At 69.1% G+C, this 52,171-nt stretch carries 45 protein-coding genes, 1 tRNA gene and 1 pseudogene; 19 read left to right on the plus strand and 28 right to left on the minus strand.

Features of this window, described 5'->3' with window-relative positions:
• Positions 1–214 precede the first annotated feature (214 nt).
• The 8 genes from WFI00_RS15425 to galU form a co-directional block, all read right to left on the minus strand.
• Positions 215–2,638, minus strand: coding sequence for a hypothetical protein (locus WFI00_RS15425; RefSeq protein WP_336633286.1), 2,424 nt, complete (start codon positions 2,636–2,638; stop codon positions 215–217).
• Positions 2,635–3,183, minus strand: a complete 549-nt coding sequence (locus WFI00_RS15430) for a hypothetical protein (RefSeq protein WP_336633287.1) — start codon at positions 3,181–3,183, stop codon at positions 2,635–2,637. Before WFI00_RS15430 ends, WFI00_RS15425 begins: the two co-directional genes overlap by 4 nt.
• Before the next feature lie 928 nt (positions 3,184–4,111).
• Positions 4,112–5,155 carry a recombinase family protein gene (locus tag WFI00_RS15435; RefSeq protein ID WP_336633288.1) on the minus strand — a complete coding sequence of 348 codons (1,044 nt, stop codon included), beginning with the start codon at positions 5,153–5,155 and terminating at the stop codon, positions 4,112–4,114.
• The gene (locus tag WFI00_RS15440; protein ID WP_336633289.1) at positions 5,127–5,702 is read right to left on the minus strand and encodes a recombinase family protein; all 576 of its coding nucleotides are present in this window, start codon (positions 5,700–5,702) and stop codon (positions 5,127–5,129) included. Before WFI00_RS15440 ends, WFI00_RS15435 begins: the two co-directional genes overlap by 29 nt.
• A gap of 352 nt (positions 5,703–6,054) precedes the next feature.
• Positions 6,055–6,127: transfer RNA gene (locus tag WFI00_RS15445), tRNA-Ala, on the minus strand.
• Between the two features lie 66 nt (positions 6,128–6,193).
• Positions 6,194–7,114, minus strand: a complete 921-nt coding sequence (locus WFI00_RS15450; RefSeq protein ID WP_336633290.1) for a large exoprotein — start codon at positions 7,112–7,114, stop codon at positions 6,194–6,196.
• A 144-nt stretch (positions 7,115–7,258) separates the two neighbouring features.
• Positions 7,259–7,888, minus strand: a complete 630-nt coding sequence (locus WFI00_RS15455) for a GNAT family N-acetyltransferase (RefSeq protein ID WP_336633291.1) — start codon at positions 7,886–7,888, stop codon at positions 7,259–7,261.
• 31 nt (positions 7,889–7,919) lie between these two features.
• Positions 7,920–8,798 (minus strand): UTP--glucose-1-phosphate uridylyltransferase GalU, encoded by an 879-nt coding sequence (gene galU, locus WFI00_RS15460; protein ID WP_336633292.1) that lies wholly within the window; start codon positions 8,796–8,798, stop codon positions 7,920–7,922.
• A gap of 72 nt (positions 8,799–8,870) precedes the next feature.
• Between galU and WFI00_RS15465 the strand changes: the two genes are divergently transcribed.
• Genes WFI00_RS15465 through mscL form a run of 3 tightly spaced genes read left to right on the plus strand, consistent with a single transcriptional unit; the run spans position 8,871 to position 10,205 of the window.
• The gene (locus tag WFI00_RS15465) at positions 8,871–9,467 is read left to right on the plus strand and encodes a 5-formyltetrahydrofolate cyclo-ligase (RefSeq protein WP_336633293.1); all 597 of its coding nucleotides are present in this window, start codon (positions 8,871–8,873) and stop codon (positions 9,465–9,467) included.
• A 29-nt stretch (positions 9,468–9,496) separates the two neighbouring features.
• Positions 9,497–9,766: an FmdB family zinc ribbon protein gene (locus WFI00_RS15470; RefSeq protein WP_336633294.1), complete on the plus strand. Its 270-nt coding sequence runs from the start codon at positions 9,497–9,499 to the stop codon at positions 9,764–9,766.
• Between the two features lie 31 nt (positions 9,767–9,797).
• On the plus strand, positions 9,798–10,205 hold the full coding sequence (mscL, locus tag WFI00_RS15475; protein WP_336633295.1) for a large conductance mechanosensitive channel protein MscL: 408 nt from the start codon (positions 9,798–9,800) through the stop codon (positions 10,203–10,205).
• On the opposite strand, the gene WFI00_RS15480 is transcribed toward mscL, so the two are convergent.
• Positions 10,202–10,432, minus strand: a complete 231-nt coding sequence (locus tag WFI00_RS15480) for a hypothetical protein (protein ID WP_336633296.1) — start codon at positions 10,430–10,432, stop codon at positions 10,202–10,204. The two genes, mscL and WFI00_RS15480, sit on opposite strands and share 4 nt — an antisense overlap.
• Positions 10,422–14,114, minus strand: a complete 3,693-nt coding sequence (locus WFI00_RS15485; RefSeq protein WP_336633297.1) for an AAA family ATPase — start codon at positions 14,112–14,114, stop codon at positions 10,422–10,424. The genes WFI00_RS15480 and WFI00_RS15485 overlap by 11 nt, the downstream gene beginning before the upstream one ends.
• A gap of 204 nt (positions 14,115–14,318) precedes the next feature.
• Here WFI00_RS15485 and WFI00_RS15490 point away from each other — a divergent pair, with 204 nt between their 5' ends.
• Complete coding sequence (locus tag WFI00_RS15490) at positions 14,319–14,870, plus strand: methylated-DNA--[protein]-cysteine S-methyltransferase (protein ID WP_336633298.1); 552 nt, start codon at positions 14,319–14,321, stop codon at positions 14,868–14,870.
• Between the two features lie 70 nt (positions 14,871–14,940).
• Here the strand turns inward: WFI00_RS15490 and WFI00_RS15495 are convergent, their stop codons facing one another.
• Together WFI00_RS15495 and WFI00_RS15500 are read right to left on the minus strand one after the other, a co-directional pair.
• Entirely contained in the window at positions 14,941–16,563 is a 1,623-nt protein-coding gene (locus WFI00_RS15495) for a solute symporter family protein (protein ID WP_336633299.1), read from the minus strand.
• On the minus strand, positions 16,560–16,910 hold the full coding sequence (locus tag WFI00_RS15500) for a DUF485 domain-containing protein (RefSeq protein WP_336633300.1): 351 nt from the start codon (positions 16,908–16,910) through the stop codon (positions 16,560–16,562). Before WFI00_RS15500 ends, WFI00_RS15495 begins: the two co-directional genes overlap by 4 nt.
• Before the next feature lie 129 nt (positions 16,911–17,039).
• Here WFI00_RS15500 and WFI00_RS15505 point away from each other — a divergent pair, with 129 nt between their 5' ends.
• On the plus strand, positions 17,040–17,894 hold the full coding sequence (locus tag WFI00_RS15505) for a LuxR C-terminal-related transcriptional regulator (RefSeq protein ID WP_336633301.1): 855 nt from the start codon (positions 17,040–17,042) through the stop codon (positions 17,892–17,894).
• Positions 17,895–17,936: 42 nt separating this feature from the next.
• Here WFI00_RS15505 and WFI00_RS15510 read toward each other — a convergent pair whose 3' ends face one another.
• From WFI00_RS15510 to WFI00_RS15530, 5 genes are read right to left on the minus strand one after another with little or no spacing between them, the layout of a single operon-like run.
• A complete protein-coding gene (locus WFI00_RS15510) occupies positions 17,937–19,028 on the minus strand; it encodes a peptidase C39 family protein (RefSeq protein WP_336633302.1) in 1,092 nt (363 codons plus the stop codon).
• On the minus strand, positions 19,025–20,611 hold the full coding sequence (locus WFI00_RS15515) for an ABC transporter ATP-binding protein (protein WP_336633303.1): 1,587 nt from the start codon (positions 20,609–20,611) through the stop codon (positions 19,025–19,027). Before WFI00_RS15515 ends, WFI00_RS15510 begins: the two co-directional genes overlap by 4 nt.
• Entirely contained in the window at positions 20,608–21,459 is an 852-nt protein-coding gene (locus WFI00_RS15520) for an ABC transporter permease (RefSeq protein ID WP_336633304.1), read from the minus strand. The genes WFI00_RS15515 and WFI00_RS15520 overlap by 4 nt, the downstream gene beginning before the upstream one ends.
• A complete protein-coding gene (locus WFI00_RS15525; protein WP_336633305.1) occupies positions 21,456–22,484 on the minus strand; it encodes an ABC transporter permease in 1,029 nt (342 codons plus the stop codon). Before WFI00_RS15525 ends, WFI00_RS15520 begins: the two co-directional genes overlap by 4 nt.
• Positions 22,481–25,198, minus strand: coding sequence for an ABC transporter substrate-binding protein (locus WFI00_RS15530; protein WP_336633306.1), 2,718 nt, complete (start codon positions 25,196–25,198; stop codon positions 22,481–22,483). Before WFI00_RS15530 ends, WFI00_RS15525 begins: the two co-directional genes overlap by 4 nt.
• Positions 25,199–25,309: 111 nt before the next feature.
• On the opposite strand from WFI00_RS15530, the gene WFI00_RS15535 reads away from it, so the two are divergent.
• The 9 genes from WFI00_RS15535 (at position 25,310) to WFI00_RS15575 (ending at position 37,296) form a co-directional block, all read left to right on the plus strand.
• Positions 25,310–26,014 (plus strand): DUF1684 domain-containing protein, encoded by a 705-nt coding sequence (locus tag WFI00_RS15535; protein WP_336633307.1) that lies wholly within the window; start codon positions 25,310–25,312, stop codon positions 26,012–26,014.
• Between the two features lie 167 nt (positions 26,015–26,181).
• Entirely contained in the window at positions 26,182–28,089 is a 1,908-nt protein-coding gene (locus WFI00_RS15540) for a beta-glucoside-specific PTS transporter subunit IIABC (RefSeq protein WP_336633308.1), read from the plus strand.
• Positions 28,076–29,527 carry a family 1 glycosylhydrolase gene (locus WFI00_RS15545; protein ID WP_336633309.1) on the plus strand — a complete coding sequence of 484 codons (1,452 nt, stop codon included), beginning with the start codon at positions 28,076–28,078 and terminating at the stop codon, positions 29,525–29,527. The genes WFI00_RS15540 and WFI00_RS15545 overlap by 14 nt, the downstream gene beginning before the upstream one ends.
• A 72-nt stretch (positions 29,528–29,599) precedes the next feature.
• Entirely contained in the window at positions 29,600–30,430 is an 831-nt protein-coding gene (locus WFI00_RS15550; RefSeq protein WP_336633310.1) for a PRD domain-containing protein, read from the plus strand.
• Positions 30,431–30,473: 43 nt separating this feature from the next.
• Positions 30,474–31,187 carry a response regulator gene (locus tag WFI00_RS15555; RefSeq protein WP_336633311.1) on the plus strand — a complete coding sequence of 238 codons (714 nt, stop codon included), beginning with the start codon at positions 30,474–30,476 and terminating at the stop codon, positions 31,185–31,187.
• Positions 31,188–31,234: 47 nt separating this feature from the next.
• On the plus strand, positions 31,235–33,064 hold the full coding sequence (locus WFI00_RS15560; RefSeq protein ID WP_336633312.1) for a hypothetical protein: 1,830 nt from the start codon (positions 31,235–31,237) through the stop codon (positions 33,062–33,064).
• A 52-nt stretch (positions 33,065–33,116) separates the two neighbouring features.
• Positions 33,117–33,791 (plus strand): GAP family protein, encoded by a 675-nt coding sequence (locus WFI00_RS15565; protein WP_336633313.1) that lies wholly within the window; start codon positions 33,117–33,119, stop codon positions 33,789–33,791.
• Positions 33,792–33,887: 96 nt separating this feature from the next.
• A complete protein-coding gene (locus WFI00_RS15570) occupies positions 33,888–35,513 on the plus strand; it encodes a carboxylesterase/lipase family protein (RefSeq protein ID WP_336633314.1) in 1,626 nt (541 codons plus the stop codon).
• A gap of 46 nt (positions 35,514–35,559) precedes the next feature.
• Positions 35,560–37,296, plus strand: a complete 1,737-nt coding sequence (locus tag WFI00_RS15575) for an amidohydrolase (RefSeq protein ID WP_336633315.1) — start codon at positions 35,560–35,562, stop codon at positions 37,294–37,296.
• A 198-nt stretch (positions 37,297–37,494) separates the two neighbouring features.
• Here WFI00_RS15575 and WFI00_RS15580 read toward each other — a convergent pair whose 3' ends face one another.
• Complete coding sequence (locus WFI00_RS15580) at positions 37,495–38,304, minus strand: hypothetical protein (protein WP_336633316.1); 810 nt, start codon at positions 38,302–38,304, stop codon at positions 37,495–37,497.
• A gap of 87 nt (positions 38,305–38,391) precedes the next feature.
• The gene (locus WFI00_RS15585; RefSeq protein ID WP_336633317.1) at positions 38,392–38,841 is read right to left on the minus strand and encodes an SRPBCC family protein; all 450 of its coding nucleotides are present in this window, start codon (positions 38,839–38,841) and stop codon (positions 38,392–38,394) included.
• A 162-nt stretch (positions 38,842–39,003) separates the two neighbouring features.
• Here WFI00_RS15585 and WFI00_RS15590 point away from each other — a divergent pair, with 162 nt between their 5' ends.
• Both WFI00_RS15590 and WFI00_RS15595 read left to right on the plus strand, forming a co-directional pair.
• The gene (locus WFI00_RS15590) at positions 39,004–39,933 is read left to right on the plus strand and encodes a zinc-ribbon domain-containing protein (protein WP_336633318.1); all 930 of its coding nucleotides are present in this window, start codon (positions 39,004–39,006) and stop codon (positions 39,931–39,933) included.
• Positions 39,926–40,357, plus strand: coding sequence for a GIY-YIG nuclease family protein (locus WFI00_RS15595; RefSeq protein WP_336633319.1), 432 nt, complete (start codon positions 39,926–39,928; stop codon positions 40,355–40,357). The genes WFI00_RS15590 and WFI00_RS15595 overlap by 8 nt, the downstream gene beginning before the upstream one ends.
• A gap of 40 nt (positions 40,358–40,397) precedes the next feature.
• Here WFI00_RS15595 and WFI00_RS15600 read toward each other — a convergent pair whose 3' ends face one another.
• On the minus strand, positions 40,398–40,850 hold the full coding sequence (locus tag WFI00_RS15600) for a MarR family winged helix-turn-helix transcriptional regulator (RefSeq protein WP_336633320.1): 453 nt from the start codon (positions 40,848–40,850) through the stop codon (positions 40,398–40,400).
• 332 nt (positions 40,851–41,182) lie between these two features.
• Here WFI00_RS15600 and WFI00_RS15605 point away from each other — a divergent pair, with 332 nt between their 5' ends.
• The gene (locus WFI00_RS15605; RefSeq protein ID WP_336633321.1) at positions 41,183–41,602 is read left to right on the plus strand and encodes an SRPBCC family protein; all 420 of its coding nucleotides are present in this window, start codon (positions 41,183–41,185) and stop codon (positions 41,600–41,602) included.
• Between the two features lie 68 nt (positions 41,603–41,670).
• Here WFI00_RS15605 and WFI00_RS15610 read toward each other — a convergent pair whose 3' ends face one another.
• Entirely contained in the window at positions 41,671–41,886 is a 216-nt protein-coding gene (locus WFI00_RS15610) for an Excalibur domain protein (RefSeq protein ID WP_336633322.1), read from the minus strand.
• Between the two features lie 129 nt (positions 41,887–42,015).
• On the opposite strand from WFI00_RS15610, the gene WFI00_RS15615 reads away from it, so the two are divergent.
• Entirely contained in the window at positions 42,016–42,492 is a 477-nt protein-coding gene (locus WFI00_RS15615) for a hypothetical protein (RefSeq protein ID WP_336633323.1), read from the plus strand.
• Here the strand turns inward: WFI00_RS15615 and WFI00_RS15620 are convergent.
• Both WFI00_RS15620 and WFI00_RS15625 read right to left on the minus strand, forming a co-directional pair.
• Positions 42,493–43,685, minus strand: a protein-coding gene (locus tag WFI00_RS15620) for an IS3 family transposase (protein WP_336633324.1) whose coding sequence is annotated in 2 segments (ribosomal slippage) — positions 42,493–43,398 and positions 43,401–43,685 — 1,191 coding nt in all. Because the reading frame shifts where the segments join, the coding sequence is not laid out codon by codon here.
• Between the two features lie 362 nt (positions 43,686–44,047).
• Positions 44,048–44,728 (minus strand): hypothetical protein, encoded by a 681-nt coding sequence (locus WFI00_RS15625; protein WP_336633325.1) that lies wholly within the window; start codon positions 44,726–44,728, stop codon positions 44,048–44,050.
• Positions 44,729–45,109: 381 nt separating this feature from the next.
• Between WFI00_RS15625 and WFI00_RS15630 the strand changes: the two genes are divergently transcribed.
• Complete coding sequence (locus WFI00_RS15630; protein WP_336633326.1) at positions 45,110–45,469, plus strand: DUF4238 domain-containing protein; 360 nt, start codon at positions 45,110–45,112, stop codon at positions 45,467–45,469.
• 637 nt (positions 45,470–46,106) lie between these two features.
• Here WFI00_RS15630 and WFI00_RS15635 read toward each other — a convergent pair.
• The 5 genes and pseudogenes from WFI00_RS15635 to WFI00_RS15655 form a co-directional block, all read right to left on the minus strand.
• Positions 46,107–46,472: a hypothetical protein gene (locus WFI00_RS15635; protein ID WP_336633327.1), complete on the minus strand. Its 366-nt coding sequence runs from the start codon at positions 46,470–46,472 to the stop codon at positions 46,107–46,109.
• A complete protein-coding gene (locus tag WFI00_RS15640; protein ID WP_336633328.1) occupies positions 46,465–46,986 on the minus strand; it encodes a hypothetical protein in 522 nt (173 codons plus the stop codon). The genes WFI00_RS15635 and WFI00_RS15640 overlap by 8 nt, the downstream gene beginning before the upstream one ends.
• A gap of 266 nt (positions 46,987–47,252) precedes the next feature.
• Positions 47,253–48,281 (minus strand): restriction endonuclease, encoded by a 1,029-nt coding sequence (locus WFI00_RS15645; RefSeq protein ID WP_336633329.1) that lies wholly within the window; start codon positions 48,279–48,281, stop codon positions 47,253–47,255.
• On the minus strand, positions 48,278–51,406 hold the full coding sequence (locus WFI00_RS15650) for a type I restriction endonuclease subunit R (protein ID WP_336633330.1): 3,129 nt from the start codon (positions 51,404–51,406) through the stop codon (positions 48,278–48,280). The genes WFI00_RS15645 and WFI00_RS15650 overlap by 4 nt, the downstream gene beginning before the upstream one ends.
• A pseudogene (locus WFI00_RS15655) lies at positions 51,403–52,011 on the minus strand (restriction endonuclease subunit S); the annotation flags it as partial. The pseudogene WFI00_RS15655 and the gene WFI00_RS15650, both read right to left, overlap by 4 nt.
• Positions 52,012–52,171 lie beyond the last annotated feature (160 nt).

Raw genomic sequence — 52,171 nt, forward strand, 5'->3', positions numbered from 1 at the left:
CACAACGTCGTCACGGAACTCGGACGGGTAGGGCTTGGGCACAGCAACATCCTTCCAGGCCCACCCCACGGGCAAGCCAGATCAGATGTCACCTACTCGTGCAGCAGTCCCATCATCGCCCAAACTCGGTGTCCGGAAAAGCGGGTCAAGCTCCAGGAAAGATCACCGTCATGCTGCTCCATCGCCTTAGCCAATCCAGATGACTTGTCGGAAGTCAGATATCTAGATCCGAGTTCGAAAGCATCTCCAGGCAGATTCTGGCTGCACCTTGGGTGAGGTAGTTCCCTTCGGAAGAAGCTAGAACGTTGATCTGACCGGCGAGGGGCTCCAGTTCCCTGCGAAGCGACCGTGCGCTTCGCTGCACGGCATGGAGCACAGCCAAGGGAACCTTGATTCCGTCGCTCTTTAGCAGGTTGATGATTCGCGAGTAGACAGCGTCGATGAGTTCGCTCGATGTTGCGAGGGATCTGACCAGCGCGTGTCCGGCGGCTGCACGTACGGACGGGTCTGGGTCGTGTGAGAGTTGAAGCAGAAGAACGTGTCCCCAGGTGACGTCGGCTTCAGAGATGCTCAGCGGAATCGTCTTGGCGGCCTGGATGCGGTCCTTCACGCCGGCTGTGGCGAGTTGGAGCACCGTCTCAAGGAGGTCGCGCCTCGGAATCGCCCCAAGTGCAGCCGATAAACGAACGGCTTCACCAAAGACCGAAGACTCGGACTGTGTGAACATGCCATCTCGGCGATCCGAAGCGATCAGCAACTGGATACCCTCACGCAGCTTTGTAGCAACGTCTGAGGGTAGCCGTGTGACGTTCTCTGCGAGGCGCTCGACCGCGAGGTTCTTCAGGCTAGCGTCCACTTTGCTGTCCAGGAGGTGTGTCACGATTTCCTCCCAAAGCTCATCGCTCGGGAAGCGCAGTGCGAAAGCCGCAGCGACGTTAGCGGTCTGATAGCCGCCTACTGACATCATTCCCTTGGACGCGTCCTCGGCTTCCTTCCGCAGGAGAGCGACGAGGTAACTTGTGAGCGCAGGAACCGACTCCCCATCTTCCTCATCGGGTAGCCCACGGTCAGCGAGGTGGGCGGCCCGGTCGAGTCCCAGGTCAGTTGGTATCGGTCGAACAACGCCGCGAACGTTCTCGTCGATCGCGTCCAGGAGCACGCTCGTCTCGAAATCGAGCTCGGTAGCCTCTGCCAAGCTGGACCACTGATGCGAGACTTCAGACTCGACCTCACCCCATTCCAGAGAGGAGACGAGGCGTGCGAGAGTGTTCGTAACCGGCTGAGTGAGCGATTCTTGTTTCTCGATGTAGCGATATGCCAGGGAAGCAATCTCGTTGTGGCGGCTGCTGTCGGGTACAAGTCGGGATACTGTCTTCCAAAGCCGCTCCCATGAGCTCCAACTCATGTGGCGTTGCAGTTGGGGTGTCTCCGCGAAAAGCAAGGTCGCTGATATTGCATCATCCTTCTGCTGTGGAGAAAGGAAGTCGGACGCACCTTCAAGGACCAGCAAGTCTTGCTCGGTGCACCATCCAGAACTATTGATTCTTCTCGTGACAATCAGAGCGTCCTCCACAAGGGAGATCGAGGGCCCTTGAGCCCGAATCCACGTAATCGCAGCTTGCAGAGCCTTCGTCGCTCGCCCTTGACGAAGGAGACGCACCGCCTCACGCACGCGCTCTGGGCTGTCCCCCCGCTCCAGGATGAGCACCTTCCCGAGCTTCTCGCGCTCGCCACGCATAAACCCCAGGTGTCCTGAGAGTTCAGCGAGGGTCAGCGATCGATAGCCCGCACCATCGGCAGTGATCCTTCCAAAGTGTTGAGTGTTGGAGTCGGCCTCAATTCGTCTCTCGAATGCGTCTCTCAGCACGATCTCGTCGCGATCAGCAGAGCGGAACTGCATCCGCATGTCGACCCAGCTCGTGCGTCCGCGCACGACGCGGACCCAGGTATGGCCTCCGATCTGCTCAAGATACGATTTCAATGACAGAGCGTGGCTACTTACCGAGCGGATCAGATCTCGCTGCACGGTAGAGGCGCCCCAACTTATTCCGCCTGAGAGTGCAAACTCTTGCAGGCTCGAATCCTTCAACGTGGGAAGCCACTCAAGTGTCTGCTCGACACGAGTGCGTGCCTCTTCGAACTTGCAGCTCTCAGTAAGCCGAGCGCTCAACTGCATATACAAGGAGGCGATGATGAGGCGCTGGGTTGCGGAGTAGTTCAAAGGATCGCCCGCAGTAGCACCGAGCTCGTCCAGAAGAGCGGCAAGTGCGTTCACAGCTTCGCTGTGCCTCTCCAGTTCACACAGCGCCACACTTCCGAATAGAGCGGCCGCCGCGCGAGCCCCTGGAGGCACATCCTGCGCTCGGGAAAGTTCGAGAAGCTTGTCCGCCGACGCTGTCTGCGTATTGACCACCAACGACCCCTGAGCGTTGGCGACGAGAACGCTTCTCCAGTCCGAAGACGAGTCCCCTTCCGGCTGGAGACTGTGTCCCTCACTTCGGTCTCTCATCTCGGTGACAAGAGCGAGTGCCGCGGCTCCGGTGACCTCGTCATCTCGAAAGTTCGGGTGCGGTGAGACAGTCCACGGCGCGAGAGCCGCAACAAGCCACTCAACCTCCCAGTTGTCTGACGAGTTCATAGGTCACTGCTTTCGTAGGGAGGGCGGGGAGAGTAGCCGGGGTTTGTCACACCTGAGCTCTCGGCAAGTGACAATTCATCTGGAGGTGGCGGAGTTCCTCCTTGCCGACGCGTATGAAGTCGGACAAGAGTTTTCCGCACCTCGTCGTCAAGGTCTTCGGGACGCAGCACTCGAAACGCCTCCGCCTTCACACCGCATGGGATGCATTGAGCATTCACGATGTCAACGACGTCAGAGATTCGAACCTTCACATTCTTGGAGTTTCGACCAATCACGATGACGTGGACATGGGTCAACCGCCCAGCACGAGTCGATATGTAATTCTCGAGGACTCGGTCTGTGACCATACGTTGATGATGACCAGGAGGATATAGAATGAAAACAATGTCCACATCGGCAGTGGCGCTTCCACCAGACCATACAAAGTAGGAGCCGTACTCCTCGCCGAGTTCGTTCACCAATAGGTCGAAACGCTCCTCCCATCTGGCCGTGTCTTCGACTTGGGCGAGGAAGTGAGTTTCGATCACGATGGCGGCAGAACTCATCGGCGTCCTCAGTCCACGATCGCCACGAGGGACTTGTCGAGGTAGAGAGTCGCCCCATCCGAGTTTCCGCACTCCGCGGCTGAAACAACCACCGGCAGCAGCGTGACGCTCGAGGTTCGATCGCGGTCTCGAACCTCGCCCGTGAATATCTGTCCAAGGCCGGGGCAGCTAGCGAGATCCGGAGGCGTATCAAGTTCGAGGGTCACCAGTCTGCTCGAATCGCTGAGGAAAGTGGCAACGACCAGAGACGCGACCAGGACAATCGCTGCGAACGAGGCTGACCATAGTCCCCAACTCAGTGTTCGGATTATGCCGTTCTTAATGGCTCCCGCATCTTCGATGAGTTCCTCGTAGGTTGGACGAAGTGCGCGATCTCGCGGCGGTTTAGTGCGTATTCTCCACACCTCTAGTGAGTGCAGAAATCTTGCTGATGCCTTGCCACCGGTTTGATAGGAGCTAGCCGAACTAGCAGCCAAACTGAAGGCCGTTGCGACAATCAGGAGGGTGATGGCAATCAGCCCAAGAACTTGCGCCGGTTTAGGGGCAGCCTCCGCCGGAGCAAGGATCAGTCCGGCAGCTAGTGCGCCTGCCGCGGCCGCACACAACGTAGACACCGCACGGGCGCGCGATCTGTACTTCTCGTTCGATTCGACAGCGACCTCAAGTCGATGCTCTAAGTCGCTGTGCTCCGACAATATCTTCCCCTGAACCGCAATGGGCTCAAGCGGCGCCCGTCACCTCGCCCTCTGGCGCGAAGGCAAGTCCAGTTTACCGATGCCTCGCGAGGAAGAGGAGGAGCAAGCAAGTCCCCGCGTTTCAGAGCAGTTCTGGCTGCACAGCGAACGCGGGGCCACGGGACACATCGGGCCGCAAGACGACAGCTACGAGCTCCCCACGCTTGCGGCGATTCGTAGCGCTTCGGTTCCTATCAGCGAGGAGCAGCACGCCCAGATGCTTCGGCGTCCGCTTGCCAGTAGGAGCCAGCTCCTACGAACGGAACGCGTAGATCCGCACCTACCGTGGCATCCGCCCGGACGTGGATCATGTTGAAGAGCGTCCGGCAGAGCGCCCGCTTCTCATGCTCAGTGCCGACGTCGAAGCGGTGGGCGAGGTTCTCGAGCTGGTCCAGCGCTTCCGTGATCTGTGAGGCCACGTGCCGGGTCTGCTGCGCGATGACGGTGAGTTGTTGTGCGATGTCGAGGAGTTCCCGGCGGATGCGGTCTTGTTCTCGTTTGAGCATGTCGGTGCTGATCGCGTCGACGTAGTGGGCGCGGAGCACCCGCTCCTGCTCCCCACGCAAATCCTGCTCACGAACCTGGAGTCCCGCGCGTACAGTATCAACATTCCGTACGCTCGCATCTGCTTCAGCGAGAAGCCGCTCCTCCACGGTCACCCGCTCCTCCGGGGTGAGACTAATCTGCTGGATCAGTCTCTGTGCGGCCTTCCCGATCAGGTGCAACTGCTGCGCTCTTAACATGCAGCTGGTGCGGGCGCTGTGGCGGCCGAGGCACACGAAGTAGAAGTACAGCGTCCCGTGGTTGTTCCGCGTCCGGTTGTACATCATCGACGACCCACACTCCCCGCACAGGAGCAGCCCCTTCAGGTAGTGCGTGTGCACGTCACGGGTACCCGTGTTCCGCCGCGCCGTGAGCGCATCCTGCACCCGCTGCCACAACGCAGGCTCCACGAGCGGTTTGTGCGTGCCGGGGTACTCGACGCCGACGTAGGTGACGATCCCGCAGTAGTACGGGTTACGGAGCATCCGCTGCAACACACTCACCGTCAGCGTACGGGGCGACTTCCCCGCCCTGGGTGCGAGGGTGAACCCGAGCTGGATCATGCTCCGGGCGAGGCGTTGGAGGCTCCACTCCCCCGTCGCATAGGTCGTGAACGCCCACCGGATGATCTGCGCACGCTCCTCGTCGACTTCCACGATCCGTGCCTCACGGCCCTGCGCGTCGAAGGTCCGCACGTTTTGATACCCGGCGGGCGCCTTGTTCGGGGGTGCGGCCGTTCATGGCCTTCTGCCGAAGCCCCTTGCTGACCTCGGTGGCGAGGTTGCGGGAGTAGAACTCCGCGATCGACGCCATGATCCCATGCACCAGCCTGCCCGACGCCGACGCATCAATCGCCTCCGTACTCGACACCAACGCGGCACCCGTGTCGGCGATCGCCTGGGTGATCTGCACGTCATCCGCACAGTTCCGTGCCAGACGGTCGAGCTTGTGCACGATCACGATGCCGACCCGGTTGGTGCGGATCCATTCGAGCATCTCCGTCAGCGCCGGGCGCGCAGCGGACGTCGCCGACGCTCCCGCGTCGACGAACTCCTTCACGACCCACGCGCCGAGCCCGTGCGCGGTCTTCCGGTTCACTTGCCGTTGCGCCGGGATCGAGAATCCCTCCCGCTCCCCTCCACGCTCGGCCTGCTCCCGAGTGGACACTCGCAGATACGACACCGCCCGCAACACCAGGTCCAGAGAAGCGGACGATCCGTCAGCGTGATCGAACGAGACCACGGACGAGGAGGAAGGAACGGATGGGGGAACGGCAAGCAGCGACATAAAGAGGTGAAGGGCTTTCTCCGGCACACCGGCCGGGCACAAGAAAGGCCCCGCAGAAGCGGAGCCCAACCCAGCCTGCCCACCCGCTCGGTGGCCAGAACTCCGACCGCACCGAAACGGCCATCAGAAGCCCACATTCAAGGGTTCCACTGTCCCGTTGGTACCCAATGCGCAAGGATGTCACCCGCGGACGAAACACCCGAAAACCGCCCGAAACGCCGCAGAACAGCTCGAGAACCCGCCAAAACACGCCCCGGACAGCTTGAAAGCCTCCAACTCGCGAGGAGTTGGAGGCTTTCCATTTCGGTGGACCTAAGGAGATTCGAACTCCTGACCTCCTCGATGCGAACGAGGCGCGCTACCAACTGCGCCATAGGCCCGTGAACTCATTCACACTATCACGTGGTCGCCGTCGGTTCGAATCGAGGCGACCTCCGCGACGGCGTCTACTGTCCGGATGCCCGCCGTTCCAGCAGGCGGCGCACGTGCGCCTCGATGGCGTCGTCGCTGGCACCCGGTCCCCCGGCGAACTCCTCGTCGCGACGCGCCGCGCGGGCGGCGATCGAGGGCGGACGCTGCGCCTCGGCACGCGCCCGCATCCGCTCGTCGAGCGCCGCACGACGCAGCGCCTCGCGCGCCTCGGCCTGGTCGAGCACGATCGCCGCGCGCGATCCCGCCGAGGCGGTCAGGGGCCGCGGGAGCTCCCGCGGGGTCCAGCCGGCGCGATCGGAGTCGAGGGTCACATCCTGCAGGTCGCCCGCCACGCGGACGATCTCCGGCGCGACCTCGCGCACCACGGCTCGGCGCTGGACGGTGGACATGCGCTGCAGGAGGACGAGGCATCCGAGGCCCACGACGGCGGCGGACCACAGGAGAACGGCCGAGCCGCCCGCGGCGAGCTGGAGGCCGCCCGCGACGGCGAGACCGAGAGCCGCGAGGGCGCCGATCGTCGTCAGCAGCCGAGCACGGCGACGGGCCCGGGCACGGCGGACCTCGGGGCGGGCCTGGGCGGCATGGGCCTGAGCGGCCGCGCGCTCACGGGCGGCCGCGGCGTCGGCCTGGGCCTGCAGGCGGGCGACGGCGAGCTCCGCACGGGCACGTTCGAGTTCGGCCTGCTCCCGCTCGGACTGGACCTGCTTCGCGAGACGCTGCTGGGCCAGAGCGGTGCGGGCGGTCAGCTCGAGCCGTACCTCCTGCGGGGTCTCGCTGGTCTCGGCGAGCACGCGCAGGGCCTGGTTGAGGCGGACGGCGTTGCGCTCGGCGGCGTTGAACTGGTGGCGTCCGTGCCACGAGGGCAGCAGATAGACGAGCCACAGCACGACTGCGACGAGGACGATGACACCACCGCCGAGAACCTGGCCTCCCATGCGGTCCACGGTACGTGCGGGAGGGCTCGCGCCTCGGCATCCGGCCCGCGTGTCTGACCTTCGAGTCGAACATGAAGGTCGGGAAGGGTCGCCAGCGACCCCGACGGCAGGATCACGGGCAGATCCACGGCCCGATGAGCCCCGTCAGAGGGGCAGGCGGTCCGCAGGCGGCACGGTCGCGGCGCCGGCCGGGACGGCCCCGCGCACCCAGCGCTGCAGCACGCCCTCGGGCACCTCTTCGCGCACGAGCGCGAAGGCGTAGTGGTCGCGCCAGTCCCCCGCGATGTGGATGAAGCGCCGCCGCAGTCCCTCGTAGCGGAAGCCGAGCTTCTCGACGATGCGCAGGCTCGCAGCATTCTCCGGCCGGATGCAGATCTCCATGCGGTGCAGGCCCAGCTCGCGGAAGCACAGGTCCGTCGCGAGAGCGACCGAGGTGGGGGTGATGCCGCGCCCCGCGAAGCGTTCGCTGACCCAGTAGCCGATCGTCGACGACGACAGGGACCCTCGCGAGATCCCCCACACGTTCAGCTGGCCGGCGATCTCGCCGTCGTACTCCATGACGAGGGGCACGCCGCCGCCGTCGCGGTACTGCTGCAGCAGGCGCCGGATGCCCGCGCGCATGTCGAAGGAGACGGGTCCATCCGGGCTCGTGGCCTCCCACGGCCGCAGCCACGAGCGATTGCCCAGCAGCTCCGCCTGCAGCACCTTGGCGTCGCGCTGCCGGATGAGGCGGATCCCGATGCGCCCGTGCTGGCGCGGCACCGTCAGATCCACGTGCTCTCCCCTCACGCTTCCGCGTGTCGCGTCACAGGCGTTCCGCGAAGTCCTTGAGCCAGGGGCGCAGCGCCGGGCCCAGATCGTCGCGATCCGAGGCCAGCTGCACGATGGCCTTGATGTAGTCCACTCTATCGCCCGTGTCGTAACGCCGCCCGCGGAACACCACGCCCAGAACGCCGTCGGTGACGGCCAGCTCCTGGAGGGCGTCGGTCAGCTGGATCTCGCCGCCCTTGCCCGGCTCGGTGCGCTCGAGGATGTCGAAGACCTGCGGGGTCAGGAGGTAGCGGCCGATGACGGCGTAGTTGGAGGGCGCGTCCTCCTTCTTGGGCTTCTCGACGAGCCCGGTGACGCGGACGACGTCGGGATCGTCGGTCGCCTCCACCGCGGCTGCACCGTACAGGTGGATGTGGTCGGGGTCGACCTCCATGAGGGCGATGACGGTGAGGCCCGTCCTCGCGTTCTCGGCGATCATCGTGCTCAGAAGGGGGTCGCGCTCGTCGATGAGGTCGTCGCCGAGGAGGACGGCGAAGGTGCTCTCCCCCACGTGGTGGCGGGCGCGGAGGACGGCATGGCCGAGACCCTTCGGCTCGCCCTGGCGGACGAAGTGGATGTCGGCGAGCTCCGTCGACGCCTGCACGCGGCGCAGCTTGTCGAGGTCGCCCTTGTTGGTGAGGTTCGATTCGAGCTCGGGGACCGAGTCGAAGTGGTTCGAGATGTTGTTCTTGTTCCGGCCGAGGATGATGAGGATGTCATCCGCGCCCGCCGCGACGGCCTCTTCGACGACGTACTGGATCGCCGGCTTGTCGACGACCGGGAGCATCTCCTTCGGCATCGCCTTCGTGGCGGGCAGGAATCTCGTGCCGAGTCCGGCGGCGGGGATGACGGCCTTGATGTGCGATGAGCTCATGATGTCACCCTATCCGCCGCCCTCTGACGGAACCGAACGCCGTGCGGCGGGCGACACACCTACAATCGGACCATGCCCGACGCGATCGACGACGCGAAGCGCGCCCTGCGCGCCGACCTGCGCGAACGTCGGCAGCAGCGCTCCGACGCGGCCCGCAGCGCGGACGAGGCCGGCGTCGCGGCGCAGCTGGATGCGCTCGTCGAGCGGTTGGGGGCGCGGTCCGTCTCCTGCTTCCTTTCGACGCCGACCGAACCCGGCACGCACACCTTCATCGCGGGCGCGGTGGCTCGCGGCATCCGCGTCCTGCTGCCGATCACCCGGTCGGACGGGTTGCTGGACTGGACGGTGGCAGACCCCGACGGCGACATCGCGGAGGGTCTGTTCGGCGTACCCGAGCCGGTCGGCGAGCTGCTCAGCCCGCTGGCCGTGAACGACGTCGACCTCCTGATCATCCCGGCGGCCGCGGTCGATCGCACGGGGATGCGCCTGGGCTGGGGCCGCGGCTACTTCGACAAGACGATCGGGTCGATGGAGCGCTGCCCGCCCGTCTACGCCGTCGTGTTCGACGGCGAGATCCTCGACGACGTGCCCCGCGACGTGCACGACCAGCCGGTGACGGGTGTCGTCACCCCCACGCAGACCATCGCCCTCGCGCCGCCGCGGCGCTGAGAGCCCACCCTCCCCGAACACGGAGATACATGCCCACCTACGCCTATGCCTGCACGCAGTGCGGCCATCGTTTCGACGCCGTCCAGTCCTTCAGCGACGCCGCGCTGACCGAGTGCCCCGAATGCGGCGGCCCCGTCCGCAAGCAGTACGGGTCGGTGGGCGTCACCTTCAACGGCTCGGGCTTCTACCGCACCGATTCGCGTGCCGGCGCCTCCGGCGCGGGAGGTGGCGCGAAGCCGTCGACTCCGACATCATCGAAGTCCGACGCAACGTCGTCGTCTGCCCCGTCGGGTTCGTGACCCGATCGCCGGACTCTGGAGGAGCACACCCATGATCAAAGGTTTCAAGGACTTCATCATGCGCGGCAACGTCATCGACCTCGCGGTCGCTGTCGTCATCGGTTCCGCGTTCACCGCACTCGTCTCGGCGATCGTCGACTCGATCATCACGCCGCTGATCAGCCTCGTCTGGCAGGCCGACGCGGCGACCGGCGCGATCGGCCCCACCGTCCAGGGCCTGCACGGACCGGTGACCTTCCCGCTCGGCGGGCTGCTGAACGCGATCATCACGTTCCTCGCCGTGGCGATCGTCGTGTACTTCGTGTTCGTCTACCCGATGAACGTGTGGAAGGAGCGGCAGGCCGCCAAGGCCGGGATCGTCGAGGACGAGGAGAAGCTCCCCACCGAGCAGGAGCTGCTCGTGCAGATCCGCGACCTGCTGGAGAAGCAGAAGTCCTAGTAGTGCGGCGGCACGTCGCGCCGCAGACGCTCATCGTTCGGACCGGATGCCTCCGTCACGCCCCTCGGGGCGTCGGCGGGGGCATCCGTCGTCGGGACCGGCCTCTCCGGGGAGGCGTCCGTGCCCGGAACCGGTGTCAGCCGCGCCCGCCGCGCGCCACGGACGCGGACGATCCGCTGCGGCGCGTCGAGGTCGTCGGCGCCGTCGGGTGAGAGGTCAGCGGACATCGAGCGGCTGGGTCTGCTCGTACGCGGACCCCGCCTCCGGGGGCACGCCGAGGATCGCGGCGATGCGGTCCGCGACGCCCGCGGGGTCGCTGTACAGGTCGAAGGCGTGCACGCGGATGTAGTGCCAGCCGAGGCGGCGCAGCACCTGCGGGCGCAGGCGCAGCGTCTCGCGCAGGGAATCGTGGACCGTGTCGGAGTCGCTCTCGGCGACGACCGCCTTGCCGTGGTACTGGGCGACGATCGGCAGCTGGCCGCGGTAGTCGACGTCGACGGAGACGCCGCGCGCCCGCAGGTGGCGGGCGAGGGCGAGGGTGAGCGGATCGGCGAGGTCTTCGAGACGCGCCTCGCGGGAGCGGGCGGCGATGCCGCCGAGGATCGACATCAGCGTGGCGGCTCCCGATCCGAGACGTCCGTCGTCGAACGCCGAGGGGCGGATCGAGGACACGATCACCATCGAGCGGCGTGCGCGGGTCATCCCGACGGTCAGGAGTCGCTCGCCGTCGTCGCCGGACAGGTCGCCGAAGTCGCTGAGGACGCGGCCGTGCCGCGTGAGACCGTACCCGAGCGAGAAGACGACGCGGTCCCGGCTCTCGGCGACGGACTCCTCCAGCCCGAGGACGGCGAAGGGCTCGGCCGTGTCGCGTCCGACGAAGTCGGCGACGTCGGCCCGCCCCGCGAAAGCCGAGGCGACGGCGGCTCGGACGCGCTCGGCGTGCCGACGCGACGCGGTGACGACCATGAGCGACTCGGTGGGACGGTTGACGGCGTGCTCGACGACGAGCGTCACCACCCGGGCGACCTCGGCGTCGGGGCTCTCGACGGCGCCGGTGACCGGGTCGGGCGCGCCGAAGCCGCCCTCGACGTAGTCCACGCTGAGGCTCCCGCGGCCGAGGTACGACCCCGCCCAGGGCAGCGAGACGAGTCGCCCGCCGTAGAAGGCGGAGTTCACGAGCTCGGCGAGGTCCTCACCGCCGGCGCGGTAGCTGCGCGTCAGGGTCTCGCCGGGGAGCAGTTCGGCCAGGCGCTCGAAGACGCTGACCTCGTCGGTGTCGACCTCGCTGCGATCCTCGATCTGGGGGTCGCCGGCGCCGACCCGGAAGGGCGTCGGACGCTGGGTCACGGGGTCGCCGAACGCGACGACCTGCCGCGCACGACGGAGCGCCGGCGCAGCTTCGGCCAGGCAGAGCGCCGCGGCATCGGCGACGATCACGACGTCGAAGGGGGCGTCCGCGGGGATCGAGGGCACCTCGTAGGGCGACGCGAGCCAGACCGGCGCGAGCGTCCGCACGAGAGTCGGCGCGACGCCGAGGAGCTCGACGGGACTCGTCGCCCCCGAGCGCAGAGCGTGCTTGAGGGCGTTCGCCTCCTGCGGCTCGTCGACGACGGCGATCTTCCACCGCGTCGCGAGTTCGGCGGCGAGCAGGGGCCCGGCGGAGCCCGCGTGGGCGTCGTCGACCAGGCGGTAGTCCCGCTCGAGACGATCGACGACGGACGTGTTGGCTCCCAGCAGCGCACGGTCGGTGCGCAGCATGGCCTCGAGCGCCGACTGCCACCACGCGAACTCGAACTCGTCGGCGACGTGCTCCTCCGGGACGTGGCGGACCGACAGCTCGGTCAGCAGTCCGTCCAGGCCCAGCTCGGTCAGACGGTCGCGCAGGCTCGCGCGCTCGACGAGGTTGTCGAAGACGTCGGACTCGGCGGCGAGGCCCGCGAGCGTCCGCAGCAGGTACGGCACGGGCAGCGAGGCGAGCGGCTCCGTGCGCCCCAGCGCGGCGTCGAGGGCGCCGAGGTCGGCGTGCACGCGCTGCCACGCGGCGGCGACGTCGTCGAGCCCGATCGGCACCTCCGGCAGGACGCCGGGGTCGACGAGCTGCTGCCACTGGCCGCGCTGCTGCTGCACCCGGACGAGACCCTCGTGCATGTCCGTCACGTGCATGCCGGGGCGCACGTACTCGCGCGACAGCTGCTTCAGCCGCCGACGCTGCGCACCGGACATGTCGGGGGCGTCGCGGCGCGCGGAATGGGCCTGGATCAGCTCGCCCAGAGGGCGCTCGAACACGGTGATGCTGAAGCGGTCGAGAGAGCCGCGGATGCCCTGCAGCAGCTGGATGTAGGCGCCGAGCTCCGAGAGCGTCGTGAACGGGCGCATCCGGGTCTGGGCGATCAGCTCGTACCCGCGCTCGAGGATCGCCGGCACCTCGGTGCGGTGGAGCCGCCCGGCGAGGGCGTGGGCGTCGGTCGCCTCCTGCGTCGTCGCGAACGCCACGGCGTACCAGGGCGAGTCGTCGGGGCCGAAGCGGAACTCCCCCAGGCGCGCCGCGGTCGACAGCGCCTGGGCCGCCTCGGCGCGTCGGGTGGAGAGCAGCTGCAGCGTGCGCAGGTCGAACCGCGTCTCGGCGGCCGGCTGCGGCGTGCGGCCCGTGATGGTCGTGAGCGTGCGCAGGGCCTCCAGCGGCGAGACGCCCAGCTGCGCGTGGCGCTGGGTGAGCGCGTCGCGGTAGTCGCGCAGGACCGTCCGCAGGCGCACGAGCGCGTCGTCGACCTCGGCGACCTTCGGCTGCTCGGCCTTCTCGTTGCGTCCGATGGCGCGGATCAGGTCGCGGTGCAGCTGCGTCGGCGAGACGGCGAGGCCCGGAAGCCCGATCCCCGCGAGGCGGTGGCGCACGCCCTCGAGCGTCGAGCGCCGCGCGCTCACGACGAGCACCCGCTTGCCCGCGCGGACGAACTCGCCGACCGCGTTGATGACGGTCTGCGTGCCGCCCGTGCCGGGGAGGGTCTGCACGGTGAGGGACTGCCCGGCGAGGATGCGCGCGAGCACGGCCTCCTGCTCCGCGTCGGCGTCGAGAAGAAGCCGGTCCGACGCCGGCGGCCGGTCGTCCGCTCCCACGAGGGGCGGCAGCGGTCGCGGGACGGTGAGCTCCTCGCGATCGGCGGCGTGGCCGGCGAGCGCGTTCAGCACGGGGTGGTCGAGATCGGCGGCGTCGCGCACCATGTCGGAGGAGACGTCGGCGAAGGTCGAGACGACCAGCCGGGGCAGCACGGTGAACGTGTCCACGTGCGCGGTGAGGGCCCGCAGGTGGTCGATGACGGGCTGGGGCTTGAACACGCCGTCGTCGTAGGCGAGGGCGGCGAGCGCCCGGCCGTCGAGCGCGATCCCGAAGTGGGTGCGCGCGGCCTCGACGAGCTCGGGGTTGATCGTGAACGAGCCGTGCAGCTTGAGGTCGAAGTCGAGGTGGTGACGGCGGATGGCGAGGGGACGCAGCAAGACCGGAGCGGCGTAGGAGACGCCGCCGATCCGCCACGCGGCGATCGCGACCGCCAGGTTGACCGTGTCGAGGCCGCGGGCGGTGCGCAGCTCGACGTCCTTGGCCGCGATGCGCTCGGCCGCGAGCCGTGCCGTGCGCAGGGCGACCTCGTCGCGGAAGAGGTTCGACAGCAGGGTCGAGCGCCCGGTGATGAACTGGGGCAGGCTGCCCGGGTGCGCCTTGGTGATGTCGATGCCCGCATCGCCGGCGTCGGTGTAGTGCAGCAGCGTGGATCGGCCGCCGAGTTCGGCGGCCTCTTCGCGCAGTCGGGCCCTCTCGGCCTCCGCGACGTGCGCCACGACCACCCCCGGCTCGGACAGGTCGAGATCCGTCGGGGTCACCGAACGCTCGTGCTCGGCGTCGTCATCGCCGCGCACGGCACCTCCGTCTGCTCGCCACACACCGACACCCTAGGCGCGTTCGGCGCCGGATTCCGGTTGTGGCGGCGGGTTTCGCCCGATTGGGGGCGGTTCTTCCGCGCCGACGCGTCCTTTCCTCCCCCGGGGCCCTTTCCGCGCCGCCGTCCACAGCTCGGTGCTGCGAGCCGGTGGCACGCATCGGCCCGGGCCATCATGGGACCCATGACCTCGCACCCGGCTCCCCCGCCCGCGTCGTACGCCGTGCATCCGACCCCGATCGGCGACGCGCTCATCGTCGTCACCGCCGGCGGGCTCGCCGTCCTCGACGTGCTCGACTCCGCGCCGGGCGCGCACGAGGACGCGCTCGTCGCCGCGGGGCGCACCCTCGGTGCGCCTCCGCGACCGGACGCGGGGCGCACCGCCGCGGTGGCGGACCAGCTCGACGAGTACTTCGCCGGCGAGCGCCGCGTCTTCGACGTCGCCCTCGACCTGAGCACCGTGCGCGGCTTCGTCCGCGCCGCCCTGGAGGCCGTCTGCACGATCCCCTACGGCGAGGTCGCCTCGTACGCGGAGGTCGCGATCCTGGCCGGCTCGCCCGGGGCGAACCGCGCGGTCGGCTCCGCGTGCGCCCGCACGCCGATCTCCCTCGTGGTTCCGGCGCACCGCATCGTCCGCAGCGACGGATCGATCGGCGAGTACGGCGGGCACCCCGAGCGCAAGCGCTTCCTGCTCGACCTCGAGGAGCGCGTGGTCCAGGCCTCCGCGGGCGTGTAGGCCGTCCCCGGACGAACCCCGGCCCCGGACCGTGCGGTCCGGGGCCGGAGTGCGCGCAGCCGGTGCGGCGTCAGTGGTCGACGGCCTTCTCCGCGCCGTAGCCGGTGAGGGAGCGCACTTCCATCTCCGCGGCCTTGCGCGGGTCCTCCTTCCGCGAGGAGGTGACCGAGCCGAGCCACCCCAGGAAGAAGCCGAGCGGGATGGACACGATGCCGGGGTTGTTGAGCGGCCAGATCGCGACGCCGACGTTCTTGAACACGCTCGTCTCGGTGCCCCAGAACACGGGCGACAGGGCGATCAGCACGACGGCGGCGGCGAGGCCTCCGTACATGCTCCACACCGCGCCGCGGGTCGTGAACCGGCGCCAGAACAGCGAGTAGAGGATCGTGGGCAGGTTCGCCGAGGCGGCCACCGCGAAGGCGAGCGCGACGAGGAACGCCACGTTCTGACCCTGGACGCCGATGCCGCCGAGGATCGCCAGCACGCCGATCACGATGACCGTCCGCCGGGCGACCTTCACCTCGCCGTCGGGGGCGACCTTGCCCTTCTTCACGACGTTGGCGTAGATGTCGTGGGCGAACGATGCGGCCGCGGTGATCGTGAGCCCGGCCACGACCGCGAGGATCGTCGCGAACGCGACCGCCGAGATGAACCCGAGCAGCAGCGGACCGCCCAGCACCTGCGCGAGCAGTGGAGCGGCGGAGTTGACGCCGCCCGGGGCCGCCTTGATGACATCCGGTCCGACGAGCGCGCCCGCGCCGTAGCCGAGCACCAGGGTCAGCAGGTAGAAGAGTCCGATCAGCCAGATCGCCCACACGACCGAGCGACGCGCCTCCTTCGCGGTGGGCACCGTGTAGAAGCGCATCAGCACGTGCGGCAGGCCCGCGGTGCCGAGCACGAGCGCGATCGCGAGCGAGATGAAGTCCCACGGGTTCTTGCCGTACTGCAGGCCCGGGCCGAGGATGGCGTCCTTCGGGTCGCTCGCGGAGGCCGCGACCGCCGACTCGAGCAGCGTGTTCAGGTTGAACCCGTTGATGGCGAGCACCCAGATGGTCATCACGATCGCTCCGCCGATGAGCAGGAACGCCTTGACGATCTGCACCCAGGTCGTGCCCTTCATGCCTCCGATCAGGACGTACACGATCATGAGCACGCCGACGACGGCGACGACGACCGACTGGCCGACCTTGTCGTTGATGCCGAGCAGCAGCGAGACGAGCCCGCCCGCCCCCGCCATCTGGGCCAGCAGGTAGAAGAAGCAGACGGCTAGCGTCGTGAGCGCCGCCGCCATCCGGACCGGCCCCTGACGGAGGCGGAAGGACAGCACGTCCGCCATCGTGAACTTGCCGGTGTTGCGCATGAGTTCGGCGACCAGCAGCAGCGCGACGAGCCACGCGACGAGGAACCCGATCGAGTAGAGGAACCCGTCGTACCCGTTGATGGCGATCGCACCGACGATGCCGAGGAACGACGCCGCCGACAGGTAGTCGCCGGCGATGGCGAACCCGTTCTGCGGCCCGGTGAACGAGCGTCCCGCCGCGTAGTAGTCGGCCGCCGTCTTGTTGTTCCTGCTCGCGCGGATGACGATGAACAGCGTCACGGCGACGAACCCGCCGAAGATGGCGATGTTGAGGACGGGGTTGTTCTCGGCGGTCGGCGTCGCTGCCGCCAGCACGGACGCGGCGACGCTCATGCGCTCGCCTCCTGCTGCTCCAGGTCGGCTCGGATCTCGGCCGAGACCGGGTCGAGCCGGCGGTTCGCGTACGAGACGTAGCCCATCGTGATGGCGAACGTCGTCACGAACTGGCCCAGCCCGAGCAGCAGGCCGACGGTGACGTCGCCCCAGACCCGCGCGGCCATGAACTCCGTCGCGAATGAGGAGAGCAGGACGTACGCGAAGTACCAGACCAGGAAGGCGACCGTGAGCGGCCAGACGAAGCTGCGATGACGCCTCTTGAGTTCGACGAAGGGTGGTGACCCTTCGACGGCGATGTAGTCGATGCCGCCCTGTGGGCGCGCATCGGGGGACGTTCCGGACATGTGGCCTCCTTGCCTCATGGGGATGGAGCGTGTCGCCCCGGCGCCGGTCCTCGTCGACCGGCCGCGTGGTATCGTCGACGCTACGAAACGGGTGACGCGGTCGTCACCCCCGGAAGTGGGTAGCGCACGATGTCGACGATCGGCCTCACCACGGAGGACGATCTGCTCGCCCACGCGGTGGGCGACCTCGCCTCTCGCACGGGCCTGCCGGTCGCGTTCGGCGGCTTCGAGCGCGGCGGATCGATCGATGTCACCGCCGTCGTCGGGAACCGCACGCCGCACCTGTCCGGACTCGTCGTCAAGCCGACCCGCGGCCTGGGCGGACGAGCCCTCGTCGAGCGGCGTCCGCGTCTCGCGCTCGACTACCGGTCCTCGCGCAACATCACCCACGACTACGACCGCGCGATCCTCGGCGAGGGCATCTCGACGCTGTTCGCCGTCCCGGTGCTCGTCGCCGGCCGGGCGCGCGGGGTCATCTACTGCGGAGCCTGGTCCCGCTCGCCCTTCGGCGAGGCGACGGCGCGCACCGCCCTGCAGGTGGCGGCCGACCTCGCGACCGAGCTGCGGGTGCGCGACGAGGTCGAACGACGGATGACCCTCGCTCCCCCGACCGAGCCCACGCCCACGCTGGACGTCGCGGCCCGCGAGGAGCTGCGGGAGGCCTACGCGGAGCTGCGGCGCGTCGGCGCGGAGGTCGCCGACGGAGAGCTGCGGCGACGCCTGGCCGCGATCGAGCAGCGACTGGCCGCGCTGTCCCGCGACGGCGCCGCGCCGATCGAGCCGCTCGACGTGCGGCTGTCGCCGCGTGAGACCGACGTGCTCGCCTGCGCCGCCCTCGGGCAGACCAACGCCGAGATCGCCGCGACGCTCTCGCTGCGCGAGGGCACCGTGAAGTCGTACCTCCAGGCGGCGATGGCCAAGCTCGACGCGGGCACGCGTCACGCCGCAGTCACCAAGGCGCGACGCGCAGGCCTGCTCCCCTGAGGGTCGCCCCGGCCCGTCATCCCGAGAGCCGTCGAGCGTGCGTCACTCCCCCACGAACACCACGCCGCGGTAGTCCTCGTCGGACCAGCGCACGAGCCGGTCGAGGTCGGCGAGGCGGATGGGGAGCTCGTGCACGTCCACCCACGTCTCCCCCGACTCGCGGTTGACCCACGGGTCCTCGATGACGACGACGTCGCATCCGTCCGATGCGTGGGCGAGCACCCAGTGCGGCCCGTGCACGGCGTGCATGGGCTCCTCGTCGATGAGCAGGAGGGCGAGCTCGCCGCCGGCGACGCGGCGGGCGATCTCCGCCACGTCCACGCGTCGCCGGTCCAGTCGTACGCCGAGCTCCTCCGCCCGGCGGACGGACTCGGCCTGCAGCTCCGCCCGGAACGAGCGGTCGAAGCCCTCGTACTCTTCGAGCAGGACCGGTCCGGCGGTGTCGAGCGCGATCTCCACCGCGCCGGCGCCGAGGTGCTCGGCCGTGGCCACGCCCAGCCCGATCGGCTCGCATGCCGGGAAGTTGGTCGCGCGCCGCCAGTAGTCGAGCTCGCGGTCCCGGTCCGCGCCGTCCGCGGCGAACCCGCCCACCCCGCGAACGCCCGCCCCCATGAGGGCGGCGACGGCACCGCAGGTGAACAGCGTCGTCTGGGCGTAGTAGCCGGGCTCGGCGTGCGGGATCGCGCTCAGCCACCGCACGGCCCCGCGCACATCCTCGGTGCCGACGGCGCCGAACGGCGCCCGCAGCGGCATGAAGCCGTCGAGGACGGGCGGCACCGTCTCTCCCCGCCACTTGAGGGCGACCGTTCCGCGGGCCCGCGCATCGTCGGTGATCGATGCGACCAGTCGCTGCAGCGCGCCCTCGTCGGCCCACCACGGGTCGACGAGGGTCGTCGCCGCCGTCGCGGGACGGCCCGTCGTGAGCGCCGCCGCGCGCGGCGCACCGTCCACCACGTCGACCCACAGGGTCGGGGCGTAGCCGCCCCTCGGCAGCCGCCACTGCGCGGCCCGCTCGTCGCCGACGAGCGTCGCCAGCTCGTCGCCCAGGGCCGCCTCGACGGCCGCCATACCCTCGTGGACGACGATCCGCGGCTCCGCCGCCGTCTCCGCAGTCGTCTCTGCACCAGCGCTCATCGGTCTTCCTCACGTTCGTCGGTTTCGGTGCGGGCGACGCCCGCGGTGTCCGCCCGTTCGCGGATCGAGGCGGCGACGAGGCTCTGCGTGAACGGATGCCGGGGGCGCTCGAGCACGTCGGCACAGGATCCCCGCTCGACGACACGCCCGTCCCACATGACCGTCACGGCGTCCGCGAGAGTGCGCACGACCGCGAGATCGTGCGAGATGAAGAGGATCGCGATGCCCCTCTCGTCCCGGAGGCGACGGAACAGGTCGAGGATCTGCGCCTGCACGGACACGTCCAGCGCCGACACCGACTCGTCGCAGATGAGCAGCCGGGGCCGCGGGGCGAGCGCGCGGGCGATGGCGACCCGTTGGCGCTGACCGCCGGACAGGTCGCTCGGGCGGCGGGCAGCGAACGCGGCATCCAGGCCGACCGTCTCGAGGAGGCCGGCGACCGTCTCGCCGGTGCGCGAGACGCGCAGCGCCTCGCCGAGGATCGCGCCGATGGTCATCATGGGGTTCAGCGACGAGTACGGATCCTGGAAGACGATCTGCATCTGGTCGGGCCGGCGCGAGCCGCGGCCGGGGGCGAGCTCGCGCCCGTCGAAGCGGATCGTGCCGGAGTCCTCGCGTTCGAGCCCCGCGACACAGCGCGCGAGCGTCGACTTGCCCGAGCCGGACTCGCCCACGACACCGACGATCTCGCCGTCGGCGATGTCGAGGTCGACGTCGTCGAGGACGGTCCGCTCGCCGAAGCGCTTGCCGAGCCCGCGCACGCGCAGCAGCTCCGGCCCGTGTTCGACGGGGACGGGCGACGCGGTCGCGACGTGCAGCGCGGGATCGGCGGCGACGAGGGCCCGGGTGTACTCGTGGGTGGGTGCCGAGAGCACGTCCTCGGTGCGTCCGCGCTCGACGACGATCCCCTGGCGCATCACGATGACGTCGTCGGCGCGCCCCCGCACGACGCCGAGGTCGTGGGAGATCAGGATGATCGGCAACCCGCGGTGCGTCTGCAGGGCGCGGAGGGCGTCGAGGACCTCGGCCTGGTTCGTCGCGTCGAGCGCCGTCGTGGGCTCGTCGGCGATCAGCAGCTGCGGGTCGCTCGCGACCGCGGCGGCGATGGCGACCCGCTGGCGCATCCCCCCGGAGAGCTCGTGCGGATAGGCCCGCGCGACGCGGTCGGGCAGGCGCACCTCCGCCAGCGACCGCGCGACCGCCTCCCGCCGCGCCGCGCCGCGCAGCGCCGCTCCGCGCGCCGCCTCGATCGTCCACGCGATCTGGTCGCCGCAGCGGTGCACGGGCGACAGGCTCGTGAACGGATCCTGCAGCAGCAGGGACACCACGCGACCGCGGATGCCCGCCCAGCGCTGCGGCGACGACGCCAGATCGACCTCCCGATCGCCCACGGCGAGGTCGCCGGTGGCGCGGAACCCCCGCGGGAGCAGACCGACGAGGCTCTTCGCCGACAGCGTCTTGCCCGAGCCGGACTCGCCGATGATCGCGAGCATCCCGCCCGCGGGGATGTCCAGGTCGAGCGGTGCGACCGCCTCGCCGGCGGGGCCCTGCACGCGCAGCGCGCGCACGCGGACGCCGTTCACGAGCGTGCCCCCGTCCGTGAGAGCCGTTCGCCCGCCCAGTCGCCCAGGACGTTGACGGCGCAGGCGACGGCGATGATCAGCACGGCGGGCGTGATGACGGCGGCGGGGTTGTCGAACATGATGGCGCGGTTGTCGGTCAGCTGACGCCCCCAGTCCGCCGTGCCGGGGGCGACTCCGACGCCCAGGAACGACAGCGACGAGAAGGCGACCAGGGCGAAGGCGACGTTGAGCATGGTGTTGGTGATGATGAGGGTCGAGACGTTGGGCAGGATGTGGCGGAACATCACGCGCCACCGCGACAGCGACAGCATCTGGGCGGCCTCGATGTACGGGCGGGAGGACTGTTCGAGCACGCCCGCCCGGACGATCCGGATGTCCGACGGTGAGAACAGGACGATCAGCAGCACGACGGTGACGGCGTACCCGCCTCCGAGCACTCCCGAGACGACGATCGCCGCGAGCAGCACGGGCAGGGCGAGCAGGAGGTCGGTCCAGCGCCCGATGAGGAAGTCGAGCCAGCCGCGCTCGTAGCCGGCGAGCGTCCCCAGGACGATGCCGCACACCATGGATCCGAGCGCGACGAGCACGGGACCGACGACGGAGGAGGCGGTGCCGGCCACGGTCATCGCGAGGACGTCCCGGCCGAGCTCGTCGGTGCCGAGCGGGTGGCCCGGCGAGCCGGCGGGCAGGAGCCCGGCGAGGATGTCCTGACGCATCGCGTCGGGGAAGAGCGTGCCCCCGAGGGCGGCCATCACCGCGACGATCGCCAGGAAGCTCGCGAGGATCACGACGACCCCCGGTGCACGACGCCGTGCGGGGGCGGAGACGAGCTCGATCGCGGTGGTCATGCGGTCCCTTCCGCCGGTCGCAGCGGACCGGCCGCCCGGCGCACGCCGGGGCGCACGCGGGGATCGAGGAGGAGGTAGGAGAGGTCGGCGAGCAGGGCGATGACCGCGATGACGATCGCGACCAGCAGGGTCAGCGACTGGACCACCGCGATGTCCTTGAACAGCACCGAGTCCTGCAGCAGGGTGCCCAGGCCCGGCAGGGCGAACGTCGTCTCGGCCAGCACGGTGCCCCCGACGAGGAACGTCAGCACGAGGCTCGCGCCCGTGACGATCGGGATGGCGGCGTTGCGCAGCGCGATGCGCGTGACGGTCCGCTCCGCGAGACCCCGGGCCCGGGCCGAGGTGACGTAGTCGGTCGCGAGCTCGCGCAGCATCGCCGTGCGCGTGAGCTTGAGGACGATCGCGCCGAGCCCCAGGGCGAGCGTGATGCCGGGGAGGACGAGATGGTGCACCGTGTCGAGACCGCCGGACCCGGCGCCGTAGACCGGGAAGACGGGCAGGTAGTAGGCGAATGCGTAGAGCAGCAGCAGGCCGATGGCGAAAGTCGGCGCGGAGAGCCCGACGATCGCGAAGACGTTGGCCACCCGGTCGACGAGTCCGCCGGGCCGCACGGCGCTGCGGACGCCCAGCGGGATCGCCACCGCGATGGCGAGCAGGAAGCCGACGGCGCAGAGGGCCAGCGTGATGCCCAGGCGTGCGCCGATGGCATCCGCCACCGACGTCTGCAGCCGGATCGAGGTGCCGAGGTCGCCCGTCACGAAGCCGCCCAGCCAGCGGAGGTACTGCACCGGCACGGGATCGTCCAGGTGGTACTGCGCGCGCACCGCGGCCACCGTCTCGGGGGTCGCCGGCCGGTTGCCGAGCAGGTTCTTCACGAGGTCGCCCGGCGCCAGGTACATGAGCGAGAAGATCACGATCGACAGGACGAGGAGCACTCCGAGGGTGCCGAGCACGCGCGCCGCGAGCAGCCGTCCGAGGGGACGGGCCCGCGACGCGCGTGCGCGGAAGAGCGACGTCGAGGTCACTTCGCCGCCCGGTACAGCTGGGTCGGCCAGGAGGAGATGAACGCGAAGGAGCTGTAGTCCTTCATCCCCAGATCGTTCGCGAACGCCGTCGCCGACTGGCCCCACCACAGCGGCACGTTGACGGCGGCCTTCGCCTGGAGCGTCTCGGCCTGGATCAGCAGATCGATGCGCTCGGCCGGGTCGGCGGTCGACCCCGCGCGGGCGAGGAGCGCCGTGACCTCCGGGTCGTCGTAGCCGGCGGGGTTGCCCGCACCGAGCAGGTAGCTCGGCACCTCGGCCGGGTCGCCGAGGGTGGAGAAGTACCACATCAGGTTGATGCCGTGGTCGTTCGAGGCGTCCAGGCTCGCGAGCCACTCCTCGATGGGGACCTCGCGCACGTTCAGGGTGATCCCGATGTCGGCGAGGTTCTGCGCCAGTGCCTGCGCGGCGGATCCGAGCTGCGGCCCCGTGCTGGGGGTGAGCAGCTCCGCCTCGAAGCCCTTCGGCGAGCCGGACGCGGCCAGAGCCTTCGCCGCGGCGTCCATGTCGTAGTCCCACTGCGGGATCCCGGCGAGCTTCTCGCGCGCCTGCGTGGCGTCGTAGACCTTGCCGAGCGATTCGGGCGTCATGATCGCGGTCGCCGCCTCGCCGTGGCCGCGCAGCAGGGACGACACGTACGCGTCGCGGTCGACAGCGTGGGCGATGGCCTCGCGGACCTTCGGGTCGTCGAACGGCGCGACGTGGGTGTTGAAGTAGAGCCCGACGTAGGAGAGGTCGTTGACGTAGTCGACGCGCATCGTGTCGAGCTTCTCCCACTGCGCGGACTGCGCGAGCGGCACGTTGAAGGCGACGTCGATGTCGCCCGACTGGGCCGCGAGGAGCCGGGTGGACTCGTCCGGGATGAACGAGACCGTGATCTCCTTCGCCTTCGGCACCCCGCCCCACCAGGTGTCGACCCGTTCGAGGGTGACGTGGGAGTCGGGCACGAACTCGGTCACCTGGTAGGGACCGCTCCCCAGCAGCAGCGAGGACGGCGTGCCGACCTTGCCGCCGTTGTCCTCCCAGAACTTCTTCGACGTGATGAAGGCCGCGCCGCCGCTGCTCATGTTCGCCAGGAACGCGGGGTCGGGGGCGGTGAGGGTGACGGTGACCTCGGAGTCGCCCGTCTTCTCGATGTCCTCGACGCCGGAGAGATAGTATGTGAGCCCCGGCGAGGCGGTCGCGTCCCGCGCCTCCTGAAGGCTGAAGACGACGTCGTCCGCCGTGACCGGCGTGCCGTCCTGGAAGCGGGCGTCGTCGCGCAGCTCGTAGACGTAGGTGACGTCGTCGGGCTGCGTCCACGACTCGGCGAGCCCCGGCTGCACGCGCCCCTGGGCGTCGATGGAGACGAGCCCCTCCTGGGTGATCGACGCGATGTAGTAGTTGAGGATGCCGGACTCCTGCCCGACGTACAGGTTCGACAGCGACCCGGGGAGGGCGACGTTGACGGTGTCGATCTCCGCGCCGGTGTCGACGCCGGCGCTCTTGCCGGGGGCGGGCGAGGCCCCCGTCGTGCAGGCGGAGAGCATGATGATGCTCGCCGCGGCGGCGGCGCCCGCCGTCGCGAGGCGGGTGGTGGGTGACGAGAGCATGGTGTCGTTCTCCTCTGGAGGATGCGGGATACGGGACGGGTGCTGCGGGACGGAGAGAAATCGGGCTCGGTGACCGGCGCTGCGACGGCGGGCGTCGACGATCGCCTCGACGTCGGCGGGCGAGGGCCGGTGGGCGGTGAGCTGGCGCACCGCCTCGGCGACGGCGGGGATGGCGGCGGCCTCGACCAGGGTGGTGGCGGTCGTGCGGCGGGTGACGGCGGGGCTGAGTCCCAGCATCCGCGTGGGGGCCGTCGAGACGGTCCCGGCGAGATCCCCCTCGGGGACGAAAGCCGTCGCGATGCCGTGCGCGGCGAGGGCGATCGCGGCGGACGGGAGCGACACGTCGAGGTCGTGCGCGCTGCGCGCGCGACCGATGATCTGCGCCACGGCATCGCTGCTCGTGCCCCCGCCGAGCACCCACGGGGAACCGGCCAGGGCAGCGGCGTCCACACGCGCGCCCGCCGCCGGGACGTCCGCCGTCGTGAGGGCGACGATCTCCTCGGCGAACAGGAACGTGGACCGCAGCCCGCGTCGACGCGGCACCGGCGTGCGCCCGTCGCGGAGCACGACGTCGCTCGTCACCGCCACATCGGCACGGCCGTCGCGCACCATCGCGATCGCATCGGCTCCGTCGGACGCCTCCAGCACGCTCACGGCGATGTCGGGGCGCTCCTCGAGCAGGGCGCCCAGTGCCGGTGCGAGCGCCGCGCCGATCAGCGCGGCGGGGGCGGCGAGCCGGACCGTGTCGGCGCGGTGGCCGAGCATGCGCGCCAGCTCGGTCGCGGCGGCCGTGAGGCTGGCGTCGATGCGGGGGGCGTGCGCCGCGAGCAGGGCACCGATCGGCGTGAGGTGCGCGGCGCGCGCCGTGCGGGCGACCAGGCTCGCCCCCAGGCGGGCTTCCAGGCGCTGGACGTGCTGGGTGATGGTCGGCTGGGTGTAACCGAGCGAGCGCGCCGCGGCGCTGATGGAGCCCGTCTGGTCGATCGCGACGATGATGCGCAGCGAGTGCACGTCCAGGGCGCGCGTGAGCGCATCGATGTCGATCGCCACGTCGAGGTGCGCGGGGCCGGCGTCGCCGCTCGATCGGCCGTCCGTCGTATCCATAGGGGCATGCTATTCATTCCTGAGTTTCGATGGTGTAACAGAATGTGTCGAGACCGATTCACGGCGACACGATCTGTCACGATGAGCGGGAGAACACGAGGAAGGACCGACATGGACCACGCCGCCTGGCGCTCGATGCGCGACGAGACCGTGTGGGGACGCGACGGCCTCGCATCCCTCGTCGCGACGGAGTGGCTGGACACGACGCCCCGCGCCCTGGAGGCCGCGCCCGGCCTGTGGCACGCCGACGGCGGGAGCGCCATCGGCGTCGTGGACGGCGAACGGGTCTCGCTTCCGGTGGGCGACGAGCTCCGCACGGGAGACCTCCTCCTCCGGGCGATCACGCGCGACGGGATGACGGCGCTGCGCGTCTGGAGCCCGGACGGCGCCGCACACCGCGGGATCTCCACGATCGTCCGCTTCCCCGAGGACCCGGATGCCCGCGTGCGCGGGACGTTCCTCAGGGAGACCTCCCCCGAGACGATCGACAGGGTCGCCGTGGACGGTCACCACTCCCCCGGCACGTTCCCCGCATCCGTCTCGTTCGCATGGGAGGGAACGACCGTGCGCCTGGCGGTCGAGGACCGCGACGGCGAGCTGTTCGCCGCCTTCTCGGATGCGACGAGCGGCGCGGAGAGCCACCGGTTCCGCCACCTCCGGATGCCCGCGCCGGATGCCGACGGCGCGGTCGAGGTCGATCTGAACCGCGCGACGCTGCCGCCGTGCGCGTTCTCCGACCACTATCTGTGCATGCTGCCGCCGCCCGGCAACCGCCTCACCGTGGGCATCCGCGCGGGAGAAGCACGCGTGGAGTGAGCGGGCGCGCTTGCGCGCCGACGGCGGCCCGTGGTAGACCTGTCTCGGACATGTGACTGGTCACGCAGGCAGGATCCGAACGCAATCTCTGGATTGTGGTCGGATCCTTTTTTTGTGCCCGGAAGCGGCGGCAGCGGTGCCGGAGTCCACCACATCAAGGAGGATCCATGAAGACCCAGGACCTGGCCGACGCGATCATCGACGGCGTCGGCGGCCCCGAGAACATCGCGGCGTTGCAGCACTGCTCGACACGCCTGCGGTTCAACCTCGTCGACGACGCGCGCGTCGACGCCGAACGACTGCGAGCGACGCCCGGCGTCATGGGCGTCGTGATGGGACCGCAGACCCAGGTCGTGGTCGGTACCCGCGTCGCGGACGTCTTCCGCGCGGTCGAGAAGACCCGGGGCCCCGGCTCGTCCGCCCCGGCAGGGACGTCGCAGCCGCTCACCGTGAAGCGGGCGGGATCCGTGTTCATGGACTTCGTCGTGGGCGTGTTCACCCCGATCATCCCCGCCATCGCCGGCGCCGGTGTGTTCAAGTCGCTCCTGATCGCGGCCGTCGCCCTCGGCTGGGTGGCCAAGGACAACCCCACCTACCTCACCCTGGTCGCCATCCCCGATGCGGTCTTCTACTTCCTGCCGCTGCTGGTCACCTTCACGGCCGCCCGGAAGCTCGGCGTCAACATCCCGCTCGCACTCGGCATCGTCGGCCTGCTCGTCTTCCCCGGGTTCACGACGCTCATGACCAACGGGACGTCGATCTTCGGCCTCACCGTGCCGGCCGTGAACTACGCCTCGCAGGTGTTCCCGCCCATCCTCACCGTGCTGCTGCTGTGGGCCGTCGAGCACTGGGTCACCAAGATCACGCCCGGACCGATCCGCGTCTTCTTCGTCCCGCTCGTGTGCTTCGTCGTCGTCACCCCGACGATGCTGTTCCTCCTCGGCCCGCTCGGCTGGTGGCTGGGCTCGCTCCTCACGGGCGGCATGCTGTGGCTGCACGCGACCCTCGGTTGGGTCGCCGTCGCCCTCCTCGCGGGCGTCCTGCCCTTCATCATCTCGGTCGGCATGCACAAGGCGTTCATCCCGCCGACGATCGCGACCCTCGCCGAGTACGGCCGCGAGTCGTTCTACAACGTCTCCTCGCTCGCGCACAACATCAGCGAGTCGGGGTCGAGCTTCGCCGTCGCGATCCGCACGAAGAGCCCGACGCTGCGCGCGACCGCCATCTCCGCCGGCGTCTCCGCCCTGTTCGGCATCACCGAGCCCGCGCTGTACGGTGTCACCCTCCAGAACCGCCGCGCCCTGATCTCGGTCGTCATCGGCGCCGTGACGGCGGGCTCGTACCTCGGACTCACCAACGTCGTCAGCTTCGTGGCGGTCGGCCCGGGCCTGGCGAGCATCTCGATGTTCGTCGACGAGGGCAACCCGTGGAACATCGTCAACGCCGTCGTCGGCGCTGCCATCGCCTGGGTGGTCGCCTTCATCGCGTCCTTCCTGCTCTGGCGCGACTCCGACTCGGCCACGCTGCGCGTGCTCGCCGAGTCGGGCGACGCGGACGCCCTCGGCGCGGACGGCGCGCAGACGGCGCCGGCGCGGTCCGACGTCACCCTGGTCGCACCCATGAGCGGCCGCGTGGTCGGTCTCGACCAGGTCGACGACGCCGTGTTCTCGTCGGGCTCGCTCGGCGACGGCTTCGCCCTCCTCCCGACGGACGGGCGCGTGCTCGCCCCCGTGAGCGGCGAGATCATCAGCCTGCTGCCCTCGCTCCACGCGATCGGCATCCGCACCGACGACGGCGCGGAGGTGCTCGTCCACGTCGGGCTCGACACCGTGACCCTCGCCGGCACCCACTTCACCGCCCACGCGGCGCAGGGCGACCGTGTCGCGGCGGGAGACCTCCTCGTGACCGCCGACCTCGACGCGGTGCGCGCCGCGGGCTACGACCTGACGACGCCCGTCGTCGTGATCAACAGCGACGCCTGGAACGTCGCGGTCGACGCGTCCGGCGAGGTCGTCGCGGGCGAGCCCGTCGTCACCGCCCGGCCGGCGAAGGAGGGCGCCGATGTCGCTTCCTGACGGATTCCTCTGGGGCGGCGGCATCGCCGCCAGCCAGGCCGAGGGCGCCTGGCGGGAGGGGGGTCGCGGCCCCGCGGTCTCCGACATCTCCCGCTACCGGCCGAACGCCGACCCGAAGGACTACAAGGCCCAGCACCACGTGAGCGTCGCCTCGATCGAGGAGGCGATGGCCGATCCCGATCCCACGTTCTACGCCAAGCGGCGCGGGATCGACTTCTACCACCGCTACCCCGAAGACCTGGCGCTGTTCGCCGAGATGGGCTTCTCGGTGCTGCGCGTGTCGATCGCCTGGTCGCGCCTGTACCCGACCGGGGAGGAGACGGAGCCGAACGAGGAGGGCGTCGCGTTCTATCTGTCCCTCTTCGAGCGGATGCGTGCGCACGGCATCCAGCCGCTGGTGACGCTGGCGCACTACGACGCGCCGCTCCACCTGGCCGTGACGTACAACGGATGGACCGATCGTCGCCTGATCGGGCTGTTCGAGCGTTTCGCCCGCACGTGCTTCGACCGGTTCGGCCACCTCGTGGAGTACTGGCTGACGTTCAATGAGATCGACAGCATCCTCCGTCACCCCTTCACCTCCGGCGCGATCATCGAGGAGAAGGTCGAGGGATCGCTCGAACAGGCCTGCTACACCGCGCTGCACCACCAGCTCGTGGCCGCGGCGCGCGTCGCCGGGATCCTCCGCGCGGAGCATCCGCAGGCGCGCATCGGCTGCATGCTCACGATGCTGACGACGTATCCGCACACCTGCCATCCGCAGGACGTGCTCGCCACGCAGGCGAAGGATCGCCTGATGTACCTCTCGAGCGACGTGCAGGCGACCGGCTCGTACCCTCCCCTGGCGCTGCGCACCCTCGCCGAGCGCGGAATCTCCATCCCGATGGCGGAGGGAGATGCGCAGACCCTCCGCGAGAACACGGTCGACTTCCTGTCGTTCTCGTACTACATGTCGATGACCGAGTCGGTCGACCCCGACGTGGAGCGCACTCCGGGCAACACGGTGTTCGGCGTGAAGAACCCCTACCTGCCCTCGACCGACTGGGGGTGGCAGATCGACCCGATCGGTCTACGGATCTCCCTGCTCGCGCTGTACGACCGCTACCGCAAGCCGCTGTTCATCGTCGAGAACGGCGTCGGCATGCGCGACGTCCTCACCGAGGACCGGCGCGTGCACGACGACTACCGCATCGCCTATCTGCAGGCCCACCTCGCCGAGATGATCACGGCGGTCGACGAGGGCGTGGAGATGCTCGGCTACGCGTGCTGGTCGCCGATCGATACGGTGAGCTTGTCGACATCGCAGATGTCGAAGCGGTACGGATTCATCTACGTCGACATCGACGACGAGGGACGAGGAACCGGCGAGCGCATCCGCAAGGACTCGTTCGACTGGTATCGCCGGGTGATCGCCTCGAACGGGGCCGACCTCACCTGACCCCGCGAGGGGCCCTCCGAGCGGACGGCCCCTCGCCCGCCCCACCCCCGGTGTCGATGGAGACCACCAGCCATGCACATCATCAAGAAGGTCCTGAACTCCAGCGTCGTCCTCGTCGAGGACGACCGCGGCGTCGAGCGCGTCCTGCTCGGCAAGGGCATCGGATTCGCCCACCGTCCGGGCGAGGTCCTCCCGCCCGACGCCCACGATCGCGTGTTCGTCGAACTCGACGGGGTCGACCAGCGCAACTTCGTCGACCTCGTGTCGCAGATCCCGGTCGAGTTCGTCGAGCTCACCCGGGCGATCGTCACGAGCGCGGAGGCGGAGGGCCTCGACCTCGACCCGCACATCTACCTCTCCCTCACGGACCACCTGCACTTCGCGATCGAGCGGCAGCGGCGCGGGATCATGATCGTCAACCGGCTCGTGAGCGAGGTGCGCAACCTCTACCCGCGCGAGCACCTGGTAGGGCTGCGCGCCGTGGCGATGCTGCGGCAGCGCTTCGGGGTCGAGATCCCCGACGACGAGGCGGCGAACATCGCGTTCCACCTCGTCAACGCGCAGACGGGTCGAGGCGACGTCGACGCGGCGCGGGTGGTGACCCTGGTCGCCGCCATCACGAAGATCGTCACGCACACCAGCACGGTCACGAGCATCGGCGACGACCTGCACGGCGCACGGTTCCTCACCCACCTGCACTTCCTCGCCGAGCGCCTTTTCTCCGACCGGATGCTGGGCGACGACGACTTCCTCCTCCAGACGATGCGCGAGCGTCATCCCGACGCCGTCGCCTCCGCCGAGCGCGTCCGGACCTTCGTGCGGGCGGAGCACGACGTGACCATGCCCGACGAAGAGGTGGCGTACCTCGCGCTGCACATCGCGCGCGCCTCGACGCCGGCCTAGCCGCGCCGCGGAGACCTCCGCGCGCGGGCGATACGGTGAACACGTGAGCTCGGAGTGGACGCGTCGTGTGCTCGTCGTCGAGGACCAGGCCGCGCTCCGGATGCTCCTCTGCGATCTCCTGGAGCGGCACGGGTTCGAGACGGCGGCAGCCCCGGACGCCGCCGCCGCGACCGCGCTGTTCGCGGAGTTCGACCCCGACGCGCTCCTCACCGACATCGACCTCGGCACCCGGCCCTCCGGTGCGGAGCTGGCCGTCATGCTCGCCGCGCTCGCCCCGCACCTGGCGGTCGTCTTCCTGAGCTCGTATCCGCGCGCGGCCGCGGGAACGAGCGCAATGGGCATCCCGCGCGCGGTCTTCGTCTCCAAGCAGGACCTCGACTCCCCCGGTGCCCTCCTCGCCGCCCTGGACGACGCCCTGTCCACGCGCACGGCCCCCTCGCCGCCCGTGCCTCCGGCGTCGCCCGCGCCGGGGAGCGCGGCGTCGCCCGCGCCGCGGAGCGCGGCGTCGTCGGCTCCGGAACCGCCGTCCCCGGATCCGCTCGCGGCGCTCACCCGCCATCAGCTCGACATCCTCGCCATGATCGCCCGCGGCTGGTCGAACGAACGGATCTCGGAGGAGACCGGCGGCACGGTGCGAGCGGTCGAGCGCTCGATCAGCCGGCTGTTCGATCGCCTCCGGGTCGGGGGCGACCCCACGGTCAACCCCCGCGTCGCGGCGGCGGCGACGTACCTCGCCGCGTTCGGCCCGGTTCGATGAGCGGATGCAGGCGATGAGCGGGCGCGGGCGATGAGCGGGCGCGGGCGGTGAACCGCCTCGCTCGTGCCGTCCGCGGCGCCCTCGGCGGCGGCCGGTTCGTCAGCGTGTGGTCGGCTCTGGTCGTGGCGCCGCTCTCGCTGACGATCATGTCCCCGGTCGGCGCGGGCATCGACGTGGCACGGGCGTTCCCGGCGACGGCCGGTGCCACCCTCGCCCTGCTGGCGGGGCTCGGCGTCGTCGCGCTGTGCGAACGGTGCATCCGTCGACCCGCGGCGCGCATCGCGGTCGTCGTGGCGGGCGTCGTGGTGTGTGCGGCGCTGCGTCCGCTCGCCCAGGACCAGTGGGCGGCGGCACTCGCGCTGCCGACCCCGGCGGGCTCGCAGCTCCCGTTCCGGATCGCGACCAACGTCGTCGTCTGGCCGGTGGTCCTGACCGCCGTGGCCGTCCTGGTCCGGTCGATGCACGCCCTCCGGCGCACCAATGCGCTGCTGCGGGACGTCGCCCGGGAGCTCGCCGGGGCCCGCGACCGCGCCGTCCTCGCCGACCGGGCCGCCCGTGCCCAGGTGGAGGCGGCGGCCGTCGACCTGCAGCGGGGCGTCGACGACCTCGCCGAGCGAGCGGACGCGGGCGCCGTGCGCCGCCTCGCCGCCGACGGCTTCCGCGCGTGGACGCTCCGCCTGCAGGACCTCGCCGATGAACCGGCTTCCCCGGTGCTGCTCGACGCCCCGGACGCCCCGGACGCCCCGGTGTTCCTCGGCGCCCCGGACACCCCGGTGTTCGTCGACGAGCCGGTGCTCGCCGACGAGCCCGCCGCCCCGACGGTCCCCGACCCGTCCGATGCGCGCCGGACGACGCACCGACGCGGGCGCATCCTCCTCCGCGTGCCGCCGCGCGGCGTCGTGACGGTCCTCTACACCGCCTGCACGCTGCCGTTCGCGATGCGGACGACCGCGCCCGCCGCCCTCGTCGCCGGGATCGTCGTCGTGTGCGCCCTCGGCGCCGCGGTCGACGCCGTGCCCCGCACGCGGCGGTTCGGCGGAGACCCCCGCACGGCGACGGCGGCGTTCCTCGCCTGCGCGCTCGCGACCGGCGGGGTGCTGTCCGTGCTGGCGACGATGACGGGCCAGACCGGGGTGCCCGCCCTGCTCCCGATCGTCGACTACGTCGCCTTCGCGCTCGCGGCGGCGCTCTGCACGGGAGCCGTGCACGCCTTGCGCCGCGAGCAGCGCCGGTTGTCCGCCGCCGTCGCCCGGGCGCAGGACACGGCACGCGAGGGCGCGCGTCCGGTGCGGGAGGGGCTGCGCCGCGTCGCGGAGCTGCTCCACCGCGAGGGGCAGGGCGCGTGCCTGCACATCGCGCTCGCCCACCCCGAGCCCTCGCGCACGCAGACTGCCCACCTGCGGGAGGCTCTCTCCGAGATCGTGCGGCGGATGCCCGGAGCATACGCGTCCGCCGAGGGCGGCACCGGCGCGGACGCGATCGAAGAACTCACCGAGACCTGGGGCCGGGTCCTCGACCTGCGCCTCGAGATCGCGCCGCCCGCGCGCGGCCTGCTCGATCGGGCTCCGGGGGTCGCCCGCGACGTCTACGACCTGGTCGCCGAGGGCCTGCTCAACGTCCTCAAGCACAGCGGGCGACGACGCGCCGACGTCGAGATCGCGCTCGTCCCCACCGGGGCGGGGCCGCGCGTGCGCGTCCGGGTGCGCTCGGACGGCGCGCCGGCGACGGGCGCGACGCTGCGCCCCGGCTCGCACGTGCGGGCTCTCGGCGCGCGGCTGACCGGCGATGACGATGCGGCCGTGCTGGAGGCGTCCTTCGCCCCGGCGGCTGTCGTGTCACCCGAACATCGCGCCGGCACCGCACCGCGGGCCACGTAGCGTCGTCCGCGCGACCGGGCGACGGGTGCGGCCGCGAAGGAACGGATCCGACGTGAACGACCTGCATCAGCTGCTCCCCCTCGCGATGGGGATGCTCCTGTCTCCGCTGCCCGTCGTCGCCGTCGTCGCGATCCTGCTCGCCCCGCGGGGGCGCGCCTCGGCCCCCGTCTACACGGCGGCGTTCACCCTGGCCTCCCTCGCCGTCATCGCCCTCGGCGCCGCCACCTCGGCGCAGGCGTCCGCGTCCGACGGGCCCGGGGCGCGCCTGGTGTCGCTCGTCATCGCGGTGGCGATGACCCTCGGCTTCTCGGTGCTCGCGGTGGTGAGCTGGCGCTCGCGCCCGGCGCCCGGGACCCCGCCCGTCGCCCCGGCCTGGCTCGCCGCGATCGACGGCGTCACGCCGCTGTCCGCGGCGGGGCTTGGGCTGCTCATGGCCGTCGCCAACAGCAAGAACATCCCCCTCGCCCTGAAGGGCGGAGCGCTCATCGGCGAGGCGCATCTCCCCCTCGCCGCCGCGGCGGGGCTCTGCGTCGCGCTCGCCGTCGCGGGATCGTCGCTCCTGATCCTCCCCGCCGTGCTCGAGCTGACCGGATCGCGCCGCGTGCGCGCAGCGCTCGCCCGGCTGAAGGAGGACCTCGTCGCCCACAACGCGGCCATGATGACCGTCCTGTTCGCGATCCTCGCCGCCACCGAGGCGGCCCACGTCGTCCACCGGCTCGTCACCTGAGCCGGCCGCACCGACCGCCGCGTCGGCCGCGTCGGCCGCGTCGGCACCGGGACGACCACCCGTCCTGCTAAGAAGATCCGTATCGTCGAGGAAGAGATGACCACCATGTCGCACACGACCCCGCCCCTCCCCGCCCCGGGCCCAGGTCCCCTGGCGACGGCGCCCGCCGGCGCCTTCCGCGGCGTCTCGGCCGGCGGCGTCGACTCGTGGCGGGGCATCCGCTACGCCGAGTCCACCGGCGGCGAGCGCCGCTGGCGCGACCCGGTGGCCGCCCCGACCACAGACGCAGAGGTCGACGCGACCGCCTTCGGCCCCGTGTGCCCGCAGGTCGCGAGCCCCGCGATCGCCCTCGGCGACGACGCCGTCATGGACGAGGACTGCCTCGTCCTCAACGTGTGGGCGCCCGCCGCGACCGGCGACGCAGGCGCCGCCCCCGCGCGACCCGTGATGGTCTGGCTGCACGGCGGCGCCTACACCTTCGGGGCATCCAGTCAGCGGATGTACGACGCGACCTCGCTCGTCTCCCGCGGCGACGTCGTCGTGGTCACGATCAACTACCGCCTCGCCGCGTTCGGGTTCCTCGACCTCGCCGGGCTCCTCCCCGACGGCGGATTCGACCGCAACCTCGCGCTGAAGGACGTGCTTCTGGCCCTGCGCTGGGTGCAGGACAACATCGCGGCCTTCGGCGGCGACCCCTCGCGCGTGACCGTCTTCGGCGAGTCGGCGGGCGGCGGACTGGTCACGACGCTGCTGGCGACCCCGTCCGCCGCGGGCCTGTTCCACCGCGCGATCGCGCAGTCGTCGCCGGCATCGAGCATGTACGGTCTCGACCGGGCGCGCGAGGTCGCCGCCCGGTTCCTCCGCGCGCTCGACATCGACCCCGCCGACCCCGCGGCCGCGGCCGAGGCGCTGCGCGCCGCATCCGCGGACAGGGTCGTCGCCGCCGGGATGGCCGTGTTCGCGCAGGTACCCGACGACGACCCCGGCAGGCTCGCCTTCGCCCCGGTCGTCGACGGCGACCTCCTTCCCGAGGCGCCGGTCACGGTGCTGCACGAGGGGCGGGGGCTCGCCGTGCCGCTCCTCATCGGCACGAACAAGGACGAGGCGTCGCTGTTCACCTACATGAAGTCGCCCCTGATCCCCGTCACCGAGGAGCGCATCATGGCGATGTTCTCCGACATGGCCGCCGACAACCCGACCGTCGAGCTGCCGTCGGTCGCGCAGGTGACGGCGGCGTACGAGAACGTGCGTCACCGCCTGGTCGGTCTCGGCGTCGCGCGCGACATCGGATTCCGGATGCCGACCCTCTGGATCGCGGAGGGGCACCGCCGCGTCGCGGACGTGTGGCTGTACCGCTTCGATCACGCCACGCCGTTCCTGCGGCTGATCGGGCTCGGCGCGACGCACGGCAGCGAGCTCGCCTACCTCTGGGGCAGCTTCTCCAGCGGGCCGAAGGACCTCACCTTCCGCCTCGGCGGCCGGAGGAGCGGCGAGGAGATCTGCGCCCGGATGCAGGAGCGCTGGACCGCCTTCGCCCACGGCCGCACCCCGGACGCCGACGGCCTGCCCGGTGCGCCCACGTGGCCGACCTACGACCCGACCCCGGCGGAGGGTGCGCCCGCCCGCGCGACCCTCGTCATCGAGCGGCACGACACCGTCGTCGACGACCTCGACGCACCGCTACGCGCCGCGTGGGGCGATCGGGTGCTCGACTTCCACTGACCCTCGTCCTCCCCCCCCCCCCCCCCGATCCCGAGGAGCACGCCCCATGTCCGACGCCTGCGGTGCATCCGCTCCCCTCAGCCGCGCCCACCTCGCGCCCGCCATCGCCTCGGCGGGCGAGTCGATCGTCCCCGCCCGCCACGCCGACGCCCGCCCGGCGGGATCCGCCGCCGACCTTCTCGTCGTGGGACGCATCGCCACCGGCGACCCGCACTCCCCCGTCGCGGAGGCGATGGCGGTCTCGGGCGGCCGCATCGTCGGCCTGGGCTCGGTCGACGAGCTCGACGGCCTCACCGGGCCCTCGACGACCAGGCTCGCGCCGGACGGCGTCGTCATCCCGGGGCTCATCGAGCCGCACGCGCACGTGTGGGTCTCGCTGCTGACCCTCGACTGGACGGATGTCTCGCACGCCGCGTGCCCGCGCATCGACGACGTCGTCGCGGCCCTCCGCGCCGCGGCGGCCGCGACGGCGCCGGGCCAGTACGTCCTCGCCAAGCTCTTCGACCCGAGCCTCTACCCCGGCGAGCCCGCCCTCACGCGGGACATCCTCGACCGGGTGGCGAGCGACCGGCCCCTCGTCGTCCTGAACGCGTCGATGCACTTCGCCTACGCCAACAGCGCCGCCCTCGCCGCCGCCGGCATCACCGACGCCAGCCCGCAGCCCGCCGGCGGCACCCTGGAGAAGGTCGACGGCCGGCTCACGGGGATCGTCGGCGAGTCGCCCGCCGTGATGATGCTGCTCGCGCCGCTCCCGCATCCGTCGGCCGACGACATCGCCCGGGGCATCCGTCAGGTGCTCACCGAGTTCGCGGGGCGCGGCGTCACGTCGATGCGCGAGGCGATGAGCGGCACCCTCGCGGGGGTGAGCGAGGTCGCGATGCTCCACCGGCTGAACGGCGCCGCGCGCCTGCCCGTCAGGGTCTCCACCGCCCAGTTCTCCGCGCTCCCCGGCTGCGCGACCCCCGCCGAAGTGGCCGCCATGTGGAAGGCCGCCGGCGTGACCCCGTTCAGCGGCGACGAGATGGTGCGGGCGGACGCGTGGAAGATCGTGGCCGACGGCTCGAATCAGGGCCGGTCGGGCTACTTCCTGCAGCCATACCTCGGCGAGACCTCTGGTGGGCACGCGAACTGGACGCCCGAGGGGCTGCGCGAGGTCATGCGCGCGGGCCTCGACGACGGATGGCAGCTGATGGTCCACACCAACGGCGACGCCGCCGTCGAGTTCGCCCTCGAGGCCGCCGAGGAACTCCTCCCCGCACGCGATGGCGACCTGCGGCACCGCTTCGAGCACGCGTCGGTCACCACCGACGACCAGCTCACCCGCATGGCCGCCGCGGGTGTCTCCCCGAGCTTCCTGATGGACCACGTGTACTACTGGGGCGCCGCGTTCCGCGACACGATCCTCGGCGAGGCCCGAGCCGCACGCCTCGACCGGCTGGCCTCCGCCTACCGCGCGGGGCTGCGCCCGAGCATCCACTCGGACTACAACGTCACCATCGTCCATCCGCTGCGCAGCGCCCGCACCGCGGTGCTCCGCCGCCTCGACGCGGACGGCTCGGTGCTCGCGCCCGACGAGCGCGTGAGCCCCGCCGAGGCGCTCGCCGCCATCACGACCCACGCCGCGTGGCAGATCCACGCCGACGACCGCGGGATGCTGCGCCCGGGCATGCGCGCCGACTTCGCCGTCGTCGACGCCGACCCGTGGACCGCCGACCCCGAGGGCTGGGCGGAGATCGGCGCGCAGGAGACGTACATCGACGGGGTCGCCGCGTTCTCGGGCTGAGGCGGGGTGACGTCGCCGCGCCCGGATGCCCCATCGGCTTCGCCCTCACCGCCGCGTTCGTGGCAGCGGTGAGGATGCGGCGCGCACACCGGGCTCGGCGGTGACGTGGCGGGGCGCGCTCCTCGGTGTTCGGAAGGGCACCGTAGCGTGCCCGCGTGACGGAGCGCGTCCGGCGCGTCCGGGAGGGTCAGAGAACGGTCACTGCGTCGGCGGGACGATCGACACCGGCATCCCCCACGACGAGTACCGTTGCGACGTCGTCGTCTGTACGCCTCCCACAGAGACGGTCGCCTGATTGCCGACGGGAACATGACCGGAGGTGAGCCACACGATCATCTCCTGGACTTCTCCGCCGAAGGCGGGAAAGGGCGCGTCGGACTGCACGCGCCACGACAGCACCTCCTCGCCGCCGGGGAGAGTGATGACATCCTGATCCTCCTGAACGGTCCAAGACTCCGACGCGGAGAGGAAGCCCGCGGCGACGGACGGATCCGCCATCGCTCGGTACGCCTGGCCCACCGTGTCGGCGAGAAGCTCGTGCGGATCGCTGCTGCCCGAGACGCCGCGCACCCACGCTCCGTCGATCGTGACCCACGACTCGCTCGGCGTCAGGACGAACGACGTCGTTCCGTCCGAGGCGGTCACGCTGCCCGACATGGCCGGCGCGTCGCCGAACTCGAAGTCCACCTCGCCCGACGTGCCGTCGGATGCGGTGAACACCTCGTGTCCGCTACCGGCGGCCGTCGAGTACGCCACGACGCAGGCGGCGAGATCCGTGCCTGATACCGTCGCTCCGGGCTTGAGATCGACGGCGTCGCAGACGAGCGGCGCCGCGACGGATCCCATACCTGCGCCCGCCGACGAGTCCGTGCCGATCACCGCGGCGCTGCTCGACGATGTCGGGCTGGGGGAGGCCGAGCCTCCGGCTGCGGACGCGGCGCAGGAGGTGAGTCCCAGCGTTCCCATCAGCACGACCACGGACAGTCCAGCGAAGTGACGACGATGCACCCATGAACTCTAGGGCACCGCGGCGTCCGTATATGGCCCGCCTCCGCACGTGCACCGACATCGAAACGACCTCGCCGGCATCCGCCGTCAGCGGCGCGCGAGGGCCGCAACGAGGTGTCGGTTTCTCGCGACAATGAGCTGGCGCAGGTACGGCACGAGGACGAATCGTTCCGCGACGGCGCCGAACACCGGCGAGGCGAGCGTGACGGTGTCGATCATCACCGTGTCCTCGCCGTCGCGGGTGAAGACGTGCTCGTGCCGGAACGAACGGAACGGTCCGCGCGTCTGCTCGTCGACGAACCGAGACGGTCGATCGAGCGCGGTGATGGTGGATGTCATCGTGAACAGCACACCGAAGTGCCGCGCGCGCCACGTGACGCTCTCGCCGAGACCGATCGCCCCCGACCGGACACCGGCGATCGCCTGCTCCCCCGACGGCGACATCGAGGCGGCGTGGGCGTCGATGTCGAGGGAGAGATCGAACAGGCGCTCGCGCGGGCCCGGCGCCCGCGTCACCACGGTGAAAGAACGGACCATCCGCCCATCCTCCCAGCCGACGTCCCCGTTGGGCCGCCTTCGGTCGCGAGACCGCACGAATGTCACGCTCCGAGCCCGAAGGGCGCGCATTCGTGCGGTCTCGACAGGGTCGGGGTGCCGCCTGCGGCGAGGGGCGTCGGAGGTCTCGCCTATCGTGCCGCTGTGGCCGAACGGATCCAGGACTGGTGGGCGCGGCGGCAGTTCTCCCGGGGGCGCGCCGTCCCCTACGAGGTCGGTGCCTACCGGGATGCCTGGGCGCCGTACCCCGCGCTCGTGCGGCAGTACCATCCGGATCTGAATGCGGGGATCGTGCTCTCGCAGATCCCTCCGGCGGCCGACGTCCTGCTGCTCTGGCAATGCGAGACCGGCCATCTGTTCGTCGCGACCCCGGTCGAACAGCGATCCCGCCCCGGACGGGTGCGCCGCCGGTCCGCCTGGTGCCCCGACTGCACGGCCGCGGCGCGCCCGGCCCGCTCGCCCGTACCCATCGACCGCGGCGCTGCGGATGCCACGACGGAGGCCGCACCGGATGCCTCACCCGCTGGCCTGCGGACTCCCCGCCCGTCGCCGGACGGCGTAACCGCACCACCACGTGCATCGCGCGCCCGGGCATCCCGCCCCGCTCGTCCCCCGTGCGCGAAGACCCCCGCCGTCCCCGCCGGAACGCCGTTCCTCAGCGCGTGCGCGCCCGCTCCCGCCTCGGCCGCCGAGCAGGAGCTCCGGCGCTCGATCTTCGCCGCCCTGACCGTGACGGAGGGGATGACCGCGGTCCGGGTCCGGCGGCCGTTCTTCGACCACCTCGAGGTCTGGCCGGACATCCTCCTGCCGGAGCTGCGCGTCGCGATCGAGTACGACACCATCGGACGGTTCGGGCTCGAGCACGTCGGCACCCGCGAAGAGACCGATCGGCGCAAGGATCGGCTGCTGCGGGCGGCGGGCTGGGAGGTCGTCCGGCTGCGCACGGGGAAGCTCCCCGCGATCGGGCCCCACGACATCACGGCGGCGACGATCAGCAGGCGCGGCATCCTCCGGCTCATCGACGTCCTGAGCGACATCCGCGGACCGCTCCTCATCGAGGCCTACCGTGCGTGACCCCTCGGTCTGCACCTTCTGCGGCCTGGGCGAGGTCGTGCCGGATGCCGCGGAAGGTCACGGTCTCGTGTGCGCGGTCTGCGGATGGCGCGTGGGTGACGCTCCGGATGCCGACCTGCCGCGGCCCCGGGTCGACGTCGTGTACTACCTGCGTTGGCACGATCGGATCAAGATCGGCACATCGGCGCAGCCGCGGCGACGCCTCGCCGCGATCCTGCATGAGGACCTGCTCGCCTTCGAGCTCGGCGACCGCACCCTCGAGCGCACCCGCCACGCCCAGTTCGCGCGTCTGCGCGAGGGAGGCGAGTGGTTCCGCGCCGCGGACGAGCTCCTCCTCCACGCCGCCGCCCTGGCCGCGGACACGCCGCCCTGGCACGCCTACGCACGATGGATGGCGGATGCCCTCCGCCGCACCGTCAGCTGACCTGCGACGGATGAGGGGTCGCCGCCGCACCGTGACCGCATCACTCGTGCGGAAAGCGTCGCTGAAGCGCGTCTCCCGTGTTCGTGCCCGCGAGGAACAGCCTCATCCTCTCCCCCATCTCCGCGGAGAGGTCCTTATCGAAGGCGTGCGCGAGCGATGCGTCGATCTCCGCCTCGACAGCGCTGATCTCGGGCAGCAGCCGACGACCTTCCTTCGTGAGCTGGAGGAGGATCTGGCGCCGGTCCATCGGGTTGTCGATGCGGTCGACGATTCCCCGTCGCACCAGTGCGTCGACGAGCCGGCTGGGGCTGCCTGATTCGCAGACGAGCAGGCTCCCCAAGCCTTTGAGCGTCAAGGGCCCATGTTCGCCGAGCACGACGAGCACCTCGGCCTGAGCCGGGCTGACCTCCAGAGGCGCCAGCGCCGCCGCCAGGCGCCTGTTGCCTTCTCGTTGCACAGCGAGGATCGCGTAACGAAGCTCGGCAGCCGTCACCGACCGCGCGCGCTGTGAGCCCATCGAATCGATCTCCGCCTCATGGAGTTGCCGAAATATCATGACGCGACACTGATTGCGGCGTCACCACACACACTATCAGACACCAGATCCCTGGGCTCGGTGCGTTGAAAGCCGCCGATACAGAGGGGTCACGAGTTGACAATTGCGGTCGAGGCGACAAGTATCGCGTCATTCGATGACGCATCATCTAACTTGAGAAGTCGACACGCGGAGTTGGGAGGACATCTCCCTGCTGTCGGACGAACACCTTTGAAGGCTCTCGCTCGTCTCGCCTTCCCCCATCCACAAGAACCGAGAAAGGCACGCACATGAGAACGATGTCGGCAGAACGCACAATCCCGGTAGCCCCCTCACGCATCACCGGGATACTCCTCGACATCAGCACCCTGGCGGACTGGAACCCCGCTCTCGTCCGCGTCGATACACGGGACCGCGTCGCGATCGTCGGCAAACGGTACCCCGTCTCCACCCGCATTCCCGGCGACGCCGGCTTGACGTACACACAGGCGACGAGCGATCACGTCCAGTGGCGTCTCACCGTCGCGGGAAGCGTCGAAGTCGGGGATTGGCTCATCACGACGGAGGGTACCGACACGCGTGTCACGCACGAGATCACGCACACCGGCGCGCTGTTCGCCGTGATGCAGCACGCGATGCGACCGATCGCGGGGTGGAGGTTGGAGCGGCTCGTGGAACGAGCGATCGGTGGTTCCGTGGACATCTTCTGACGCGAGGCGTTCACGTCTGTCGCGGCGAACCGCTGAAAGAGCCGCAACGATTGGGTCGGCCCGTCGGTTCAGCGCTCGCAGGCCCACCCGTCGCCGTCGCGGTCGAGACCGTAGATATCGCGCCCCACGACACGGGCGACCCCGTCGAAGTAGGCGGGCCCGTCACCGCTCCCCCACGCGCAGTCGACATCGCTGGCGATCGGGACGCAGGCATCCGCGTAGTTCGGGTCGCATCCGTCGTCGGCCGGCGGCGCTGCCTCCACGGCGGGCGGATCGGAGGGCACGGCACGTAGGTCCGTCGAGTACGGCGTTCATGGCCTGCGATGAAGCACGACGGCGGTCGGCGCTCTCCCGTTCGTCGTGCTGTCCCGATATGTTCGGGTGGAACTCAACGCTGCGAAACGAGGGAACGCATGGGCAGTCAGTACACATGGATGCCAAGTGGCTTCAGCGCAAGCCTCACGGGCGGAGGCGTCTCCGGCACCTGGATCAAGTCCGACGCATCAATCTGCCAGGGATTTGTCGACTATGTCGCCGATAAGCGATTCGTGATCGACGACATCCGCAACGAGGTCAGCGACCATGTGTTGGCTTCCGTGCGGAAGGTACGAGAGTACTCGGTTCAGTCGATGCATCTTCTGCGAAGCGAAACTGCCCGGCAATCCATGAAAAGGATCGCTGACGCCTGTCGCGATTATGTGCGTGGTGCGACTCCAATCGCCGATCACGAGACCCTCGGCGTCGCCTTGCTGGCGCTGCGAAAGCGGATCGGTTCGGAACTCGTCGCACTCGTCACCAAGTACTCGCTCGACTGTGATCTGGACCTCACGCCCTATACCGAGGACGGCGTCGAGGTGGGGACTGCTGCACGGATGGGTGACAGTTTCTAGTCACGCCGCCAGCGCGACGGTCGTGTTCATGATGGTCTCGAACTCGATGGGCGTCAAACGGCCCAGGCGGGCCTGACGTCGGCGCCGGTGGTAAGTCCGCTCGATCCAGGTGACCATCGCGATCCGCAGCTGCTCGCGGGTCGTCCAGGCGCGGCGGTCGAGGACGTTCTTCTGCAGCAGCGTGAAGAAGCTCTCCATCGCTGCGTTGTCTCCGCTCGACCCGACTCTTCCCATGCTCCCGACCGTGCGATGCCGGGCCAGAGCGCGGAGCATCTTCCGGCTGCGGAATTGAGATCCCCTGTCCGAATGCACTACACAGCCGGCGACGTCGCCGCGCATCGCGACGGCGTTCTCGAGCGCCTGCACGGCCAGACGCGACTTCATTCTCGAGTCGATCGAGTACCCCACGATCCGGCCGCTGAAGACGTCCTTGATCGCGCAGAGGTAGAGCTTGCCCTCGGCGGTCTTGTGCTCGGTGATGTCGGTCAGCCACAGTTCGTTCGGGGCGTCGGCGGCGAACACGTGTCGGGTCCGGCCGTGCTCGTCGACGACGGCGCAGAGGTCGTCATGCACAGGCGGTCCCGGTCGGCGGCCCTTGCTCCGCTTGGGCTTGCCGAACGCGCTGAACCAGCCGTTGGTCGACGCGATCCGCCACGCGGTCCGATCCGACATCGCCTCACCGTTGTCGCGGGCCTCGTCAGCGAGGAGTCGATGCCCGAACTCCGGGTCGTCACGATGCGCGTCGAACAACGCGTTCGCGCGATACCCCTCCACCACCTCGCTCGGGGTGATGGGGTTCGCCAGCCACCGGTAGTAGGGCTGACGGGAGAGCTTGAGCACCCGGCACGTCACCGCGACCGGGATCCCGTCGGCGGCGAGCTCACTCACGAGCGGGTAGAGCCTTTTCCCGGCAGGTTCGCCTGCGACAGATACGCCGCCGCCCGCCGGAGCACCTCGTTCTCCTGCTCCAACAACCGGATCCGCTTGCGCGCCTCGCGCAGCTCCGCGGACTCGGTGCGGCTCTGGCCGGGCTTGGCGCCCTCATCGATATCGGCGCGACGCATCCACTTCTGCAACGTCATCGGGTGAACACCGAAGTCCTTCGCGATCTGCTCGATCGTCACTCCGGGCTCACGGTTCCTCGCGACGCGGACCACGTCGTCACGGAACTCGCTCGGGTACGGCTTGGGCACAGCAACATCCTTCCAGGCCCACCCTCCCGGGCAAGCCAAATCAGATGTCACCTACTCGTGCAGCAGTCCCGTGCTTGAGCGATGGATGCGAGAGGAGCCCTACCAAGTCGTATAGAGCCGAACGAGGCGAGGCTTCAGTGCACTAGCCAACGCCGGGCGATGGCGGTGGCATCTACCGGGCAGCGGGATCGCTGTACGAGCATCGTCCGCCTGTGGGGCCTCTGAGGCTGCAAGTGCCCATCCGCTTCACCGGGAGTCCGCCCTCACCCGAACGCGCCCTGCGAGAATCCGTTGAAGGATCACGGGTGTACATGCGATCGCCGACACCGACAGGATTGCCGGGCCGTCGGCGCGCTTAGGAGTCACAAGACGTGTAGCCCAAGCCACGTACCGAGAGCCGCAACGACAAGGCCGCCAACGACTGTCACAACGAACATTGCGGTGTGATCACGCCACGTCCTCGACAACCAGGAGGGCGGCGTCGAGTGGGCAACACTTGCACTCGGGATTGTATGCGCCGTGGTTGGGGTCGGCGCATCGGGTGGTGTTGTAGCTCTTGCCGGTGGCACTACACCCGCCTGAGTAATCTGAACTACTTTCGGCGCAAGCTCTGAGTGCTGCTGAAAATGCTCGGCTTCGTTTCGAATTTGAGTGTGCACTCCGTCCATCTGAATCTTGTTCGTCGACTCGATTTCGATTCGCACGCGGTCGGGCTTTTCGCGCTCCGCCAGATCCGCCCAGACGCTAATCGCTGTGTCCGCATGCCAGGGCAGGGCCCCCGGTGCCGCCAGATGTACGGATCCGTAGAAGTACTTGACGTCGAGGTGGTGCGTGCGGACCGCTTCCCTGAGCTCAGCTATCGATTGGCGCGTTAGGTTGGATCCGCTCTTGTCCCACACGGTGAAATCGGCCTTGTGAATCCGCCCCGGCAGCGACTCTAGGGTGTGTCTGGCGTAGGTCGCGAAATTATCGACGACATCCCAGATAGACATGCCCGGTGGCACATCCAGCCGAATCGCTGGTGCTTTGAACGAGTCGCCCAAGGGAACCTCCAGCGCTCAGACTAGTGGACGAGAGCGAGCGAGTTGGCTACGCGTACTCGGCCCCGACTCTGGCGCCACCGGCTCCGGGAGACCACGGCGCCGTCCGTGGTGGTCTCTCCCTCGATACGAGCCCGCCGGTCCCCTTGCGCGTACTGCGCGGCAGAGGCGGGTCGCGAGCGGGCTCCGTGACGTGCGGTGTGCGTTCCGCCCTCGGGCTCTCACCCACCCCTCGGCCTGGTAGCTGCGGGCAGGGGTTGGATTCTCTGCGTGGCTCGACTTCGTGAGTTCGCGACGCGGTGAGGCGGTCACGTCGGAGGCGTATGGCAACTTAATCCTGTGGCAATTGCTATCCAGGAGGGCTCAAGCAGGCGGCACCATACGGTGCCCAGGTTCCTGCTCCGATCGTTCGCCGACGAACGAGGCAATCTTCGGCGCTTCGACATTTCTGGCGACGTGACTCGCGCGGGGCGGGTGAATGCGAAGATCGCGACGGTGGTGGAGGACTTCTACGTCATTGACTCCCTGACGGCGCGGTACGACATCGAGAAGAGGGAGAACATCTCCCGTCTTGAGGATGGAGGCGCCAAGATTCTTCATCGGCTTTGCGCGGCGAACGACCTCGCGAACGTCTGGCCGCTGTCTGAATGCGACCGCGGCGCTCTCTGCTCGTTCCTCGCGAGCCTCGTGCTCCGAACCCCAAGTTTCGAGACCACACGTAAGAGGTCGCAGAGCAGTGGCTGAAGTCCAAGAATCGTGATGTCCACCCGATCGATCTGATCCGAAACGGCGTAGTCACCGGTCAGCCTGACGTGGTCGCCGCGGTTCAACGACGCTATGGCCCATGGCGCGCCGCTGAGGATCCACCTCTCAACTCTCACGAGCAGATGTTCCAGGACAAATTCCATTCGCTCGGTCAGCATCTGTGGGGCCAGCGTTGAATCCTCATGCGAGCCAACCGCCGGTTTATCTCCCTCAGCGACAACCCCGTGGCGCTTCTCAGTAACATTACCGGCAACCGCGAACCCACCTTCCACACAGTCGACTTCAGGGCTTCTCGTGCCTCATTCAACGGTGCTCGTCCGCGGATGGGTTGCACTTGACGACGCTATGGTACGCCTCAACAAGACAAGCACCTCGTACCGTCTGCTATTCGCGCGTAGGACGGTTCGCGCCCGCGAGGGCAGTGGTTCGACAATCGGGACAGTGACGCAATCCAGGATCTACCCGGGGGCAGTTTGGGACGACCGGCGCCTGAGAGGCGTGACTCTTGTAATGGCGTCAACGAGCTTCGATAATCCCGCGGGCTCTGGCATTTAGGTGAGCGCGAGAAGCGAGGGCGCCTGATCTGTTGGTTCAAGTCGAGCGCGAACGGCGCTCGCTAGAACGGCTCATCGAGTCTCTTTAGCCCGTTCAGAAGACTACTGAAAAGCCGATCCGCTCCCGTAGCAGAGCGCTTGACGCGCGCATAAAGGGCAGGGACAGCCTGCGCTGGAGTCGCCGCAGCCAATCCGCCGTTCTCCGTCGGCTGCGACTCCAGCTTTGCAAGGTACTCGCTATTCGATGGATCCCATACGCCGAAGAAGTAGGGGGCACGATCATCGTTGTCGACAGAGCCGAGGACGTATTCGACTTGTCCAACACTGGCGGTGAACACCCCGTCCTCCGCCCGCCACGTCAATTTCTCCGCCTCTGTGAGCTTTGCGATCTCACCAACAAGCGCCCCCCATTGAGACTCGTCAAACATCTTCCGCTACTCCGATCTGATACCGATCCTTGGCGACGAGACCTGAGATCTCCACGCACAGGCCTGATATCTCGTTCCCCGCTGCCTTCGCACTACGGGCGACATCCACAACCTTCTTGCCCACTATCGACGACTTGGCATCGAGCGCGCTCGTCGCGGCGTCTCTCAGCCGCGCTTCTAAGGCGGTGTGATCCGCAGCCAAGTTGCCCAGCAGCGCGATGGACTCGTTCGCCACATAGCTAAACCTTAGAAGCGCCCGGTGGGCGACCTCTCTGTCGTTCTCCTGGATCGCAAAGTCAATGTCCGCGACGATCATCTGCATCTGAGTCACAACCGCACCAAGTTGATCAGAGTTCAACTTCGTTCGTGCTTTGCGCAACTCACCCGCGGCGGCCTCAGACGCCGACCGCGTCTTCCTCAGTTGCACAATGGCGATCCAGAACCCAACGACGGTCAGCGCAAGTGCAAGCCAATCGTGCCAGCCCGGGGCGGCCTGCCCGTCAAACCACCACATGCACGTCCAAACTCTCTAAACTCCGACAGAAAGTACCAGATCGAACTGCTCGAGGCTGCAATCAACTCAGGCGAGTGCTCATCCGATGCGCCTCAGGATCAGCGAGGTGCAGCTGCAGCACAACCCCGGCGTCTTGGCCACGTCTTGAACAAGCGCTTTCGGCGCAACGGCCGAACGATTCCACCGAGCCGCAAGGTTCGCGCTGGCTCAGTGCAGACTGCGGGGCGTTCTTCGCCTCAACGAGCTCGCCGCGGCGAGGCTAGCTTCTATGCGTCGCCGGCGCTATCGGAGACGACGAGCACTCGAGTCAGCGGAATGATTGCGCGCCAGGACTCAGGCAGGTCAGCATAATGCTCCAGCGTCATCGTCACGATGTCCTCGCCCGACAGCAGCCGCAATCCCGGTCGCTGGCGCTCGATTGCGAGCGCGTCCCGCGAATAGCTTCCCAACGTGACGAACAGACACAGCTCTCCGGGCCCCTGGGTCCCGATCAGTTGCTGGACGTCGGGGGCACCAACTGTGCCGGTGAGGTGCTTGCACTGCACTTTGATCTGCGGCGGCTCGACCCCGAGAGGGTCCCGGTGCGCAATTACGTCGACGCCACCGTCCTGTGTGAACTGCGTCACGCGCGCTTGATATCCGAGCGCGCGGAGGAGAGCAGCGGTGAACTCCTCGAACTCCTGGTGGCTCAGGCGCTTATGCAGCGCTTCGAGCACGAAATCTCGTGTGTGACGTTCGATCCGCGATGCGCGAGGTTCATCAACCTCGTCATCAGTAGCGGAGCGCTCGGCCACCATGTCGATCTTCTTCGCGAGCACATCCAGCGACTCATCTGTGCTGTTAAGGGCAGCCAGGAACTCCTCGGAGTGTCGACGGACTCTGAAGACCGCAAGCACAGAGCCAATTTCGTAAAGCGCTGGCTGGGAGAAGAGCGTGCGTGGTAAGCCGATGCGCTTCCACTCAACGCGTCGCCGATGTCGGTGGATCGGTGCGCTAGCGTCGAAGTAATAGTCGCTTGTGATCACGCCCAGGTTGATGGTCGAATCGGGCTTGTACGGCGCGACGACGACATCACCCGCGTGCATCTCGTCTCGAAAGCGAGTCAGGACGCCAGCCTGTCCGGCGATCGACCGCACCTTCGCGTCCGGTTCCGCCTCCGACAGTGCCCGCTTCAGGCCCTCTCGGCCCGCGGGGATTGTCGCGAGATCCGGGAGATGATCCCAGCCCAGACTTATAAACCCCTCGTCCACCAGCTCGGTGGTGAGGGCATTGTTGTGGACTCCCCAAGTGTTCATCGGCCTGCGCCATTCATTCCATTGATGTTCGAAGCCGGGCCCGCTTTCAAGTACTCGTACAGCATGGCCGGCAGAGCCTTCCCGAGCTCCGCGTACAGCCCGCTGTCGTTGAACAGGTCGTCGATGAACGCGGGCGTCTCGTCCCGCACACCGAGCAGCGCCTTCGTGAACGCCTTCGGCAAGGCCGGGGACTCAGCGAACTGCTGCGGGCTGTTCACCGCGGCCTGGTTCGCGAGGTCGACGTCGAGCGCGAGCTTGCCGACAACGTGGTTGAGATGGAGGTCGATGACCCCGACTCCGTACTTGTCGCCGAGGCGTTCGTTGAGCTTGTGGATGATCTCCTCGAGCGCGGACCGGTGCTTCTCGTGGATTGCACCCGACCCGATCGCAGTGATCGGATCCAGCCCCGGCCCCTGCTCCAGCTTCAACGAAACCGACTCGCCTGCGCTGATCTTGTAGCCCACCAGAGTGACGACCGAGATGTCGACCGGCTCAAGGATCGTCGCAGTGGAGAGTTGCGGGAGGATGCGGCGGAAGAAGTAGTGACGGCGGGGTAGGTCCGTGTCTTCGAGGTTTCGGGCCTGCGAGATGAAGTCGTAGAACTTCACGAAGTTCCCCACGTCGGCCTTGAACAGCCGCAGCTCATCCTGCTCAGCCTTGTCTCCATCCAGCACCGCGGCGACCCATCGCTTCTGGAACCGGTCCACCGCCGGCGCGGTCGCCGCCGACACCTTCGAGTTCGCGTTCACGCCACCGGCCAGGGCCGCGTCGAACGCCTGCTCGACCTCCGCCATCGTGTATATTCCTGAGCCGTCCAGCTTGACCACGAGGTCGTAGATCAGGTTCGGGTCGGTCGTCGCGGTGAGCGTCGCCTTCCCGTAGTACGGCAGGAACGCATCCAGTACCTCTTGTGGGTCGTTGACGAAGTCAAGCACGAACGTCTTGTCCTTCCCCGGGTAGGTGCGGTTCAGCCGGGACAGGGTCTGCACGGCCTGCACGCCGCCGAGCTTCTTGTCGACGTACATTGCGACCAGGCGGGGCTGGTCGAACCCGGTCTGGAACTTCTCCGCCACGATCATCACGTTGTACGTGGCCGGTTTGAACGCCTCGGCCAGATCCGACGCGACTCCCGGGTTCTGGGTCCGCTCCGTCAACCCGTCACCGAGCAGGCCCGGGTCATCGACCGTGCCGGAGAACGCGACCAGAGACCGCACCCCCTGCACGCCGGTGTGGGCCATGTAGTCGTCGAGGTACTTCTTCCACCGCACAGCCTCGACACGCGACCCGGTGACGACCATCGCCTTCGCCTTGCCGTCCAGCAGCGGCTGCACGAACGCACGGAAGTGGTCGACGACGATCTTCGCCTTCTGACTGATGTTCGTCGGATGCAACCTGACGTACTGCACCAGCGCCTTCACTGCAGTCGACTCGTCCACCTCACCGGCGCCGTCGTAGTCAGAATCGGGATGCTGCAGCTTCCACGCCACCTTGTACGGCGTGTAGTTCTGCAACACATCGAGAATGAAGCCCTCCTCGATCGCCTGCTGCATCGAGTACAGGTCGAACGGCTCCGGTAGATCCCCACCCTCCGGCACCCGCCCGAACAGCTCGAGGGTCTTCGCCTTCGGCGTCGCGGTGAATGCGAAGTAGGAGATGTTGGGGGCGGAGGCGGTGACCTCCATCGCCCACTGCAGGTACGCGTCCGAATCGATCGAGGCGCCCTCGGCGACCGCGGCTTGCTCGTCCGGGGACAGCACCTTCGTCAAAGCGCCCGCCGTCGAGCCGGTCTGCGACGAGTGCGCCTCGTCCGCGATCACCGCGAACCGGCGCCCCTGCAGCTCGGGCAGGGTCTGGATCGCGGTGATCAACGCGTCAAACGACTGGATCGTCACGATAACGATGTTCTTGCCACCGGTCAGCGCGGCGGCGAGCTGCTTCGACTTGGACTCGCCCGCATCCTTCGTGATCGACTGCACCACCCCGGCCTGCTTCTCGAACTGCGAGATCGCGTCCTGCAACTGCTTGTCCAGCACCGTCCGATCCGTGACCACCACGACCGTGTCGAACACCCGCACGTTCACGTCATCGTGGAGCTGGGAGAGGCGGTGCGCGAGCCACGAGATCGAGTTCGTCTTCCCCGACCCCGCCGAGTGCTGCACCAAGTACCGGTTTCCCGGCCCCTCCACCCGCGCCGCGTCGACCAGCCGGGTCACGGCCCGCCACTGGTGATACCGCGGAAACAGCACCTTCTCAGACTTCGTCTTCTTGCCGGTGTCGGGGTCGACATCGACCTCGACCTGCAAGTGCACGAACGACCCCAGCAGCTGCAGCCAGGTGTCGCGCTGCAGGATCTCCTCCCAGAAGTACGCGGATGCCGACCCGTCCGGGTTCACGGGGTTCCCCGCACCCTCGTCAGCACCCTTATTGAACGGTAGAAACCGTGTCATCGGCCCGGCGAGGCGCGTGGTCATCCGCACCTCGGAGTTCGACACCACGAAATGCACCAGCGACCGCTTCGCGAACCCGAACAACGGCTCGCCCGCCGGCGACCTGTCGAACCGGTACTGACTCACCGCGTTGCCGATCGACTGCGTGAAGTCCGTCTTCAACTCGACCGTCGCGACCGGGATTCCGTTCACGAACAGCACTAGATCCAACGCCTTGTTCGGATGCTTCACCGAGTAATGCACCTGACGCATCACCCGCACCCGCATCTTCCCGTACGCCTCCAGTGTGTCCGGGTTCTGCGTCGTTGCAGGCCGGAACTGCGCTAACTGGAACTTCACCGCGCCCCCGTGCAGCGGGACCATCGAGAAGCCCTCATGCAGAATCCGGATCGTCCCACCGTTCTTCAACGGATCCAGATCCAGAGACTTCGCCAGACGGGTCAGGATGCTGTCGCCCGCGGCCTTCCGTTGCGCGTCGGTGTCGTCGGGGCGGACCACCTTCGCGAACTCGGTCGGCTGCGAATCCTCCAGCCAGCCGAGCACGTGCTCGGGGAAGAGCGCGAGCTCACGGTCGTGCCCGGCATCGGTCGGCGAGTACAGCCAGCCGTTCGCGGCGAGATGCTCGGCGATCTCGTTCTCCAGCACCGACTCCAGATGCGCCCCAGCAACACCACTCATGCCGCCACCCCCACATCGATCTTCCCCGTCACCGCAGCCGAAATCAGCGCGGCACGACGCTCCCGCGCCAAGGCCACACCGCGATGCGCGGTAGCGGTAGCCTCATCGATGCGCTTCGTGACGCTATCGAGACGCTGGACGATCTCGCGTTGCTCGCTTACCGGTGGGACGAGGATCGTGAATGACGCGGCATCGGCTTGATAGATAGTTCGATGAGTCGAACCGGTCATCAGCCGCTCGAACTCAGGCTTCATGGCATGGAACTGGAACCAGAGATACTCCGGGAGAAGCTCCGCGCGGGGAACCCAGTTCCAGAAGTCCTGGCTGGTCGCCATCGCCACGGGCATGATTCCAGCGAAACCCACGGAAGCTGTGCGTGATAGCGCAACCGTCCCGGCTGGCAGTAGCTCCGCCGCTGAATTCGCGAGTCCGAGTGTGGAGATTTTTTCGCTCGTCTCGCCCATGTCTCGTCGCCCTTGCCGCAATTGCCACACGTCGGCGAGCGTGAACCAGGGGATATCACAGTTGACCCAGTACTCCGGGTGCTGTCTGCTCGGCGTGTGCCCGGTCTTCATCGACGCGAACCGACGTATGTTTCCGACCCTCCAGTGCGAGGGGACATCGGTCGCCCACTCCGTGCCGCTCGGCTTAAGGGGCTCTGCGCATTCTAGGTGGGGGTGAGGGGGTCAAGTCCGCCGGCGATCAGGAGCATGCGGAGCCGGTAGTTGTCGTAGTTGGTGAAGCCGCGGGCGATCCGGCGGGCGA

The organism is Microbacterium sp. MMO-56, from assembly GCF_037146215.1.
In the GTDB taxonomy this organism is placed as follows: domain Bacteria; phylum Actinomycetota; class Actinomycetes; order Actinomycetales; family Microbacteriaceae; genus Microbacterium.

What these genes read in the sequence shown, in the direction of transcription:
- WFI00_RS15530 (WP_336633306.1), bottom strand. Translation starts at nt 25,198, where the DNA reads ATGGATACGACGGACGGCCGATCGAGCGGCGACGCCGGCCCCGCGCAC.
- WFI00_RS15570 (WP_336633314.1), top strand. Translation starts at nt 33,888, where the DNA reads ATGACCACCATGTCGCACACGACCCCGCCCCTCCCCGCCCCGGGCCCA.
- mscL (WP_336633295.1), top strand. Translation starts at nt 9,798, where the DNA reads ATGATCAAAGGTTTCAAGGACTTCATCATGCGCGGCAACGTCATCGAC.
- WFI00_RS15505 (WP_336633301.1), top strand. Translation starts at nt 17,040, where the DNA reads ATGTCGACGATCGGCCTCACCACGGAGGACGATCTGCTCGCCCACGCG.
- WFI00_RS15605 (WP_336633321.1), top strand. Translation starts at nt 41,183, where the DNA reads ATGAGAACGATGTCGGCAGAACGCACAATCCCGGTAGCCCCCTCACGC.
- WFI00_RS15510 (WP_336633302.1), bottom strand. Translation starts at nt 19,028, where the DNA reads ATGAGCGCTGGTGCAGAGACGACTGCGGAGACGGCGGCGGAGCCGCGG.
- WFI00_RS15430 (WP_336633287.1), bottom strand. Translation starts at nt 3,183, where the DNA reads ATGAGTTCTGCCGCCATCGTGATCGAAACTCACTTCCTCGCCCAAGTC.
- galU (WP_336633292.1), bottom strand. Translation starts at nt 8,798, where the DNA reads ATGAGCTCATCGCACATCAAGGCCGTCATCCCCGCCGCCGGACTCGGC.
- WFI00_RS15500 (WP_336633300.1), bottom strand. Translation starts at nt 16,910, where the DNA reads ATGTCCGGAACGTCCCCCGATGCGCGCCCACAGGGCGGCATCGACTAC.
- WFI00_RS15575 (WP_336633315.1), top strand. Translation starts at nt 35,560, where the DNA reads ATGTCCGACGCCTGCGGTGCATCCGCTCCCCTCAGCCGCGCCCACCTC.
- WFI00_RS15635 (WP_336633327.1), bottom strand. Translation starts at nt 46,472, where the DNA reads ATGTTTGACGAGTCTCAATGGGGGGCGCTTGTTGGTGAGATCGCAAAG.
- WFI00_RS15495 (WP_336633299.1), bottom strand. Translation starts at nt 16,563, where the DNA reads ATGAGCGTCGCCGCGTCCGTGCTGGCGGCAGCGACGCCGACCGCCGAG.
- WFI00_RS15640 (WP_336633328.1), bottom strand. Translation starts at nt 46,986, where the DNA reads ATGTGGTGGTTTGACGGGCAGGCCGCCCCGGGCTGGCACGATTGGCTT.
- WFI00_RS15540 (WP_336633308.1), top strand. Translation starts at nt 26,182, where the DNA reads ATGAAGACCCAGGACCTGGCCGACGCGATCATCGACGGCGTCGGCGGC.
- WFI00_RS15550 (WP_336633310.1), top strand. Translation starts at nt 29,600, where the DNA reads ATGCACATCATCAAGAAGGTCCTGAACTCCAGCGTCGTCCTCGTCGAG.
- WFI00_RS15425 (WP_336633286.1), bottom strand. Translation starts at nt 2,638, where the DNA reads ATGAACTCGTCAGACAACTGGGAGGTTGAGTGGCTTGTTGCGGCTCTC.
- WFI00_RS15585 (WP_336633317.1), bottom strand. Translation starts at nt 38,841, where the DNA reads ATGGTCCGTTCTTTCACCGTGGTGACGCGGGCGCCGGGCCCGCGCGAG.
- WFI00_RS15615 (WP_336633323.1), top strand. Translation starts at nt 42,016, where the DNA reads ATGGGCAGTCAGTACACATGGATGCCAAGTGGCTTCAGCGCAAGCCTC.
- WFI00_RS15490 (WP_336633298.1), top strand. Translation starts at nt 14,319, where the DNA reads ATGACCTCGCACCCGGCTCCCCCGCCCGCGTCGTACGCCGTGCATCCG.
- WFI00_RS15465 (WP_336633293.1), top strand. Translation starts at nt 8,871, where the DNA reads ATGCCCGACGCGATCGACGACGCGAAGCGCGCCCTGCGCGCCGACCTG.
- WFI00_RS15645 (WP_336633329.1), bottom strand. Translation starts at nt 48,281, where the DNA reads ATGAACACTTGGGGAGTCCACAACAATGCCCTCACCACCGAGCTGGTG.
- WFI00_RS15545 (WP_336633309.1), top strand. Translation starts at nt 28,076, where the DNA reads ATGTCGCTTCCTGACGGATTCCTCTGGGGCGGCGGCATCGCCGCCAGC.
- WFI00_RS15480 (WP_336633296.1), bottom strand. Translation starts at nt 10,432, where the DNA reads ATGTCCGCTGACCTCTCACCCGACGGCGCCGACGACCTCGACGCGCCG.
- WFI00_RS15535 (WP_336633307.1), top strand. Translation starts at nt 25,310, where the DNA reads ATGGACCACGCCGCCTGGCGCTCGATGCGCGACGAGACCGTGTGGGGA.
- WFI00_RS15470 (WP_336633294.1), top strand. Translation starts at nt 9,497, where the DNA reads ATGCCCACCTACGCCTATGCCTGCACGCAGTGCGGCCATCGTTTCGAC.
- WFI00_RS15450 (WP_336633290.1), bottom strand. Translation starts at nt 7,114, where the DNA reads ATGGGAGGCCAGGTTCTCGGCGGTGGTGTCATCGTCCTCGTCGCAGTC.
- WFI00_RS15650 (WP_336633330.1), bottom strand. Translation starts at nt 51,406, where the DNA reads ATGAGTGGTGTTGCTGGGGCGCATCTGGAGTCGGTGCTGGAGAACGAG.
- WFI00_RS15520 (WP_336633304.1), bottom strand. Translation starts at nt 21,459, where the DNA reads ATGACCACCGCGATCGAGCTCGTCTCCGCCCCCGCACGGCGTCGTGCA.